The following is a 57,671-nucleotide window of genomic DNA, read 5'->3' on the forward strand; positions in this document are numbered from 1 at the left end:
TATTCTTTGTAATTGTTATGTCTCTTTCAAGTATATTAAATCCATTACTGAAGAATATTTTTGACCGAGAGCGCCCAACATTATTACGATTAATTGATATATCTGGATTTAGCTTTCCTAGTGGCCATGCTATGGGATCAACATCATTCTTTGGTAGTGCGATGTTTATAGCAAATAGAAAAGCATCAGGTAATAATAAAGGAATTATAATAGGGTTATGCGCATTATTTATTCTTCTGATTTCTATTTCAAGAGTATATTTAGGTGTGCATTATCCTACAGATGTCATTGCTGGTATAATTGGCGGTGCTTTCTGTATTGTTCTATCAACATTAATACTTAAAAATCATTTATATCCAACAGCTACGTAAAATATATCGAGATACATTCTTAAAACGCGAGATTGTATCTCGATTTTTTTAAGGATTAAATATTAGCTATTTGAATTGGTAGACACTCAAAAGATTTAATCAAATCAGTATTACTAAATAAACTAAATAAAAAAGCAGTGAACCTCGGCATTAGATTCACTGCTTTTTATTAAAACGTTTAAAGTAAGTTTGAAACTTTAACGTTAGTCTTTTACGGGCATATAAAAGGGGAATAACTTGAAAATGACCAATCCTTTAAGAACGAAATATATGTGGGGGGAATTGTCTTATTCGGTATTGATAATCATTTTCAAATACTATTATACATCATTGATAATCATTGTCAATTATAATTGCGAAAAATTCTCAATTAAATTTGATTATATCATTACAATTTAAATCCATTCTCTAATTTCAGTCTTTACTGTGATAAAATATAGCTTATATTATAAGAATATGCATTCGAAAACGCATCATTGATTTAACTCATTCTAGCTATTTAAAATATGATTAATGCATAATAAAAGAGGTGAAAATAATAATGACTAATATACTTATTGTGGAAGATGAACAAAATTTAGCCCGCTTCTTAGAACTAGAACTAACTCATGATAATTATAGTGTAGATATAGAATATGAAGGACAAGCAGGGCTCGATAAAGCATTAAGTAATAATTACGATTTAATTATATTAGATTTAATGTTACCAAAAATAAATGGCTTAGAAATATGTCGCCGTGTCAGACAAGAACAATCAACGCCTATCATTATTATTACGGCTAAAAGCGATACATATGACAAAGTGACCGGTTTAGATTACGGTGCTGACGATTATATTGTAAAACCCTTTGAAATTGAAGAATTATTTGCACGCATTCGTGCAGTACTCCGTCGTCAACCTCAAAAGGATATCATTGATATCAATGGCATTAAAATAGACGTCGATGCTTTTAATGTCACAATTAATGGAGAACAGTTAGATTTCACTAAAACCGAATATGACTTACTTTATTTATTAGCAACCAACAGAAACCGTGTACTACAAAGAGAACAGATCTTAGATCATGTTTGGGGCTATGACAGTGAAGTTGAGACGAATGTCGTAGATGTTTATATTCGATATTTACGCAACAAACTTAAACCTTATGGTAAAGATAAAACGATTGAAACCGTTCGTGGTGTTGGGTACGTGATCAGATGATTAAAAAGGGTACTTTAAAATATAAGTGGATGATGATTACAACGTTAATCATGTTTAGCACAATTATTCTTTTCTGTCTTGTTATAATCTTCTTTTTAAAAGATACCTTAAGAGACGGTGAGATTGATGAGGCTGAACACAGTTCAAGTGATATCGTTAATTTGGTAGAATCACGATCTATGAATAATATTACTACTTTAGATTTGACTGCTATGTTGGAGAATTTTGAAAAAGCCATTATTTACGATCGAAATGGTAAACAATTAATGCAATCCTCAAATGAAAATATGATTAATTTTAAACCTGATATTGATTTTGTTGATCCTGAAACGATTCAAATTTCAAAACATAACGGAATCCCTTACTTAATTATTACAGAACCAATACATAGTGAACGTTTTGAAGGCTATAGTGTTTTAATTCACTCCCTTGAAGGATATAACAATGTCGTTCGTTCATTATATTTTGTAGCCATTGCATTTGGTTTGTTAGCAACTTTCATTATGGCGGGTATTAGTTATATTTTTTCAACGCAATTAACTAAGCCACTCGTAACCATGTCGAACAAGATGATTCAAATACGACGAGATGGATTTCAAAATAAACTTGAACTCAAGACGAACTATGAGGAAACAGATAATTTAATCGATACCTTTAATGATATGATGTACCAAATTGAGGAATCATTTAACCAACAACGTCAATTTGTTGAAGATGCTTCTCACGAGTTACGCACGCCGCTACAAATCATTCAAGGTCATTTAAATTTAATTCAACGTTGGGGTAAAAAAGACCCAGCTGTTCTTGAAGAGTCTCTTAATATTTCATTAGAGGAAATGAATCGAATAACGAAGTTGGTTGAAGAATTATTATTATTGACTAAAGACAAAGTTAATATTCAGGCATTAGAATTTGAAGAAGTAAATATTAATGAAGAAATTCGTTCACGTATTAAATCTTTAAAACAATTACATTCAGATTATCAATTTAAAACGCATCTATCAAAGAAACCATTAACATTACAGATTAATCGTCATCAGTTTGAACAGTTATTACTTATTTTTATTGATAATGCAATGAAGTATGACAAAGATAATAAGCAAATCGAAATAGCTACTCAATTAAGAAACAAACAAATTAGTATTGAAATTACAGACCATGGTCTTGGTATTCCTAAAGAAGATCAAGAGTTTATTTTTGATCGTTTTTATAGAGTTGATAAATCCCGCGCAAGAAGTCAAGGTGGTAATGGCTTAGGGCTTTCTATTGCTGAGAAGATAGTACAACAATATGGTGGTTACATAACTGTTGACAGCGAAGTAAACCAATATACAACGTTTAAAATTATATTTAAATAAATATTTAAATCGAAGCTGGGACAATTAAGTTGTTCCGGTTTTTTAATACATAACTTTCTTTCAAATAACATCTACAATTAAAACACTCATTCAAACTATCTCTATTTCACATTTTCAGTAAAATTTTCCATCAATTTTCACACAAAATCATATAAATTCAAATTACCAGATTTAGTATTTTTGTTTTTTCCATAATATTCAGTCAATGGACTTTATCAAAGCCACAAATAGTGCTATTATTGACCTGTAAGCGGTTTAACTATTTTGTGGAGGGTAATACTATGGCAAAGGATAACAAGGATGTTACAGAAGCTCCTGTAAACTTCGGTGCTAACCTAGGTTTAATGTTAGATTTATACGATGACTATCTACAAGACCCTAGTTCAGTGCCTGATGATTTACAAGTTCTTTTCAGCACTATTAAAAATGGCGAAGCTCATGTCGCAGCTAAGTCAACCACTGAAGGGAGTGGTTCATCAGCAGGCGATGGTACAATTAAGCGTATTATGCGCTTAATCGACAATATAAGACAATACGGTCACCTTAAAGCTGATATTTACCCTGTTAATGCTCCTAAAAGAACTAATCTTCCTAAGTTAGAAATTGAAGAGTTTAACTTAGATAAAGAAACATTAGAAAATGTCTCAGCAGAAATTGTATCTGATCATTTCAAAGATATATATGATAATGCTTACGAGGCAATTGAAAGAATGGAGAAGCGTTATAAAGGGCCGATTGCCTTTGAATATAATCATATTAATAATAATAAAGAACGTACGTGGTTAAAACGACGTATTGAAACACCATATAGAGCTAATATCAATAATGATGAAAGAAAAAAATTATTTGATACTTTAGCGCATGTAGAAGGCTTTGAAAAGTATTTACACAAAAACTTTGTTGGTGCTAAACGATTCTCTATTGAGGGTGTTGATACATTAGTTCCAATGTTACAACATACATTAAAACGTGCTGCTGAAGTTGAAATTAACAATATTCAAATTGGTATGGCACACAGAGGTCGTTTAAATGTTTTAACTCATGTGCTAGAAAAACCATATGAAATGATGATTTCTGAGTTTATGCACACAGATCCTATGAAATTCTTACCAGAAGATGGCAGTCTTGAACTAACTGCTGGATGGACAGGAGATGTGAAGTATCACTTAGGTGGTGTGAAGACAACTTCTTCATATGGTATTGAACAACGAATTTCATTAGCTAATAACCCAAGTCACTTGGAAATTGTTGCGCCAGTGGTAATTGGTAAAACACGTGCATCACAAGATGACACAAAACACGCTGGTAAACCAACTACAGATTTCCATAAAGGTATGCCAATTATAATTCATGGGGATGCTGCATACCCAGGACAAGGTATTAATTTTGAAACAATGAATTTAAGTAACCTAGATGGTTATTCAACTGGTGGTGCCTTACACATCATCACTAATAATAGAATTGGATTCACTACGGAACCAGTTGATGGACGTTCAACAACATATTCAACTGATATTGCGAAAGGTTATGACGTACCAATTTTACATGTAAATGCAGATGATGTTGAAGCAACAATTGAAGCTATTGATATTGCAATGGAATTCCGAAAAGAATTTCATAAAGATTTTGTAATTGATTTAGTCGGCTATCGTCGTTACGGGCATAATGAAATGGACGAACCTTCGATTACAAATCCACTTCCATATCATAATATTCGCAAACATGATTCAGTTGAAATTATTTATGGTAATAAGTTAGTTGAAGACGGCGTTATTTCTAAGGAACAAATGGAAGACGTAATGGATAAAATTCAAAAAGAAATGCGTGCCGCTCAAGACAAGATTGATAAATCAGATAAAATGGATAATCCAGATATGGAAAGACCTGAGTCATTGCAAGAACCTTTACAAAGTGATGATAAGGATTTCTCAGTAGATCATCTTAAAGAAATTAATGATGCTATGCTCTCATATCCTGAAGATTTCCATGTACTTAAAAAGCTAAATAAAGTTCTAGAAAAACGTAGAGAGCCTTTCGAAAGTGAAAATGGTTTAGTAGACTGGGCTCAAGCTGAGCAACTTGCTTTTGCAACGATTGTTCAAGATGGTATATCTGTTCGATTAACCGGACAAGATAGTGAGCGTGGCACGTTCAGTCATAGACATGCTGTATTACACGATGAAGAAAATGGTGATACATTTACACCATTACATCATGTGCCTAATCAAAAAGCCACATTTGAAGTTCACAATAGTCCATTATCTGAAGCAGCTGTCGTTGGCTTTGAATATGGCTATAATGTTGAAAATAAAAATAGCATGAATATTTGGGAAGCTCAATACGGAGACTTTTCTAATATGGCTCAAATGATGTTCGATAATTTCATGTCATCAGCACGTGCTAAGTGGGGAGAAAGAAGTGGTTTAACGCTATTCTTACCTCACGCATTTGAGGGTCAAGGACCTGAACACTCTTCAGCACGTTTAGAAAGATTTTTACAACTAGCAGCTGAAAATAATAGTACAGTTGTTAATTTATCTAGTTCAAGTAACTATTTCCATTTATTAAGAGCACAAGCTAAGAGTTTAGGTACTGAAGCTATGAGACCATTAATTGTAATGTCTCCAAAAAGCTTATTAAGAAATAAAACAGTTGCTAAACCAATAGATCAATTCACTTCAGGTGGTTTCAAACCTATTATTGTCGAGGATGGAAATAAAGAGAAAGTGACTAAACTTGTATTCGCATCAGGTAAAATGTTCATAGATTTAAAAGAACATATAGCTAAAAATCCAGATGATTCAATTTTATTAGTTGCAGTTGAACGTTTATATCCATTCCCTGAAGGGGAAATTAAAGAAGTATTAAATGAATTACCTAATCTTGAAACAGTATCTTGGGTTCAAGAAGAACCTAAAAATCAAGGCGCTTGGTTATTCGTTTATCCTTATTTAAAATCACTTGTAGGTAACCAATTTAATTTAAGCTATCATGGTAGAATTCAACGTGCAGCGCCAGCTGAAGGTGATGGAGAAATTCATAAACTTGTTCAAAATCAAATTATTGAAAGTAGCATTGAAAAATAACTAGGGGGAAATATTATGCCAGAGGTAAAAGTTCCAGAATTAGCAGAATCTATAACAGAGGGTACCATTGCAGAATGGTTAAAAAATGTGGGAGATAGCGTAGAAAAAGGCGAAGCTATCCTAGAATTAGAGACAGATAAAGTTAACGTTGAAGTTGTTTCTGAAGAAGAAGGAGTACTTCAAGAACAATTGGCTTCTGAAGGCGACACTGTGGAAGTCGGCCAAGTTATCGCAACTGTTGGCGAAGGTAGTGGTAATGCTTCTTCAAGCAAAGAGGAATCTTCAGACCAATCTCAATCTGCGAACAACGATGAAGCGAATAAAGAATCAGCTCAACCAAAAGAATCTCAATCAAATAATGAAGAAAAAACACAATCTAATCCTAACAATCAACGTGTTAATGCAACGCCATCAGCTCGTCGCCATGCACGTGAAAACGGTGTAGATTTAAGCACTGTTTCTGGAAAAGGAAACGATGTTGTACGTAAAGATGATGTTGAAAATAGCCAAAAAGCAGCTCAATCTCAAACTTCTCAAGAAACAAGCAAAAAAGAAGAACCTAAAAAATCTTCAGGTGCACCTAATAAACCTGTAATTAGAGAGAAAATGTCTCGCAGAAAGAAAACAGCTGCTAAAAAATTATTAGAAGTTTCTAATAATACAGCAATGTTAACTACATTCAATGAAGTAGATATGACAAACGTTATGGAATTACGTAAACGTAAAAAAGAACAATTTATTAAAGATCATGATGGTACTAAACTAGGTTTCATGTCATTCTTTACAAAAGCTGCAGTTGCTGCATTGAAAAAATATCCTGAAGTAAATGCTGAAATCGACGGCGATGATATGATTACTAAACAATATTATGATATTGGTGTAGCTGTTTCTACTGATGACGGTTTATTAGTTCCTTTCGTACGAGATTGTGATAAAAAGAACTTTGCAGAACTTGAAAGAGCTATTGCTGACTTAGCAGTTAAAGCAAGAGATAAAAAACTTGGTTTAGATGATATGGTTAATGGATCATTTACAATTACTAATGGTGGTGTATTTGGTTCAATGATGAGTACACCAATTATTAATGGTAACCAAGCAGCTATCCTAGGTATGCACTCAATCATTACTCGTCCAATTGCAATTGATAAAGATACAATTGAGAATAGACCAATGATGTATATTGCTTTAAGTTATGACCATAGAATTATCGATGGTAAAGAAGCAGTAGGATTCTTAAAAACAATTAAAGAATTAATCGAAAGCCCTGAAGATTTACTTTTAGAAAGCTAATCTCAAAGGAATATAACCTCAAACTAATATTGATACAACGGCGTCACATCGTCGTTGTATTTTTTATCTTAAATTTTCAAAAATTAAAAATCATAAATTGAAGTTCAATCAATAAAATAGGCTAATCTTTGTAAGTAGGTGAATTTAACATGACAAAAAAAGGCAAATCAATGCTAGATCGTTGGGAAGACGACAAGAAATGTTTGAAGAACAAGCACCTAAAGAGAGTAAAGAAATAATTAAGAAACGTGAAGATGACTTTATTAAAAGGCTTAGAGAAATACAAAAGAAAAGCTAAAGAAATAAGTGATATACATAAAAAAATTAAAGATGTTATTCAATTAATATTATACAAGTAATGTACAATGCCCTTAAAATAAATCGAGGTGTTATAAATGGATTTAACTTTTTAAGAACAAATAAAATTAAGAGACGATGTACGTAAAATGCCATAGGCTAGTACATTAGCAGAAAGATGAAAAAGAGAACATTAAATGTTTGAGTTACTAGGACTTTATAAATCTGATACTGAGGATATTGATTTATCTAAAATCGCCATAGAAGTCTCTGATGAAGAGTTAGAAGATATATTACTTGGCCGAAAATAAATAACACTTATTTATAAAAAGTTCTTAGGACAATTGTGATTGTAATTTTTTAGAGAATTGCAAATAAAATATTTAAGTATTTAGCGTTTATATTATTGACTAATTATGAAATAGATAATTCTCTTAATAATTATTACATCTCTTAAATAATCCAACTATTATATTATAAGTATAGTCATTACTAATTGACTAAAAGCGAACAATTTTTAATTACATAAAATGAAATCATCAGTTAAACATCTTTTTTAAATTACCCCCCTATCTTATAAAATAAGGATAGGGGGGGCTTGTTTATATTTAATATAAAATTCTATTTACATTCAATATACGAATTTGAAAAGGTTTTGATTTTCCTTTGTATGTATTTTTGAACTCATCAAATTAACGGCCCATTATGTAGTTCATGATATAAATCAAATTTAAAATGCGTTATAATAATTAAGAAAAGACAAATATTAGGGGTGTCATGCATGAGTGGACTTAGAAGTGTCACATTAGGGACAAGTGATCTTTCTAAAACAAATAAACTATTTAAAGATATTTTAGGACTAAATGTAGCATCTAAAAATCAAGCTTTACGTTTTGGTGATGCGGATTTAAGTCCAGGTACACGAATACATTTTGTTGAAGTGCCAAATTCAGAATATGAAAATCAACATATCGCTAGTGTTGGTTTGCGAACGCCGACAGATTCAGGATTGGATGAGTATCAAACGATTTTAAAAGATAATCAAATTCAAGCAAGTGAAATTACTGAGTTAAACGGTAATAAGCATTTTAATTTCGAAGATAGCAACCATCAAATTTTTGATATTTATTCGAATGAACATAATACGGGCGTAGGACTAGGCACACCTACTTTTGATAGTACAGTAAATCCGCTACACCAAATTCAGGGACTTGGTCCTATCATTATTAAAGTTAATGAATTGCCAGTTACAGCATCTATCCTAAAGAATGTATTTAACTTAACTCATTATGCTGAGTACGAATCAACAGAGTTTCCTGAACAAGTGATACAAGTATTTCAAATTGGCGAAGGTGGTTTAGGTGGTGAACTTCATTTATATCAGCCTAATGAACCTATTGAATTAAAAGAAGAAGGTATCGTTGAGCAAATTGAATTTAGTGCAAATTCAGTTGAAGCATTCAACAATGCACAAAAGGAACTAGATGACATTGGCATTCCTTATCAGACGTTAAATCAAGGCGATGCTAAATCTCTACGTATTACTGAGAATAGTGGCATCTCATTTATTTATACATTAGAAAAGTAAAGACAATAATTATATGGAGGCATGAAATTTATGGCAATGTTACATGAAACATGGAAAACACGTACACCTATTAAAAAAGTTGAAGTGATTAATACAGATGCTAAGAAGTTCACAGTTTCTGATATGTTAACTGTTGGAAAGCAATATGATGTTATTAATGAAACTGAGGAATACTATCAAATTATTGATAATTCTGGTTTAGTCGGTGGTTATTATAAAACGTACTTTAAAGAAGTTTAGTATCAATAATTAAGCATGATCATGATTTAAACAAGACTTGGGGGTTATTTTGAAAAAGTAATCGTTGAAATATACTCAACATTACTTTTACAATGCAACTTCTTAGTCTATTTTTCATTTTAAAGAAGGAGAGTAAATTACAAAAATGATTAAGAATCAATATATTAATTCAGATGAATCCGTATTTAATGATGCTAAAGCATTATTTAATTTAAATAAAAATATATTACTTAAAGGGCCAACAGGTTCTGGTAAAACCAAATTAGCGGAAACACTTAGTGCAGTTGTTAATACACCAATGCATCAAGTTAACTGTTCAGTAGATTTAGACACTGAAAGTCTACTTGGTTTTAAGACAATTAAAACAAACGAACAAGGTCAACAAGAAATTGTTTTTATAGATGGTCCTGTAATTAAAGCAATGCGTGAAGGACATATCCTTTATATTGATGAAATAAATATGGCCAAACCTGAAACCTTACCAATATTAAATGGTGTTCTAGATTATCGTCGCCAACTTACAAACCCATTTACTGGAGAAGTGATAAAAGCGGCGCCAGGATTCAACGTTATTGCTGCAATTAATGAAGGCTATGTAGGTACACTTCCTATGAACGAAGCTTTGAAAAACCGTTTTGTTGTTATTCAAGTAGATTATATAGACGGTGATATATTAAAAGACGTTATTAAGCAACAAAGTCAACTTCAAGATGATGCTATTATTGAACAAATTATCAAATTCAATGAAGATTTACGTACAATGTCCAAACAAGGACAAATTTCTGAAGAAGCAGCTAGTATCAGAGCATTAATAGATTTAAGTGACTTAATTACTGTAATGCCAATAGAGCGTGCTATTCAACGCACAATTATCGATAAATTAGAAGATGAGCGTGAACAACAAGCAATCAAAAATGCGATTGAATTAAACTTTTAGAGAGGGATTACTATGAGCGATCGTTTTATCAAATTTAATGATGAGCAATTAGATGCTAAGCAAGTTATGATGCTACAAGACTTAGCGCGCTTACTTCTTAAAAATGAGCAAACACAAGTTAAAATTCAAAAATTCCCTTACTATGATCCAATTAATAACACATTGATCACAAGTTGGTTCTGGTCGCACCGTCCCGAGCATATAGAGAAAGCCGGTCTTAAAACTGACGTGATGCTCGCAGCTTATGGGTATCAAATGATGGATGAATCTATTGTGAATGAAGTATTACATGATGATGAGTTTGAACACCCTAAGTTTTATCAGCAAATCTTTAGATTACTAGAAGATATGCGCGTGTTTAATCATATTCGTAATGAACGCCCAAGTACGTCTAAATTAATAGATTTACGTTTACAAACGAGATTGTCTTATACAGAATCTCAAATTAAATTCTATAAAACTAAAACTGTGTATACTGATTTACTATTTTTATATTTAGAAAAAGCATTTCTTAGTCAGAATTTCTTTGATATTCCAATGATGCATTCACAATTAGACGATATTTTGAATTCTATGTTTCAATATTTGCCTAACTTTTTCCAAAATGAAACATCAGAAGATAATATGTGCTTAGCTCAACGTATCATGTTTCAAATTGATGATATGTTAACCAAAGATATGTTAAATGAATATTATCATCTCCCTCGTCGTGTATACGAGGCAATCCATGAAATGACGTTTGATGAGTTAAAACGTACAGATGCGAGTAATGTAGATGGAAAAGACAATACCTCTGAGGATACGGACTCTGAGACTGCTGAAGCTGAAACGAATGCCCAAGATAGTAAATCAGAAGGCGGTGCTTACCTTGAAATGGAACTTCATGAGGGCGAAAATAGTGAGGTAATAAGTGATAATGATACTGCTCGTGAAGGTGATTCTACAGACGATATGACAGACATGATGACCAAAAAAGGTCGTGGTTCTGATAATACATTAAATAATGATGAAGGTGGCTCTATAGGAGAGAATGCGTCATTCGCACTTAAAGGGATTAACGAAAATGTAGAAATTAAATGGAATGTTCCCGAAATAGAACCGGATTACTTATTAGAGTATCAAAATGTTAAAAACGATGTTCAATTTGAAACTAAGGATTTAATTCAAATTATCAAGAAAACCATTGATCGCGAGCATGTTGATGAGCGACATAACCTTACTAAAGGTCGTTTGCAAAGAGATTTAACAAATTGGTTTATCGATGATCAATATAAATTATTTTATAAAAAACAAGATTTAAGTAAAACGTTTGATGCCACTTTTACTTTATTAATTGATGCATCTGCAAGTATGTTCGATAAGATGGAAGAGACAATCAAAGGGGTTGTTCTTTTCCACGAAACATTGAAAGCATTAAATGTTAAACATGAAATACTTGCGTTCAATGAAGATGCATTTGATTCTGATGATCGTAAACAGCCTAACATCATTGATGAAATTGTTCATTATGATTATTCAACCATGGAAAAAACTGGCCCTCGAATCATGTCTTTACACCCACAAGATGATAACCGTGATGGCGTAGCTATACGTATTGCTAGCGAACGTTTGCTAAGAAGAAGTCATAATCAACGTTTCTTGATAGTATTTTCCGATGGTGAACCTTCAGCCTACAATTATGCACAAGATGGTATATTAGACACTTATGAAGGTGTAGAAATGGCCCGCAAATACGGTATTGAAGTATTTAATGTGTTTTTGAGTCAAGATGTTATAACAGAAGATATTGAACAAACCATTCATAACATTTATGGTCAATACGCATTATTTGTAGAAGGTGTAGAAAATTTGCCGAGTCATTTATCGCCATTACTAAAAAAATTACTTCTAAAATCATTTTAAAGAATATAAGATTTCTATTTTAAATATTTATCAACTTTTCAAATTTTCTGAAATTACATAGACTTGTAAATCCTTTTTATGCTAGAATGTTTAATATTGCAAACATACACATAAAAAGGAGCAATTCTATGAATAAGAATACTTGGATAGTAGGATTTACATTATTCGCTATGTTTTTTGGCGCAGGTAATCTTATTTTCCCACCAAATTTAGGCCAAGATAGTGGTCATTTCTTTTGGCCAGCAGTTATCGCATTTTGTTTAACAGGAATTGGCTTACCTTTGTTAGGCGTTATCGTTGGCGCATTAGATAAACAAGGGTATGTAGGTTCATTAAATAAAATATCACCTAAATTTTCTGTAATATTTTTAATTATTATATATTTAACAATAGGGCCTCTGTTTGCAATTCCGCGTACAGCTTCGACTTCATTTGAGATGACTGTGACACCAATTGCTCATACAAATAGTAATTTGGTGCTATTTATATTCACCCTTATCTATTTCCTAGTCGTTCTTTACCTATGTATAAATCCAGGTAAAATTGTAGATCGTATAGGATCTCTATTAACACCATTATTATTAATAACAATTTTAGCAATGATTATTAAAGGATTTGTTGATTATAGTGGTAATGCTCCATCTCATGGAAACAAGGTTGATTACAATTCAGCTATTGGAAGTTTCTCAAAAGGCTTTACAGAAGGGTACTTAACTATGGATGCAATCGCAGCAATTGCTTTTTCAATGATTGTAGTTAACGCGATAAAAGCTACAGGGGTTAAACATGCAAATCAAATATTTAAACAAACAGTTATGTCAGGCTTAATTGCAGCCATAGCGCTTGTATTTATATATGTTTCATTAGGATTTATAGGCAATCATATGAACGTTGACAGCGCGACACTCAAAAATCTGACAGCTAAAGATCAAAATGTTGGTGCTTATTTATTAACAACAATGGCGGCGAATGGTTTTGGTGTCTTCGGTAAATATCTATTGGGTATTATCGTTGCACTCGCTTGTTTAACAACTGCTTGTGGCTTAATTGTATCTGTAAGTCAATATTTTAATAGAATATTCCCTAAAGTTTCATACAAAGCTTATACAATATTCTTTACTTTGATTAGTTTCATACTGGCAAATTTAGGTTTAAATGCTGTAATTTCTATGTCTGTTCCAGTTTTAAGCGTCATTTATCCTATAGCAATAACTGTTGTATTACTAATTTTACTTGCACGATTCATTCCAACTAAACCAATTGCACAGCAAATACCAATTGCAGTTATTAGTATTGTTTCAATATTAAGTGTTATAAGTACCAATGGTTGGGTAAAGATGTCATTTATTGATGCTTTACCGTTAAAGCAATATTCTTTAGAGTGGTTCCCAATAGCAGTAGTCGCAACTATTATTGGATATGTCATTGCTAAATTCGTAAACCAAGACCATATTGTTTATCAAAAAGAATAGCTATCAAAACGAATTAATTATATTAAAAAAGCACATCATACTCATTTTGAGTTGTGATGTGCTTTATTTATTCTATTCCTTCTTCATCGAAAGTAAGTGTTGTTTTAATTCATCTTCTAAGCCAACAAGTTCTTTCTCAGCTTCTTTACGTTTTTGACGACCATTTTGTTGGATTTGAAGTGTTTGTTCAATTGTTTCAATAATATCACTTTGCGTTGTTTTAAGTGTTTCAATGTCTACAATGCCACGCTCATTTTCCGTAGCAGTTTCAATAGCATTTTGTTTTAACATAGCCGCATTCTGAGTAAGTAAATCATTGGTTGTATCTGTTACGGCACGTTGGGCAGACACTGCATTACGCTGTCTCATTAACGTAAGGGCAATTGCCATTTGATTTTTCCAAAGTGGAATACTTGTAAGAATGGAACTTTGAATTTTCTCAGCCAATGCTTGATTAACGTTTTGAATCATGCGAATTTGTGGTGCAGTTTGTATTGCAATTTGACGAGATAATTGTAAATCATAAATACGCTTATCTAAGCGATCAACAAATTGTTCCATATCCGCTACGGCTTGTATATCCATTTGATTACCAGTTTGATTGGCATGTTCTTGTAGTTTCGGAATGTCGTTCGTTTGTATTTCATGTTTTCTTCTTTTAGCGGCGGCGATATATAAATTAACATCATCAAAGTAATCTTTATTTTGTTGATATAATCCGTCTAATAATTTGATATCTTTTGATAGATTATTTTTATGTCTATCAAGCTGAATTGTAATTCTATCAATTTGGGAACTTACTGATTGCATCCTAGAAAACACTTCATTAATTGAAGCTTTTGTACGTTTAAAAAAGCGCTTAAGTTTGGATTGTTTCTCTGGATTTAACTCATCAGGATTTACAGCTTTTAACTTAGTCATTAATTGATTAAGTGAATCTCCAACAGGTCCAATATCTTTCGTCTGCACTTCATCCAACATTTTATGTGAGAATTGAGACATATTTTCTTGCAAATGTGAGCCATATGATAATAGACCATCATTGTCTAAAGGTTTAATTTGTTGACTAATACTTTCAATTTTTTGCATTTCTTTATCACTGAATTGTTGCTGAAAATCATCTAAAACTGTATTTTGATTCGCTAGACTGACATTACTATTATTATCTAGGTTATTTAGTTGCTGTTGTTCTATATAATCATCTAATGGATGTGAGTTGTTAAATTGATCATTTCGAGGCATTTAAAAAATCGCTCCATTTCTTTATTCTAATTATCTTTATGACGTTTTTGTTCTAATTTATTAAGTTCCATTTCAACATCCAGACGCTCATAATCATCTTCATTGATTCTCTTCAGATCAGCAATCAACGTACGTTTAACTTCATCTAAAGTTATACGAGTTTGTTCTAATTTTTGCTTTTCTTCAATCGTTTTTTTCGGCATTTTTGCCAATCGAGTATATGACTCTATTAAATTTAGCGCATTATCTATATGCGAATAAAAGAAACTCTCTACTTTAAAAAACATTGCTGGCCTTTGTTTAACAGCAAAATGAATTGATTTTGAAATTCTATATATATCGTTGATTTGTCTGAAATCTTGAATAGATCTTACATTGACAAATGATTTTAATATTGTTCTAATCTTGTCTTGCGCTTGCTTTAAGTGGTTGCTTACGTAATGATAGTCTCTTCGAGAAAGACCAATTTCGGTTAAATACTTCCTAGACGTGAGTCGTTGAGTAGGGAAGTAGGACACAAAAAACATCCCAATACCAACCAAAGCATCAATAATAAATGAAAGATCAAAGCCAAATACGCTGACCATCCAAGATATCATAGCTACTGGAATTCCTACAATTACGCCTAAAAGTCGAGAAATATTATATCTCAAATTACATCTTCCTTTTTATATTTAAATCGATTTAAAATCAGAAAAATCTTCACTCACATTAGTATCTTCAAGCTCATAGTGTGTAACATGTGAAGCAGGTGATGCACCTTCAGTCACAGCATTAATAAACTGTTCGAGGTCATCGTCATTACCTATTGCATATATTTCAACATAATCATCTACATTCTGGACAGTGCCTAGAATATGATACTTGTTCGCTAATCTTTGTGTATAATATCGAAAGCCTACACCTTGAACCGTCCCAAACACTTGTAAATGCTTTTGCTTCATAGTATCACTCCTTATATTTATTATACGAAGTTTTATACTAAAAAACTAATATTTACTATGGAATAAATAGGCTATCAGACAAAAGTATGAGACATTATATTTTTAATTCAGATATAAAATAGTTAAAATGATTATTATAGGCTAATTGAGAGGGGAAATATATATATGTGGACAGTTGCCAAAATTAGAGCTGACTATGAGGGATGGTGGTTATTTAGTGACTGGACAGATAAAATTATAGAGCAATATCAATTTACTTCATATGATGAAATGCTAAACTACTACAAAAATATAATTTCAAAAAGTAAAGATTATTACGATAATTATGTTGTTGGAAAATACAATATTCATGCGTTTTATAACAATTGCGATTTAAACTTTTGTGAAGATTGTGAAGAAGATTTACAAATATTTTATAGTTTTATTGTATTAAATAATAAAGAAGTATATTATAATCTACCAAAAATTAATTAAAAGATAATTTTCTATAATTGTATTGCAATTTGATAAGAACTAACATATAATTATTATTAAGCAATGGTTTTATTCCATATTGCAAAGAATATCTGTAAGAGTTATTTATAGCGTTTTGTTATTAATACATAATTGTCACATGTATTTTTTGTAATATGCGAATAATGCATATTGAAAGAATTTAGTCTTGGAGGTTTCAGAATTATGAAACAAGGTACAGTTAAATGGTTTAACGCTGAAAAAGGTTTTGGTTTTATCGAAGTTGAAGGTGAAAACGACGTATTCGTACACTTTTCAGCAATTAACCAAGATGGTTACAAATCATTAGAAGAAGGTCAATCAGTTGAATTTGAAGTAGTTGAAGGCGACCGCGGTCCTCAAGCTGCAAACGTTGTAAAACTATAATAAATAGATTGTTAAATATTGACTTTAGTAACACCTTACCAAGATGTAGGGTGTTTTTTATTTTTAAGTTAAAATTGCTTAAGAAAAAGTTCTACGAAAAATGAGATCAATGAAACTATCAATTTGTTTCGTTGATCTCATTTTTTTATAAAAAGAGTTTGCCTTTTATTGAATAGCGCAAAATACAATATATTTTTATTGTATAAATATATTATTATTATACTGATAAGTAGGAGAAAGGAGAGATGATTATGTTAAAACTTTTAGATATATTCCAATTCTCAATTGGTAGATTTTATATCGGCTATCGTGGCCGTCATATTAAATGGTAATATCAATCTTAAAAAATCGAAGAATAATTTGTATATTTGCAATTATTTGTATAATACTCAGTAGTTCAATGATGCTAAATTTATTAATTAGATTCGCATCTAGTATTTTATTATATTTATCAAGATATGCTTTTGGTCTTAGAGCATCTATAAGTGTTCATTGGATTTATAATATTTTAGTTTCAAAAGTAATAGGGTGATTGTATGAAATTAGCACTTATTTCGATTTTAGTAAATTGTATTTTTTATATTTATTTAGCTTATTTGGGCTTAGATATAAATTTATTTTTATCAACTGTTTTAACTATTATTATTCCTTGCTTAATTTCTTCAATAGCAATAATCTTTGTTAAACCATCAATATTACATGTGTTAATCACTGTTGCATTTAATGTTTTTTATTATATAATTTACAGTTTATATATTATGAATTTAGATGGTTATTTAGAATATGTTTCTAAATATAATATTGATAATAATGATATAAATATACAAGTGTCACCAAATATGTTAGAAATCTCTCAAGTAATTTTTTTAATATTGGCTTATTTAATACCACAACTATTCATAATATTTATTAAATTTAAAAAAGGGGAGAAAAATGTTAGAATTTAAGAATATTTCAAAAAATTATCGTAAAAAAGCAATTTTAGAAAATATAAATTTCAAAATATGTAAAGGTGAAAAAGTCGGTTTGCTTGGTACTAATGGGGCAGGTAAAACTACTTTAATGAAGCTAATTGCTAAATCTCAGTTGCCTACCCAAGGTCATATTTTTTATAATGGCATTGATATAAATAGTAAAGATAACGTTTTAAATGATTTTGCATTTATGATTAATCAAATCTATTTCCCTGAAATTAGCGCTAGAAAAAATTTAGAATATTACTTAGAAATTAATAATAAAAAAGAATATTCTAAAGATATAAGTAAAATTTTAAATCTAGTTGCTCTAGAAGATAACTCGAAGAAAGTAAAATACTTTTCATATGGTATGAAACAGCGATTAAGTTTGGCGTTATGTTTAATAATCAAACCAAAAGTTGCTATTTTAGATGAGCCATTTTTAGGTTTAGATCCTATTGGAGTACAAAAATTAATAACAATAATCGAACAATTTTCTAAAGAGAATGACACAATTTTTTTAATATCTAGTCATCAATTAAAAGAATTAGAAGGATTGTGTACAAGGTTTTTATTATTAAATAACCGAAAGATTACAGATTTAGATGCTAAAGAACAAAACAATATTATAAAATCGAAATTTAAAAAAATAATTAACAATAGTGACAATTTACTTTCTAAGTTCTCATTTATTGAAAAAATAGACTTAAATATTGTCACTATAAAAAATGAGAACGATAACTTGTCTAAATTACTTGTAGAGTTAGGGGATAATTCTTTATTAGAAGTTATACATAACTCACATGATTTAGAATCATATTTTTATCAAGAGTAGGTATTTCTAATGTTTAAATTTATATTCATGTATGTTTTTAAGATACGTGCCACATGGTTACTTTTAATTTTAGGTCTCTATCCTTTATTAATATTTTTAGCACAATTTTTAAATAGTAATTTCTTATCACTCTCAGCTAGTCAAGCTGGTAGTGTAAGCTTTTTGGAAACCTTTATAGCGATATATGATACCCAGCAAAAGTCAATGCTATCATTAATAATAGTTGCTTATTTAGCATCAATATTATTCTATAATGAAATTAGTACTAGTCGTCTTCTTTTTTTCAAAGATCAGAATAGAAATAAAATTTTTAATAATAAGTTTTTATCAATCATTATTGTTTATATTACTTTTCTAATTATATTGTGTGTATCCTCAATAATTGTTTATTTATATTTTGTGAATAATCATGATTATTCATCACATTCTTTATTATTTAAAGATACTAAATATAATCATTATTTAATGACAAATTTGATAGGATTATTTTTTACAGATGCTATTCTAATATTTTTATCACTTATTGCATCTATACGTTTCAATACTGGAGTAACTATTATTACTCTAATTACAGGATTTATTCTCATAAAAGTTACAGACAGTATTGATAAAATTAAGCTTTTCCCTTCAAACTTTATCAAATTAGATAGTAATATTAGCTTTTCACAAAATTTATTAATAATGAGTGTTATTACTTTAGTATACATAGTAGTTATATACCTTGTATCAAAACTTATTTTTAAAAAATTACAATATTAGTAAATATATATAATAGTATTAATTATTAAGATATTAAAAACCTACGTAGCAAAATTTATAAAGTCTACGTAGGTTTTAAAATTTAAATTTTTCATTTAACATTCTTTGGAATTATTTTTAAAATTGGTAATTGTTATTTAGTATCGTTAATAATTAATTGACGTAATGATTGGCGTTTAATAACTTCACGTGCTTTACCATCTTTTAAGAAAAATACAGGTGGTTTCTGCATTTGGTTGTAATTAGAAGCCATTGAGTAATGATATGCTCCTGTAGAAAGAATCGCTAGGTAATCACCACGTTGAACAGAAGAAGGGAGTTTCGCATCACGAATAATGATGTCACCTGATTCACATAATTTACCAGCAATTGTTACTGTTTCATCAGCTTCTTCATGACGGTTTACTAATAATGCTTGATATTTGGCACCATATAATGCAGTTCTAATGTGATCGCTCATGCCACCATCAATTGAAACATATTTGTTTACTTCAGGAATTTCTTTAATTGTACCTACTTCGTATAAAGTAATTCCAGCTTCTCCAACAATAGAACGACCTGGTTCAATACCAATTTCCGGTACTTCATAATTTAGACGTTCAGTTTCAGCTTTGATTGCATCTGTAATTTCTGCAATACCTTCCTCAATAGGGAAGCTTACGTCTCCTTCAACGTATTTGATACCGAAACCTCCACCTAGATTAAGTAATTCAACTTTGATATCATTTTCAGAAAGCCAGTTAAGCACAATCTTAGCAGTTTCAATCATCGCTTCAGTTCCTTCGATTTGAGAACCAATATGGAAGTGAATACCCTTTAAATGTAAACGTTTAGAGTCGCGCACTTTATTAACCGCTTCAATCGCTAAGCCATGGCGAATTGATAAACCGAATTTACTATCTTCTTGGCCAGTTTGAATAAACTCATGCGTATGTGCTTCAACACCAGGATTAACGCGTAATACTACATTTACAGTGTCGCTCGCATATCTGTCGATTAATTCAATTTCCTCAAGTGAATCGATAACAAAATAACCAACGCCACTTTCTAAAGCGTATTGTATTTCACGTTTGGTTTTGTTATTCCCATGGAAGTGGATCTTACTTGGGTCAAACTTTGCTTCTAATGCAGTATATAATTCACCTTCAGAAACTACATCTAATTGTAAGTTTTCTTCTTGTACTAATTTGACCATTTGGATACATGTAAATGCTTTCGAAGCATATGAAATATTATATTTTAAACCACTTTTTTGAAAAGCTGAGTGGTATCTACGCATTTGATTGCGAATTTCATCTTCGTCATAAACAATAGTAGGGGTACCAAAGCTTTGTGCAAGTGTCTTTAAACTTGTATCCGCCATTGTTAACTCACCATAATCATTATATTTTACTGCCATTTTATCTATACTCCTTTATGAGAGAATCATGATTCATCGCACTAAGTTGTTCTGAATTAGCGCCTACACCTTTGAATGTATATTCATCAATGCGTATATCGTTATTATATAATATCACTTCATCTTGTGCATCGACTTCCTCATCAACTTCAACAAACATGTGACTCATCATTAATGCACGAATAGGGTAGCGTTTGCCTTTAATTAATGCTTCATGTTTAGCTCTCGATTTAAGAATACCATCTCCATAGCCTACATCTACAACTGCTAATCGCGTATGGTCCCTAGTAGCTTCAAAGGCAAAACTATACCCACAATTATCTCCAGCATTCACTTCACGCACTTGTATCACATTACCTTTTACAGTAAGAGATTGTTTAATACTATATTCATTTAAAGCACTATATGGTCGAGACCCATACAATGCAATGCCTACACGCGCATGAGTATGGTAGGGTAAAAGTTTCTGACCTTCACGATAGTAACTTGCACTATTTTGTGCATGGATTAAATCAAATTTATATCCTTCATTTAACAATGAATTTACTACATTTAACCATGCTTCACGTTCTATACTATACTCAGGGACATCAAATTCATCTGCGTAACCAAAGTGCGTCCACAATCCACTAATAATCATTTTGTCTTCATTTGAGTTAATATGATGATCATTGAGTACTTCTCTAATTTCTTCTAATGTTTTAAATCCTGAACGATGAAGTAAATTTTCAAATTCTAAGTGCACTTTGATACCACTCAAATCATTCTTATATTTGTAATAGTAGGCTAATGACGGTAAAGTCATTTGTATTTGATATTGTCTTACTTTTTCAAAATCATAAACAGCGTTCATTAAGAATATAGTGGCATCAGGTGCTATTTCTCGTACTTTAATGGCTTCTTTTAAAGAGGTAGTGCTGAATGTATTAATTCCAGCTTTTAAAAAAGAAGTAACAGCAAACTCCAAACCATAATGATAAGCGTTGTTCTTCACCACAGCCATAATTGAATTATCATTTTTAACTTTAATAGCATTTTGTAAAAACGCTTCTTTATCGACGGACCATATTGCTGTCAATGTGAATTACTCCTCTCCATAATGCATTAATAATTGTTCATAATAATTTGCCACATAGATTAATACTTTTTCATCAAAATTAAGATGAGATGTATGAAGTCCAGTCACAAAACCTTTGTCTTCATTTCGAGTGCCTACAAATGCAAAGTAAGCTGGGGCTAACTGTTGACCATAGAAGCTAAAGTCTTCTCCAAATAAGAATGGAAGAGGCTTATCTATAACTTCTAGATTTGCAGCATTAATCGCTTGTTCTACACTCGCACGTAGTTTAGGGCTATTCATCGTAGGTGGGTAGCCTTCTTCAAATTTCACTTCACAATCCACATTAAATAATAAGCTTACACTTTCAGCAATTTTATGCATTTGTGTTTTTACTACATTTAAATCATTTGGATCATAAGTTCGAATCGTTCCTTCTAAATATCCATGGCTTGCTACAGTGTTAATAGCTTCTCCAGCTTCAAAATGACCCATATGAACAATATTTCGTTTTAAGCCATTAAGATGATACTGTTGTATTTGTCCTACTTGATTTAGAACGTGTAGAAGGGCTTCTCCACATGAATGACCTTGCTCTTTATCTGCAACATGACTTGATAATCCTTTTAAGAAGAAGCGATATTCAGTTGCACTTGCTGTAATTTCTTCATCACGGATAACAACTTGTCCTTCATCGGCAAATGGATTAACATGGATGCCAAAAACAGCTTCTATTGGATAGTTATTAAACGCACCTGCTTTAATTAGACGATTCGCTCCGCCACCAGTTTCTTCGGCAGGTTGGAAGATGAATACAACGTTGTGTGGAAGCGTTCCTTTATCGAACATTTCTTTGCATCGTTTAACAAATAACATTAATGCCGTTGTATGTCCGTCGTGACCACATGCATGCATTACATTATCCGTTTGACTTCGATAATCGACATCATTTTCTTCAAAAATTGGTAACGCATCGATATCCGCACGAAATGCAATGGTATGATCACTATTACCGTTTAAGTATGCTATTGCACCAGTTTCAAGAGGGCGCTCATATGACACGCCTAATTCTTCTAAAAACTGTGTGATGTATTTTGTCGTCTCGAATTCATGTAAACTTAATTCTGGATGTTGATGTAAATGTCTTCTATGTTTAGTTACAAACTCTAATTCACTCATCATATCATTCCTTTATTAACTTAATTAGTCTTATTAATATTGTAACTTATTTCATCTTTTTATGTATGTCGTGATATTAATTTAAAATAGTCTTAATTTTGAAATAGGGGCGCATGGATTTTTTTGCCCAATGCTTTGCCTGTTGGTAAAAATTCTAAATAAATATGCTTTACAATGCCAAATCCACTCTTCATAAGAATAACTAAAACTGAGAAGGGCTCAGTTAAGCGCCTTCTCAGTTCAGTAAGCTATTGTGATTATGCAATACAGCTATAAAATAGTATTTTTGTCATAGCCACTCATCAAATACTCATATCATTAGTCATTTAATTTTCTTAATGCTGAAACAATTTCACGTTTAGAGTCTTCTACTTCCGAAGTTTGTTTAATCACTTTAGCAGGGGTACCAGCTACGACTGCACCAGCTGGAACATCTTGAGTAACAATAGCACCTGCAGCGACAATTGCGCCTTCGCCAACATGAACACCTTCTAAAATGACTGCATTAGCACCAATTAATACATTATCATCTATGACTACTGGTGAAGCACTAGGAGGCTCAATTACGCCAGCTAGAACGGCGCCAGCTCCTACATGCACATTCTTACCAGTTGTCGCACGACCGCCTAATGTAGCATTCATATCAATCATGGTTCCTTCACCAACTACAGCACCAATGTTGATTGTTGCGCCCATCATAACGACAGCACCGTCCTCAATAATTGCTTGTTCACGTATAAATGCACCTGGTTCAATACGCGCATTCGTATTTGTTAAATCTTTAAGTGGAATTGCTGAATTACGACGATCCATTTCAATTTCTAACTCAGTAATTGTAGATTGGTTTGATTCATAGAATGGTTTCCAATCATCTGCTTCACAAAAGATTACTTTAGAATTGTCGGAACCAAATACTTTAAAAGAATCAGGGAAGGTAACACCATCAAAATTACCGTTAACATATACTTTTAATGGTGTAGATTTTTTGGCGTCACTTATATATTGAATAATTTCCTCAGCTGATAAATGTTGTACCATAATTTAAGTCTCTCCTTAATATTTGCTAGATTTTATATCTTATAGGTTGTCAAACGTGTAATAACCGTTAGATTGGTTTATTAATTTTTCAGCAGCAGTGATTGCTCCATTTGCAAAAATATCTTTAGACTGTGCTTTATGTGAGATTGTAATAGTTTCATCTGTTCCTGCAAATAATACATCATGTTCACCTACAATAGTCCCACCACGAATTGAGTGAATGCCAACTTCATCTTTAGTGCGTTGTTCTGTATGTTCATGTCGATCATAAACTGGTGTGATATTTTGGCGTAAGTCTTTAATAACATCATATAATTTTACTAATGTACCACTAGGAGCATCTACTTTTTTATTATGATGTGCTTCAGTCAACTCGATATCATAATCTTGCAGAAGTGGTACAGCTGCTTCTAATATTTTAGTTAGAGCATGTACACCATAACTCATATTTGCACTAAAGAATACTGGTATGTTATGGCTTAATTCATTTAACTTTTCAACTAATTTTTCTTTTTCACCTGTAGTAGCTATAACTAAAGGTAATTGAAATTCTTCTTCAAGAAGTGGTAATAATAGATTAGGATTTGAAAAATCAATCGCTACATCCGCTTCATTTTGTGCATCAGCAATGTGATCATAGTGTGTATATGGTGTTGTCTCATTTTTTTGAGGCTCAATAACACCTATAATTTCATGACCTTTTTCCTCTGCTAAACGAGCCACTCTTTGATTCATTGCGCCGTAACCAATAAGTAAAATTTTCATTAAAGTTCACCTGCTTTAAACTGTTCAAATGCATTGATTAAGACTTTGGCATCTGCATCTTCTAACGGAAGAAGTGGTAAACGCAATTCATAGTTACCAAAACCTAAATGACTTGTTAACGCTTTAATTGGAATAGGATTAACATCTACAGAAAGCGCATCTAATAAATTACTAATTGGTTCGAAATCGTTTGAAATATCTTGTCCACTTTGTTTAGCATCATATAAAGCTTGGAATTCTTTAGGAATTGCATTTGCAATAACTGAGATAACACCATTGCCACCTCTTTGATAAAATTCGACAACATTATCATCGTTACCACTATATAAAGCGAATTCTTCTTGATTGATACGACTTTTAACGTCTTCATAATATTCAAAGTCATTTGTGGCATCTTTGATTGCAACAATATATTGGTTGTGACTTAATGTTTCAACTGTCTCTGGTTCAATTGTCATATTTGTACGAGAAGGTACATTATATAGTACAACTGGCAATTCAACTTCATTCGCAATCGTTTCGAAGTGTTTAACTAAGCCACGTTGATTTGTTTTATTGTAGTAGGGGGTAATCAACATAATTGCATCTGCACCAAGTGCTTTAGCGCGTTGAGATGCTTGAATTGATTTGGCAGTATTATTCGTACCTGTACCTGCAATAATTGTCACACGATGATTAACTTGCTTTATAACTGACTCCAATACTTGTTCTTTTTCTTCTTCAGTTAAAGTAGGGCTCTCAGCTGTAGTTCCATTAACAATAATAGCTTTTACACCATTGTCTAATAGGAAATCTACGTGTCTTTCTAATGCATTATAATCAACTTCATTATTTGTGAATGGGGTAGCAAGTGCTACTCCCACACCTTCGAATAAATGTGGCATATTATCTAGCTCCTTTTAAATTGATTACTTGCTCTAATACTTGTACTGCATTCAATGCTGCACCTTTTAATAAATTATCAGATGTGCACCAAACGTGGAATGTATTATCTAATGAGTCATCTCTACGGATACGACCTACAAATACTTCATCTCTACCAGTAGAGTTAAGCGCCTGAGGATATTCGTTTTTTTCAGGGTTATCAACTAATACTACACGTTCGTCTTTATCAAATAAATCTTTAATTTCTTGTACAGTTGCTTCCTTATCTAAAGTAACGTCAATTTCGACACTATGACTATCTTGTACTGGAACACGTGCACATGTTGCAGTTACTTTTAATTCAGGTTCATGTAAAATCTTGCGTGTTTCATCAATCATTTTTTGTTCTTCTTTTGTATATCCATCCTCTAAGAATACATCAATATGTGGTAATACATTATTATAAATAGGGTGAGGATACGCTTCTGGTTTTTTACCATTTGCGCCTTCAGCTAAATCTCTTTTACCTTTAATACCTGAACCTGAAACAGCTTGATATGTTGTATATGCAACACGTTTTAAACCAAATTGATCTTGTAAAACTTTTAAAGGTACTACTGATTGAATTGTAGAACAGTTAGGGTTGGCAATAATGCCACGCTTAAATTCAGGTTGATTTACTTCAGGTACAATTAAGTCAATATCTTCAGTCATGCGCCATTGACTAGAGTTATCGATGACAATTGCACCTGCTTTTTCAAAGATTGGGGCGAATTGTGCACTTGTGCCACCACCGGCACTCATTAGAACGTAGTCAAATTTTTCACTTGCTGCTTCTTCTGTTAATTCTTGTACAACATACGTTTGACCTTGAAATTGAACTTCTTTACCTGCTGATCTAGCTGATGAGAATAATACTAACTCATCGAACTTGATGTTTTTGCGATCAATTGTTTCTAACATTTTTGTTCCAACTAAACCTGTTGCTCCGACTACTGCTAATCTTGTCATAAAAGTCACTCCAATATCATTTGTTTGAATTTTAAAAAAATTATTTACAAATAGCATGTTGATGTTTAAATATCAAATGCATTGTATAATACTTCAACCGCTTTTTCTCCATTATCAGCATCAATCACATAAGAAATACTAATTTCAGATGTTGTAGTTTGATAGAATGGGATATTTGCATTAATTAAAGTAATGAAAGCCTTTGATGCAACGCCCGACATATCTCTCATACCCGAACCAATAAGCGAAATTTTAACGTATTCTTCATTAATTTTATAATCCAATGCGTTAAATGAAGAAGAAAGGTTACTCAAAATAGTTGAAATTTGTTGTACATCACTATCTTTAATAGAGAATGATAGCTGCAATCCTTCAACATTAACTATTTGGGATATCATATCCACATTTACTGAACCTTCTTCTAATGCTGTGAACAATTGCGTTAAAAGACGATTATCTGGTAGGGGATAACTAATGGTAACGTGCATCATATGTTTATCTAATGCTACACCTGTTACTGCTTTTTTCTCTAATAAATCTGTTCTTGACATAATCCATGTTCCTTTCTCATTTGATAAAGTTCTACCGAGATACAATGGGATATCATAGTTCTTAGCAAGTTCTACGCTTCGAGTTTCAAGAACACCTGCACCTAATGCACTCATTTCCATCATTTCTTCATAAGAAACATAATCTAAACGTTTTGCCTTACTTAATATTCGAGGGTCAGTGGCATAAACGCCATCAACATCAGTATATATTTCACATGGAATTTGATTACTTGCAGCAATTGCAACTGCTGTTGTATCTGATCCTCCACGTCCTAACGTTGTAAGTTCAAATGCATCATTAATACCTTGGAAACCAGCAACGACTAACACATCTTTGTCGGTGAATGCTTTATCAAATGTTTCTGGATTGATTTCAGCAATTCTGCTCTTTAAATGATGGCCAATCGTTTTAATACCTGCTTGATAACCAGTCATTGCTCTAGCATTAACACCGATATCATTTAACACCATGGACAAATATGATACCGTCTGTTGTTCACCGGTCGTTAAAAGTAGGGCAAGTTCCTCATCTTTAGGTGTAGCAGTAAGATTTGATACATTATCCATTAATTGATCTGTTGTTTTACCCATAGCACTAACAACTACAATTAATTGTTCACCGTCATCCAAACGGTTCTTAAGCATTTCTGCAATATTTTTTATCTTTGTAAAATCAGCGACGGATGAACCACCGAACTTCAAAACACTTCGTTTCAAAACTTTACCTCCTAAAATATAGGGAGGCACACGCTATAAAAAAGAACAAGTTCGGAAGTGCGAACTTGTTCGTGATTTATATACAAGTGATGCACTCCATTATTAAATAATAATGACAAACTTTCAGCTCTTAACCACAAAGTCCAACAAATCATAGCTGCGATTATGATTCATTTCGGCATCGCACCCTTTCTATATTAGCTGTTGCAGACAGTTTATCTAATATATACTGATGATTGATGCGCCTCATCAATTTCTTATTCAATTGCTATGTTTTATATTATACATATGGCAATTGTGTCTGTAAACCGATAATTGTGATTTTTTGAAATAGACTGAAAAATTAGAAAGTATTTTTACTATATGTAAGTAAAGATTTATCAAATGAGTAAAATGATAGTAAAATACGCACTTCCCAATTTAGTAATAGGGAAGTGCGTATGTGTTTATATATTATTTTTGTAATACGCCAATTTCTTGTAAATATTCTTCATAAGGAACTTCTTTTGATAAACCACCTGATTGATTTAGATCAATCACACGATTTGCAATAGTATTGATAAATTCAAAGTCATAAGATGTAAAGATGATTGATCCTTTGAAAGAAGCTAATCCATCATTTACTGCTGTAATACTTTCTAAGTCAAGATGGTTAGTAGGTTCTTCTAATAGTAAAACATTGGCGCTTGATAGCATCATTTTACTTAACATACAGCGAACTTTTTCACCACCAGAAAGTACACTAGCTTTCTTTTTAACTTCTTCACCACTAAATAACATTCGTCCTAAGAAGCCACGTAAGAAAGTTTCTGTTTGTTCATCTTCAGGTGCATATTGACGTAACCAGTCTACTAAATTCATGTCTACGCCTTCAAAGAACTCTGAGTTATCTTTAGGGAAGTAACTTAATGAAGTCGTTACACCCCATTTAAATGTACCTTCATCAGGTTCCATTTCACCAGCTAAAATTTTCAATAATGTAGTTTTTGCAATTTCACTATCTCCAATCAAAATTGCTTTATCATTAGGATTCATCGTGAACGAAATGTTATCAAGTACTTTTTCACCATCAATTGTTTTAGAAAGTCCTTGAACAGTCAGTAAATCATTACCGATTTCACGCTCTGGTGTGAATTTAACATATGGATAGCGTCTTGAAGATGGTTGAATATCATCTAATTCAATTTTTTCTAATTGTTTCTTACGACTTGTTGCCTGTTTAGATTTAGAGGCATTAGCTGAGAAACGTGCAATAAAGTCTTGTAACTCTTTAATTTTTTCTTCTTTTTTCTTATTTTGTTCTTGAGCCATTTTTTGAGCTAATTGACTAGATTGATACCAGAAATCATAGTTACCTACATATAATTTAATCTTACCGAAATCTAAATCAGCAATATGTGTACATACATTGTTTAAAAAGTGACGGTCATGAGATACCACGATAACAGTATTATCGAAGTTAATTAAGAAATCCTCTAACCAACTAATGGCAGGAATATCTAGACCATTGGTAGGCTCATCGAGTAAAAGGACATCAGGCTCACCAAATAAACTTTGAGCTAATAAGACTTTCACTTTTTGATTATTTTCCAATTCTGACATTTGCTTATCATGTAAATCAGCAGATATGCCTAAACCTGAAAGTAAAGAAGCAGCGTCAGCCTCTGCGTTCCAACCGTTCATTTCGGCGAATTCACCTTCTAGTTCAGCGGCACGTATACCATCCTCATCACTGAAATCAGGTTTCATATAAATTTCATCTTTTTCTTTCATGACTTCATATAAGCGTTCGTGTCCTTTGATAACAACATCTAATACACGTTCTTCTTCATAGGCGAAGTGATCTTGTTTCAAAACAGCTAAACGTTCATCTTTACCCATTGAAACATGTCCTGTTTGAGAATCAATTTCTCCTGATAAAATTTTTAAAAACGTTGATTTACCAGCACCATTAGCACCGATAAGCCCATAACAATTTCCTTCAGTAAACTTAATGTTTACATCTTCAAATAGTTTACGATCGCCAAAACGTAAACTTACATCAGTTACTTGTAGCATGCATTTACTCCTTTATTTATTGTTTATCTAACGGAAAAATTATATCATATTCTTTTTATAGTTTCGACCTAATGCAAATCTATACACGTGAATGATAGTTTTTAGTATGCATGTTATAATAATGAAGAATACAAACCCTCGAAGGAGAATATTATGACATTAGATAAAGATATTGTTGGTTCAATTGAATTTTTAGAAGTCATTGGCTTAGAAGGTTCTACATACCTTTTAAAAGGTCCTAATGGTGAACAAGTAAAATTAAATCAATCAGAAATCAATGATGAAGATGAATTAGAAACAGGTGAAGAATATAGTTTCTTCATATATCCAAATCGCTCAGGCGAATTATTTGCTACTCAAAACATGCCTGACATTACAAAAGATAAATATGATTTTGCAAAAGTGTTAAAAACAGACCGAGATGGTGCACGTGTAGATGTAGGTTTACCAAGAGAAGTGCTAATCCCATGGGAAGATTTACCAAAAGTAAAATCACTATGGCCACAATCTGGAGATTATGTGTTAGTAACATTACGTATAGATAGAGAAAATCAAATGTTTGCTCGTCTTGCTAGTGAAACAATAGTAGAGAAAATGTTTACACCTGTATATGATGATGAAAAACAGAATGAACTGATTAAAGCTAGACCATATCGACTATTAAGAATTGGTAGTTTCTTATTATCGAAGGAAGGCTATAAAATCTTTGTGCATGAATCAGAGCGCAAAGAAGAACCACGATTAGGCGAAGAAGTAGATGTACGTATTATTGGTCATAATGACAAAGGGGAACTCAATGGTTCATTTTTACCTTTAGCTCATGAACGTCTTGATGATGATGGTCAAGTAATCTTTGATTTATTAGTAGAATATGAAGGTGAATTACCTTTTTGGGATAAATCAAGCCCAGAAGCAATTAAAGAGGTGTTCAATATGAGTAAAGGCTCTTTTAAACGCGCAATAGGTCATTTATACAAACATAAAATTATTAATATTGAAACAGGTAAAATCTCTTTAACCAAAAAGGGTTGGAGTCGAGTAGAAGATAAATAATCATAAATATAAGCATTTTCCTTCTATTAAAATAGTTGTTTTAATAGTACAAAATAATAACGTTAAAAATTAAATAAACTTAAGTCAAAAAATTAATTTAAAGTCATATTACTTATTCAAAGTACAATACATCACTAACAATATGTTTTACGCTTTCAGTCGCCTTTACGGGAGTGATACAGTTTTTCATTATAAATTCTGTATCACTCCCGTCTTTTTTATAGATAATTTTTATAAAAAATATTGATTTTCCTGCAATCTTAACAAAACCTTTACATTTAAACTATTTTATATTAACAAAAGGTATGTATTATAAACATTGTAAGAAATACATATAACATTTTGGGTTATCTATTAGGAGGATATTTTAATGAAAAAATGGCAATTAGTTGGTACAACTGTTTTAGGCGCTTCGGTATTATTAGGCGCATGTGGCGGTGGAGATAGCAGTGGAAGTGGTTCTGGAGATGGCAAAGACCTTAAAGGTGAAGCCAAAGGTGAAGGTTCATCAACAGTAGCTCCTATCGTTGAGAAATTAAACGAAAAATGGGCTAAAGATCATCCAAACGCTACTATTTCATCTGGTCAAGCAGGTACTGGTGCTGGTTTTGAAAAATTCATCGCTGGCGAAACTGATTTCTCACAAGCTTCTAGACCTATTAAAGATGAAGAAAAACAAAAATTAGAAGACAAAGACATTAAATATAAAGAATTCAAAATTGCACAAGATGGTGTAACTGTTGCAGTTAATAAAGACAACGACTTTGTTAAAGAATTATCTAAAGATCAATTGAAAAAAATCTACAACGGCGAAGCTAAAACTTGGAAAGATGTAAATTCTAGCTGGCCTGACAAAAAAATCAAAGCTTTCTCTCCAAACTCAAGTCACGGTACTTATGATTTCTTTGAAGAAGAAGTAATGGATAAAGAAGATATCAAAGCTGAGAAAAACGGAGACACTAACGTAATTGTTCAATCAGTTGAGAAAAACAAAGAGGGTATCGGTTACTTCGGTTATAACTTCTACGAACAAAACAAAGATAAATTAAAAGAAGTTAAAATCAAAGACGACAAAGGTAAAACAACTGAACCAACTAAGAAAACAATCAAAGACGGTTCATATGCTTTAAGTAGACCATTATTCTTATATGTAAAAGAAAAATCATTAAAAGATAATGATGTTATGAGAGAATTCATCAAATTCACATTAGAAGACCAAGGTAAATCTGCTGAAGATGCTGGTTATGTAGCTTCTCCAGAAAAAACTTACAAAGATGAACTTAAAGATTTAAAAAAATACGATAAAAAATCAGATAAATAATAATCATTATTAATATCAAAGGGCTGGGAATTATTCAAGGGGTATTACAAGGTAGCAACACTGCTACCTTGTTCTCGAATATATGGGTGATTGTTAAAATGTTTTAGGTTAATTTGAACTCATTGTTTACCTGATAATTTCTAGCGCTTTTTTAAATTTATTGGGAGAAAAAGAGAGGGTTATATATGGCATCGGAAACTAATGTTAGAGACTTGATAGCTAAAAATAACGCTAAAAAGGGCGGTTTCAGTGATAAAATCGTACCTATTATTTTAGGGATTATAGCTGCAATCTCAATTTTAACTACAATCGGTATTCTTTTCACTTTGATAACTGAGACAATAACATTCTTCACACGCGTATCTATTGTTGAATTTTTATTCACTAAAGACTGGAACCCAACTGGTTCTGATCCTAAATATGGTATTTGGGCATTAGTTATTGGTACGTTGAAAATTACAGTTATCGCAACTATCGTCGCAGTTCCAATTGGATTAGGTGCTGCAATTTACTTAAGTGAATACGCAAGTGACAAAGCAAGACGTATTATTAAACCAATTCTTGAAATTTTAGCAGGTATTCCAACAATTGTATTTGGTTTCTTTGCTTTAACTTTTGTAACACCTGTACTAAGAACTATTATTCCAGCACTTGATAGTTTCAACTCAGTCAGTCCAGGAATTGTAGTAGGTATCATGATTGTTCCAGTAATTACAAGTATGAGTGAAGATGCAATGGCATCTGTTCCTAACAAAATTCGTGAGGGTGCTTATGGTTTAGGTTCAACAAAATTTGAAGTTGCTACTAAAGTAGTATTACCAGCCGCAGCTTCAGGTGTTGTAGCTTCAATTGTATTAGGTATTTCAAGAGCGATCGGTGAAACTATGATTGTTTCATTAGCTGCAGGTAGTTCACCAACAGCTTCATTAAACTTAACGAATTCAATTCAAACTATGACTGGTTATATTGTTGAAGTTGCAACTGGAGATGCTACATTCGGTTCTGATATGTACTATAGTATTTATGCAGTAGGTTTCACATTATTTATCTTCACATTAATTATGAACTTAATTTCTTATTGGATTTCGAAACGCTTCAGAGAGGAGTATTAATATGACAGCTACTACAAATCCTAAAGCTAAAACACTAATTGACCAAAACAAAGTAGAAAAAAATATCTCAAGTCGTGGTAAAACAAATAAATTAAATAAATGGTTATTCTTTACATGTATTGTAATAGCTTTATTAGTACTTGCAGCATTATTGATACAAACATTTGTTAAAGGTGTTGGCTATCTTACACCAGATTTCTTTACAAATTTCTCTTCTTCTACACCTTCACAAGCAGGTATTAAAGGTGCGTTAGCAGGGACAATTTGGTTAATGATAAGTATTATTCCAATCTCTATCGTTCTTGGTGTAGGTACAGCGATTTATTTAGAAGAATACGCTAAAGACAATTTCTTTACTAGTTTCGTTAAAATTAGTATTTCTAACTTAGCTGGTGTACCTTCTATCGTATTCGGTTTACTTGGATTAACATTATTCGTTCGTGGTGGCGGTATTCAAGCATTAGCATTAGGAAATAGCGTTATTGCTGCCGCTTTAACAATGTCATTGTTAATTCTACCGATCATTATCGTATCAAGTCAGGAGGCAATCAGAGCAGTTCCTAATTCTGTTCGCGAAGCTTCTTATGGCTTAGGTGCAAATAAATGGCAAACTATTCGTCGTGTAGTATTACCGGCTGCTTTACCTGGTATTTTGACTGGATTCATCTTATCACTATCACGTGCATTAGGAGAAACAGCACCATTAATCTTAATTGGTATACCAACTATTCTATTAGCAACACCAACAAGCATTATGTCTATGTTCACAGCATTACCAACTCAAATTTACACTTGGGCTAAAATGCCTCAAGCTGAATTCCAAAATGTTGCATCAGCAGCAATTATTATATTACTTGTAATCTTATTACTAATGAACGCAGTAGCCATTTTCTTACGTAACAAGTTCTCTAGAAAATATTAATCAAATCAAATACAACATAATTTAGGGAGTGAAGGTTGAATCGATAATATCATGTTTTTAGTAGAGCATAACTATCGTTTCAATCTTACAGATATAAAGGAGTTTTAATTATGGCAAATACAAATGTTAAAGAAAAAGAGTTAGCAAAACATACTGATCAATCTCAAGAATCAATTTCAACAGTAGTTTCATCAAATGAAGTTAAGCACAATAAAGAATCAGATAGTAATAAAAAAGTAGTTTATTCAACACAAAACTTAGATTTATGGTACGGAGATACACATGCGCTACAAAACATTAATTTAGATATTTTAGAAAATAATGTAACTGCTATTATTGGACCATCTGGTTGTGGTAAATCAACTTATATTAAAACATTAAATCGTATGGTAGAATTAGTACCTTCAGTAAAAACTGCTGGTAAAATTCTATACCGTGACCAAAATATTTTCGATGAAAACTATTCTAAAGAAAAATTAAGAACAAATGTAGGTATGGTATTCCAACAACCAAACCCATTCCCAAAATCAATTTACGATAATATCACATATGGTCCTAAAACACACGGTATTAAAGATAAAAAATTATTAGATGAAATCGTAGAAAAATCATTACGTGGCGCTGCAATTTGGGATGAATTAAAAGATAGATTACACACAAACGCTTACGGTTTATCTGGTGGCCAACAACAACGTGTTTGTATTGCTAGATGTTTAGCTATTGAACCAGATGTTATTTTAATGGACGAGCCTACATCAGCATTGGACCCAATCTCTACATTAAGAGTTGAAGAACTCGTTCAGGAATTAAAAGAAAATTACTCTATTATTATGGTTACACACAACATGCAACAAGCTGCACGTGTATCTGATAAAACTGCATTCTTCCTTAATGGTTATGTTAACGAATACGACGACACTGATAAAATCTTCTCTAATCCTTCTGATAAACAAACAGAAGACTACATCTCAGGACGTTTTGGTTAATATTCTATAATGATGACCATTATTAGACATAAATACGAAGGTCAATTAGGTGAATTAATTAAGGATATTCGTCACCTTGGTCTTCGTGTTTATTTTAATCTCGAACATGCATTAGTGTCGTTAAGTGAAGAGGATAAAAATTTTGCAAGACAAGTCATTGAGAATGATAAAATAATCAATAACTTAGATTATGATATTAATGAAAAAGTTATTATGTTAATTACAAAGCAACAACCAATTGCTACAGATTTAAGAATGATGATGGCAGCTCTAAAAATTTCTACAGACTTTGAACGCATGGGAGATAACGCAGCACATATAGCGCACATTCGTCTTCGAGTAAAGATTACAGATCACTATGTATTGACACGATTAAAAACGATGGGGAAATTAGCAATGTTAATGTTGCAAGATCTTAATACAGCTACGAAACAAGAGGATATAACGTTAATCAAAGAAATTATTGAGCGTGATAAAGATATTGATGATCTTTATGCAAATATAGTTAACACAACATATTTAATAGATAATGACCCTTTTGTAGCTGGTCAAGCACATTTAGCTGCACGAAATCTTGAAAGAGTCGGAGACCATGTTAGAAATATTGCAGAAAGCGTTTATTATTTCTATACTGGTGAACATTATGAAAAATAATATAGTATTAAATCCTAAATAACCCAAAACCAAACAATTAAACCCTGATAAGACTGATTAAATCAGTTATTATCAGGGTTTTACTATTAATCAAAATATATATATACATAGTTTAATTAGTCTTGTTGCTCAATTTCATCTGTTAATTTTTCCGCTTCATTAACTAAATCAGAGATATATTTAATAGTAGCTTTAAGTGGTGCATCTGTAGTGATATCAACACCTGCAACTTTTGCTAATTCAATAGGAGATTGACTTCCACCTGCTTTTAAAGTTTCAAGCCATGCATCTACAGCTGGTTGTCCTTCTTGTTTAATTTTTTGTGAAACAACCGTACCAATTGTTAAACCAGCAGAGTAGGTGTAAGAATATAATCCCATATAGTAATGTGGTTGACGCATCCATGTTAATTCAGTTCCATCTGTTAATTCAACAGCATCACCAAAGAATTGTTCATAAACGTCTCTCATAATGTTATTAAGCACGGGAGCTGTAAGTGACTCACCATTATCAACTTTGCGATATACTTCACGTTGGTAAGCAGCTTCTAGCAAGTGAGTTACCATATTATGATAATATGTGCGTGATAAAATAGATCCAATTACCCAACGTTTAAATTTAGGATCTTCACTGTTACTGAATAGATAATTTGCCATTAACATTTCATTCATGGTAGATGGTGCTTCTACAAAGTACATTGAAGCTTCAGAATCTAATAAATTTTGATGTTGTTGTGCCAATGTAAAATGACCTGCATGTCCCAATTCGTGTGCTAGTACAAACGTTTCAGTCATCTTTCCAGTCCATGAAATAAATACATATGAATGTGTATAATAAGGGCTAGCACAGTAAGCACCTGTGTCTTTTCCTTTATTTTGTGCAAAATCTATCCAACGATCACTGTATGCTTGCTCAACCATTTGTATATAATCTTCACCCAGTACATTTAAAGCACCATGAATATATTGTTTAGAATCTTCGATTGATATTTCAGGTTCATAGCTTGGATCAACAGAAACCTTTAAATCCTCAAAGCGCATTTTATCTAAACCGTTTATACGTTGTAATAATTTAGCATATTTTTGCATTACAGGCGCTAAATCACTCATAATTACGTCGATTTGTCTGTCATACATTTCTCGTGTAACTTCTTGATCATGTAATAAATAGTCTATGACAGAATCATATCCTCTTAAGTCAGCCTCAATTTTTTCTTGTTGCACATGTTGATTGTAAGTCGCAGCAGTAGTATGTTGATATTTTTTCAGAGCATCACTAAAGCTTTTAAAACTTTTTTGTCTAAATTCTGGATCAGCATTATCCTCGTATTCATTTTCAAATGTTGCATAATCCATAGGGTATGTCACATTGTTATGTTCAAATGATTCGAAGGCAATATCAAGCATTTTCGTTGTGCCATATAATTCATATGCACTTTGAAAAGTAGGCGATAAACTCGCCATTACTTGTTCCACTTCAGGTGACAATTGATATGGCTTACTTTCAATTAATTTCTCTAAGTAGTGAGGCACATCAGATTCTTCTATTGCTTGTTTAATAACCTCTTCAGGTAACATTAATATTTCAGATTCTACAAAGGATAACTGACTTGAAATCTTACCATAATTTGTCGATAACTTTGCGCTTAATGTTTGTGCATCAGTATTAGCAGTATCAACGCTTAGTCTTAGTTCCGCATAATTACCAAGACGATCAAGTTGAATAAGAATATTTTCAAATTCTGATAATACTTTTTTTATCATCTTTGCATCTGAAATTTTACCTTTATATTGTTGATTGAATGACTTCGATTGATTTAGTATATTATCTAAAGTGTCATAAAATTGTTCATCACTATCAAAAAAATCATTTAAATTCCATTTTTCTAGTTCTGGAACATCTTTTCTAAATGGTAAACCTGACGTCATATATTCCACTCCCTTTAAAATCATTTCACAATCATTATACACAATATCATTTTCAAACTCATTATTAAGCCTCAAGGCCGAGTTATGCTTATAGGCAAAGGGGTATAATTTAATTACATATTATTGTATAGTATTTAAAAGAAAGATTTTTATTATGATAGGAGATATACATGACTATTTTTGATATGCCGAACTATTTATGGATTACAATAGTTGCAATGATAATTTTAACTGTCTTCTGTGCTTTAGTACTTAAGAAATGGTTTGTATCCGCAGTAATTACATTTGTTGCGTTAGCTGTCTTAGCATTTTTTATTCCTAATTTTTATGACATCTCATTTCAACCATTACTAGGATATGCTGCTTTTCTAGCCATTATCAGTTTAATTATCAGCTTTTTATTATGGTATTTCACTAGAAATTGGCGTCGCGAACGTAAAAAGAAACAATTAGAAAAGGAAATACGTAAATACGAAGATGATGACGAAACAATCCGTCGTCGTAGAAGATAATAAAAAAAGCGTTTGAGACATATATGCATACTTGCATGTTAAAATGTTTCAAACGCTTTTTTTCTATTCTAAAGTGAGTGGATTAAAAGCTTTTCACTAATTATTTTTAAAAGCTTTTTCAATTTTGTCTAATTGCTCAATGGTAGTTTCAATTCCACCCTCAGAAAAATACCATGCGTTAGATTCAAATTGATAAACTTGATCATTCTTAATAGCTTTTAATTTTTTTATAACGTCGTTATTTAATGCAGAAGGTAACGACTTATCATTTCCTTTTTGAGTACGATCAATTACAAATAGTTTATCTGGGTTTACTTTGTTTAAATACTCATAAGTAATAGAATTTCCAGCAGAATTGGCTTTCATGGCAGTGTCAGCATGTTTTATTCCTAAATCTTTATTTAAGAATCCTCCGAAACGACCAGTAGGTCCAAATGCTTTAACACCTTTATCATCCACATTTAAAAACAAGACCGTATCGTCATTAATAACTTTTTTAGTTTCAGCAACTTTTTTACTTAGTTTCTCATTAAGCATTTTAGCCTTGTTTTGTTGTTTGAATATTTTCCCAAACAATGTCGTATTATCTTTAATGGAATCAATATAATGATCATTATCAGGACTTACAAATAATATTTTAGCGTTAGGGGCAGCTTTTTTTATTTCATCTAGCGTTTTAGTATGTGCTTGTCTAAATGATGTGAAGATAACTTCTGGTTTAGCTTTAGCTAAATTATCATAATTAGGTTGTCCAGGGTTACCTAAATTAGTATATTTATCATTTTTAAATTCTGAAAGGGAAGAAGGTAAGAAAGCAGCACCTTTACCTTTCGCAATTGCCACAATCTTATCTTCCAATCCCATCTGTTTCATAATATCTAATGCACCATAATCTAATACAGCCACTCTATCTGGATTTACTGGAACTTTAACTTTCTCTGTTTTCATTTTTCCTTTAGTATGTGTATTATTTTTATCTTTAAACTCATATGTATTCTCAACTGTAATCGTATCCTTGGAAGATGACGACGATTTAAAAGTAGAATCCTTACCGCACGCAGATAATAATACAACTATTGTGAAAAGTATAGCTATAAATTTAAATGTATTTTTCATAATTAACCTCCTATGAAATTATTATACTTGCAATTGATAATCATTTTCAATAAGAAGTTGTTTATATTTCATTATAAATGTAGCTATTTTAGTAATCTTTGCTTAATTCATTTAAAGATAAACATAGTGCTTCCGTATTCGCATTAATACAACGGATATTTTTATTATTTTTTAAAATAGAAGCATCCATTGATTCATTATTTACAAAATAACCAACTTTAGCATGTTGCAACATTTCAATATCATTATGATCGTTACCGAATGCAACATACGTAGGATATTTACCAAGTATATGCTCAACAGCAGTAAATTTATTAATATATTTAGCAGTAATATTAATATTAAGTTCATTTGAATGATTAATTAGTGAAAGACTAGGTGCATTGGTAGCTAGATATGTTATAACTTCGTCAAAGTCTTTTTCATCTATGTTCAATAAAATCGTCTTAATAGGTGAAGTAATCTCATTAATAGTTAATTTTTGTGCTAATCGATGAGGATCTAGGCGTTGATAAATTGTATTTGTAGCATCAACACGTGCTGCATAATCCCATTCATCATCAACAATGTAATTTAAGTCATAATGATTAATGACATGTTTTATCACATTAAATGATTTAGGCTGAATGGTTGCAAATGTCTGTATACGACCATTAATAGAGATAATGGAACCATTACCACCAATAAGTGCAAATTCATGAAATTTATTAGGTATTACAGGTAATAAATCACGAATTGGTCTAGCTGAAGCAAAAATAATTTTATGTCCTATATTATGTAAACTAAAAAGGTGGTCGGTAATTTTACAGTCAATTTGACGACCATCAAAGCAAATTGTTCCATCAATATCCAACACAATATTCATATTTAACTCCTTTATATATAAGTATATTCAAAGTCAAGCATATATAACTATATATAGCCAGATTTTTAAATGAATTATTGCTGAATAGATAGTAAATGTACATATAGAATCAGACATAGTAGGTAGTAAGATAGGTCCCCTGAGTTACTACATATAACTTCCTATAATATATATTATGTAAACTAAAATGAAACACAAATAATTATCTACATAAAACCTTTAAATTGATACGCTGTCAGGACGATTTCTGAACATGTTTTATTATTGTTATGTATGATTGATTGTTATCTTACATTATTCAGCTTAAATAAATTGTTCATCCTAAGTTAATTAATTTAAAACTCATAAATACACATGGTTATTTATATGTCTATACGTTTAGAGATATTAATCCTATGATAATGTGTTTAATCTTTGACAAAGCTAATTGTTAACTAATTAAGCACTGCAGCAATTATTAATATCATGTACATAAAGCGAGTCATCAAGAACTCTTATTATATAGATTTAAGTAAATGTAATAATTTCTATTTTAGATATTAGGTTTAATTATTACAATTAAATGAATCGTAACTCTTTCGTATTAATCTTGGTATCTATTTATGTATATTGTTAGTCTTAACTAAATTTGCTAAAGAATCATAATTTAAATATTTTAAATTTAGAAAAATAAATTTGTTTTGTAATATTATTGCTAAAAATCAGACGTGTGGTAATATTAAATTGTAGGAGGCAACATGAAAATCAACTTAGAATTTACCTACACTGTATTGTAACTTGTCTCTATCACTAGTTACGATAAATAAAGGCTGCGACATCCACCATGTCACAGCCTTTATTATCATCAATTTATTTTTTTACTTTTTTGCGAATTTTATTAAGTGTATTAAACAACCAATATTTAACCTTATTTATAGGTTTATAGAAGTCCCCGATTAGCTCTTCAATGTAAACATTGAATCCTCTTTTAAAGCGATAAACACCATAATCTTCACTGTTCTCTGTAAAATCACCAGATAAACCATAAAAATTATATCGATCATATCCATGTTCGAAGCAATAGTTCATCATATGCCAATGCATCATATATGGTCCCATATAATTATTATATTTTTCAGATGAACCTCCAGAGAAGTAATTCACTTCATATGAATTTGCAAAGAAAATTCCTGATGCCAAATTCAAGATTTGGCCATCTGTCTGACGTAATTCGCTTGCTTGTAAGAGTTCTTTTTTATCGTGTTCAATTTGCTTATCTAATTCTGCAATTTTTCTAAGTTGTTTATCATTTTTATTTTCTTTTGCCATCATTTGATCACGACGGTTTTCTTTATCATTTAAAGCGTCTTGCAATGATTTTATGTATTCATCTAAATCAATATATGCAAGTGGAACAAGCACTTTATCTCCATAAGTATCAAAGAAGTTATAGAAATATTCGTCTGTTTTTGATACGAAACCTGTTCTTGCTTCTGTTTCACGGTATAAGTCTAAGAATATATGAAACTCATCTCTACCAAGGAATCTTACTTTTACCCCGTAGTTTATCGCTTTATTAATATTTCTTTTACGTTGGCTATCAAATTGTTTTCTTAATGACGCAGGTGTTTCCCCTTTTAGATAGCTAACACCCATCCATCTTGCTTGGCTTGATGTGTCATATTCAGTAGTGAATCCATGGTGTTCATATCCATGTGATTTAAATAAATTAACTACAGCATCATTTTTCTCTCTATCTTCAAGTGGATTAATATCTTTATCATAAATTTGATAAATCCAATATGGATCAATTTTAACGTATAAGCATTGGTGTTGATGTAAATACTTTTCTAATTCACGTAAATAAAAATCAACTAAGCCTAAATCAGAATAGTCCATTACTGGGCCTCGATTTGAGTAATATACATAGCTTCCCATGGTCGGTATTTTAGAGAAAAGACTAGCAGCTAGTACTTTATTGCTTTCATCTTTTACACCTAGTAACACTACTTCAAAGCCATCATTTTCTCGTGTTTGAATATTCTCTTTCATTTGGAAGTAATGGCTTTCTAATGATGGGTTTTGTACAAAGTTTTCGAATTCTTTAACTGTTAACTCTGTAAATTTCATATTCGTCTATTCCCCTCTTAATTAAATCTTTTTTTTAATCTTTTTGAGTGTCTTATACACTGAATACATAGGTTTGTTAATAGGTTTCACAAAGTCTCCAACATACTCAATTACGTCTGCATTGAAACCTTTTTTAAATTTAATTACTCCAACATCTTCAGCGTCTTCACTGAAATCACCGCTAATACCATAGAAATTGTATCTATCAATACCATGATCAATTGCATAGTTAATCATTGTCCATTGAACAGCATAACTGCCTGCAAAATGTCTATATTTATTAGAAGTTCCACCTGCATAATAAACGACTTCAAATGGATTAATAAAGAAGAAACCTGCTGAAATTGGTAATTCATTACCATGTTCGGCTTGTAATTTTTTAGCCTCGTCTAATTTTTGTTGATTGGCATCTAATTGTTTTTCAAGATTTTCTTTTTTATTAAATGCCTTTTTATTGTCTGGTCGTTTTTCAATATCTTTTAAAGCTTTATTAACATCTTTATTTAAAGTTTCACGTTCATTTTGTAATTCTTCGATGTACTCATCAAACTTAATATAAGCTAATGGTACAAGCACGCGATCTTTGAAATGTCTATAGCGATTATAATAGAAACTATCATCTCTATCTTGGAATTCTTTTGTTTCGGTTGTATCTTCCATAAATGAACGGAAGATTGGAAGTTCTTCTTCTGATAAGAACTTAACTTTTACACCATTTTTTTGAACTTTTTTAGTATTACGTTTACGTAGACTATCCATTCCATTTAATATATCTTTAGATGTTTTATTTTTTAAATCTAAAACAGAATGATATCGAATTTGTTTAATCGGATCAAAACCTTTTGTAAAGCCTTCGTGTTCAAATCCGAGATGCTTCATCTTATCAAAGAACCAATCATTACCAGCATTACCTGTAATTTCACCATCATGATTTAAATATTGGTATGGTAAATAAGGGTCAACTCGAACATAAAGACAATTATGCTGTTTTAAATACTTTGTTAACTCATTAAAGAAAAAGTGAACAAGCTCTCTATTATCATAATCAATTACAGGTCCTCGGTTAGAATAAAAGTACTTGAAAAATTTCATGACTGGTACTGCTGTCAACATGCAGGCTGCAATGACCTCATTATCTTTATTTTTTATACCAACTAAGTGAGTTTCTGTTTTATTTGCAACTTTCATCTCATAGTTTTCAGTCATTTGTGTGAAATGACTATATGTCATCTTATCTGTATAATTGCCAAACTCTGCAGCTGTTAAATTTGTAAACTTCATTATTTATTGCTCCTACTTCAAAGAATCTTTATCTACTTTTTAGTTCAAAATTTAAATTATAATTTTCAATAATATCTTTATCTTCAACCAAAAATTTATTTATCCAGTTTCATTAAGTATACAATAGATATTAACAAAACTAAAATACAAACCATTTATTAGATTGAAATATTTTGCAAAATAAATGAATAGAGATTAAGACATCAAATATCGTCTTAATCCCTAGTAAACTTCTTCTATACATTATTTATCCACCAAGGTACATCTTATTACCTAAAGCGTATCTAGCGTTTCTCTTACTTGTTTCAAATAGTGAATCGTATCCTCGTTATTATCTTGACAAAAGCGTTTTACAATTTCACTACCAATGACTACGCCGTCAGCAACAGTAGCTAAATCCTTTATATGGTCTTTAGTTCTAATGCCAAAACCTGCAACTACAGGTATATCCGTATATGCTTTTAGATGTTTTAATTTATCTTTTAATTGAGGATGAAACGTTCCATTTTTGCCTGTTGTTGCATTCATAGTTACAGTGTATATAAACCCTTCAGCATGCTTAACGATTTCTTTTATACGGTCATCATTTGCAGTCATTGATATGAGAGATATCATTTTAACATCAAATTCGGATATTTTATGCTTTAATTTTTGAGTTAATTCGTAAGGCAAATCCGGAATAATCACGCCGTAAACACCTACTTTTTCACATTCTTTAAAGAATGCTTCTTCACCATAAGAAACAATGATATTGAAATAAGTCATTAGTACATATTTGCAATTAATTTCATCTTTGTTTTTGGATAATTCATTAAAAATGTAATTAATGGTCACGCCTTGCTTGATAGCTCGGTTGCCTGCTTCCATTATTATGGGACCATCAGCTACTGGGTCAGAGAATGGTACACCAATTTCTATTATATCAGCACCATTCTCATCTAAGATTTTCATATTTTTAATAAATGACTTATTCCCCATAATGTATGGAATAAATAATTTAGTCATGTGATTCACCTCTTTTTTGCATATAGTGTCTAATTGTTTCCATATCCTTGTCACCGCGACCTGAAATAGTAACTACTAAAATTTCATCTTTATTCATTTTAGGTGCTAACTTTTCAACATAACTAAGTGCATGTGCACTTTCAATGGCAGGTATGATTCCTTCCATTTTGCTGAAGCGGATGAGCGCCTCCATTGCTTCTGTATCAGTGGCATGTTTATATTGCACACGTCCAATATCGTGATAATATGAATGTTCAGGACCTATACCTGGATAATCCAAACCTGCAGATATAGAGTGTGCTAATTCTACTTGTCCATATTCATCTTGAATTAAGTACATTTTTGAACCATGAAGTACGCCCGGACGTCCTTTTCCAATTGCAAGTGCGTGCTTAGCACTATCAATCCCTTGTCCCGCAGCCTCTACACCATATAACTTGACCTTATCTCTAATAAATGGGTAAAAAGTCCCTATTGCATTAGACCCTCCACCTATACATGCAACAACTGCATCTGGTAATCGACCAGTTTTTTGAAGTAATTGTTCTTTAATTTCTTGACCTATAACACTTTGAAAATCTCTGACCATCGTTGGAAAAGGATCAGGTCCTAATGCCGAACCTAGTAAATAGTGTGTATCTTCAACATGACTTACCCAATACTGTAATGCCTTGTTTACCGCATCAGAAAGTGTTCCTTGACCTTCATCCACTGCTTCGACTTTAGCTCCTAATAATTCCATACGAAATACATTAAGCTGTTGACGTTTGATATCTTCTCTTCCCATAAATACGTTTAATTCCATATCAAATAGCGCAGCTACTGTGGCACTTGCTACACCATGCTGACCCGCGCCCGTTTCAGCAACTAGTTTATTTTTGCCCATACGTTTTGCCAATAAAGCTTGCCCTATTGCATTATTAATTTTATGTGCGCCGGTATGATTCAAATCCTCACGTTTTAAATATATTTGAGCTCCACCCAACGCTTCACTATATGATTTTGCATAAGTCAATGGGGTTTCTCTACCTACATATTCTTTCAAATAATAAGTTAATTCATCTTGAAATGATTGATCTTGTTTAGCCTTGTTATACGCTTGTTTTAATTCAATAATTGCTGGCATTAATGTCTCTGGAACATATTGCCCACCATATTCTCCGAAAAAACCTAATTCATCTGCTTCAGTTTGTATATTATACATATTATAATTCTCCCTTCACTTGTTGTATCACAGTTAACATTTTATTTTTGTCTTTCATACCATCTGTTTCAATACCGCTTGAAATGTCATAACCTAAGTGATTCAACTTCAATGCTTCAATTTGTTTTATCTTATCAACGTCAATACCTCCAGCAATTAAAAACGGTATAGATTGATCTAAGCCCTTAAGCAATGTCCAATCAAAAGATTGTCCAGTCCCACCATATTGCTCTGATGGCGTATCTATAATAAATAAGTCAACATGCTCTTTGAATTGGTCGATATCATTTATTATATTTTGAGTAGCTGGTAAAGCTTTAATTATCTTAATATTCTTAAAATTTAAACGAAGTTGTTTGATAAAATCTATCGTCTCATCACCATGGAGTTGGATGGCATTAATATTAGTAGCATTAATAATTTTCTTTATTAATTGCAATGTTGGATTAACTAATACGACTACTCTATCTATTTCGTCTGGCAACAATCTAGTTAGTTTATTTATTTGTTCAATGTCCAAATGTCGTTTACTTTTGGGATAGTGTATAAATCCCACCATGTTTATATTGAGTGGTCGAATGCTTAATGCTTCTACTTTAGTTTTTATACCGCAAAATTTTAAAATCATTGTTTCACCTTTTTTAATTTAAGTGAGGGTATAAAATGTTCTAACTCATTACAATTCATTAAGGCTCCACCAACTAATAAGCCATCGATCCCACTTTTTACTATTTGCTTAACCTCTTGTTGTGAATGAATTCCACTTTCAGATATATATAAATAGTTCACTTTCTTACACTTAAGTATTTGATTAGTATGTTTAACATCGGTGTTGAATGATTTTAAATCACGATTGTTTACCCCAATGATTTGTGGATTTAACTGATAGGCACGTTGTAACTCAATACCATCATGTACCTCTACTAACACTTCTAGTCCCTTAGAACTTGCATATTGATAGAGTTGTTGTAACTTTTCGTCGGTAAGAATATTTACAATGAGTAAAATAATTGAAGCACCTGCTTTTTGTGCAACATCAATTTGAAGCGGATCAATGATGAAATCTTTACATAAAACAGGTAATTGTGTTGTCTCTGATATTTGCTGTAATCTTTCAAAGCTACCACCGAAATATCGTTCGTCTGTTAATACGGAGATAGCATTTGCTCCATAACGTTCATAATCACTTACTTGTTTAAATATATTTGTTTGTTGAAAAGCTTTTACAGATGGACTCTTTGATTTAATTTCAGCAATTAATGCTAAATTGTCATTTTTAATTAAAGTATCCGTTAATCGTGATTTATTTTTATGTTTGACCTCTTTCAAATTTTGTAATTTATCATGATAATAGCCGTCTTTTAATAATTGCTCTTTATAATCCACTATTTCACTTAATATCGTCACAGATATCACCTCTCATTTTCATAAATTGTTCCATCGCTCGACCACTATCAATTAAGAACGTAGCTAAACTTATTCCAGATGCTATCGTATCTACCTTTTCAGAAACGTATAACGCAAGTGCAGCATTTAATAAAACAACATCTCTTCTACAAGTTTTATCATCTCCACTTAAAATATCTAATGTAATCATTTTGTTTTCTTTTGGACTGCCTCCTTGTAAATCTTGATTACTTGCAAGCTTCAAACCATAATCTTTAGCATTTATAAAATAATGCGTTATGTCTCCATTTTCATTTAATTCATAAACTTCATTGTCTCCTGAAAGCGTAGCTTCATCCATACCATTTGCTCCATGTAACACTATTGCCCTCCGTCGCCCTAAATCTTTCAATGTTTGTGCTATCATATACAATCGACTTGGGTCGTACACTCCTAACACTTGATAGGTCAATTTAAATGGATTGATAAGTGGCCCAACTATATTAAAGATGGTCGGTATAGAAATCATTTTTCTAACAGGTTGAATATATTTCATTATTGGATAAGACTCCATTGCGCTAATGAATGCCAATCCCTGTTCTTCAATTTGTAATGGGACTTCTGAAACTTTTGTCGTCTTTATTCCCAATTCATTTAACAAATCAGTACTTCCTGAATGGGATGTTATACTTCTGTTTCCGTGTTTAATGACTGGAATACCAGCGCTTGCTACTACAAAAGACACTGTTGTAGAAATATTGAAACTGTTCGACTTATCTCCTCCTGTACCGCATACACACATACTTCCTTCATATGTTGGTTGATTAGGATACATGGTTTGAATTAAGCTATTGACGACATAGGTTAATTCTTGTTGTTTAATTTCCTTTTCCGTAAATCGCGTTAATAAGTCGACCTTGTCTTCCACATCAATTTGAGGATTAGTTAGATAGGTTATGAATTGTGTTGTCTCTGATTGTGTTAAAGTTATGTCATTATCCAATTGTTTTAGTAATCCCATTCAAATTCACCCTTTCTTTTACAATACGAATGAAGTTTTTAATAATTTGTGAACCAAACTCAGTAGCAAATGATTCTGGATGATACTGTATACCGAAATGAAGATGTTGTTTGTCCTCGAAGGATTGTATTGAATCTGATGTTCTTCCAGTAATGATTAAATTCTTAGGGAAAGACTTCATCTCACTTACAAGTGAATGATATCTCATAATTTTGAATTGGTGCGGTATCATCAAATAGAGTTCTGACTCGTTTTTAACTTCAAGTGTATCTACCTTTCCATGCATGACTTTCTCTCCCTGAATAACTTTGCCACCGTAGTAGCACGTTAATGCTTGAGCACCTAAACAAATACCTAAAATTGGTAAAGTATGATATTTATCGATAATTTTTACCAATTCATCGCCATCTAAAGGATGACCAGGACCCGGAGAAATGATTACCCCATCAATTTTCTCTAAATAGTTCAATACATCTTTATCATCTGGATATTTAATAATCACTTCATCAATTTGACTAACTACATCAACCAAGTTATACGTAAACGAATCGTAATTATCTATAATTAATATCATGGTGTTACCTCCAATAAGCTTTTTGCTTTAAGTCGTGTTTCTTCAAGTTCCTTTTCAGGTATAGAATCGTACACAACACCACAGCCTGCCTCGACATTAACAGTGTCGTCATCAATCAACATGGTTCGTATTGCCAATGCAAAATCTAAATTTTGATTACAATTGATATAACCAACGCCACCGCTATAAACGCCTCTTTTATATGGATAGGATTCATATATGCGTTGAATAGCTCTTAGTTTAGGTGCTCCCGATACTGTCCCAGTTGGTAAAAGACTTGCTATGATCGTCATTGGAGATATATCTTTTCTAATTTTTCCTTTTACTTCACTAACGATATGCATGACATGTTCATATTTTTCAATCACCATTAGTTTTGATATCTCAGATGTCCCTGTAATACTCACCCTATGAATATCATTTCTACCTAAATCTACAAGCATGCTATGTTCGCTTATCTCTTTCTCATCTGTAATTAACTGGTGTGCATTACGTTCATCTATCTCTGGGGTAGTGCCACGTCTAATCGTTCCTGCAATTGGATTAGTTATCACTTCACCGTTGTGCACTGCTACAAAGCTTTCTGGTGAACTTCCAACTACAATCTCATTTTCCATGTTCATGTAATACATATATGGACTAGGGTTCTTACGTTTTAAATTTTGATAAAGCTGATAACTCAATTGGTTTTTATTTTTTCCGAAATGATGTTGGTAGCTATATATTCTAGAAGGTACAACTTGAAACATATCTCCTTCAGTAATCCGTTGTTTCATTTGAGTAACAATATCGATAAATTGTTTATCAGAAATATTTGCTTTTATCTCTGATCTCTTAGGCACCATTTTATTATTCTCTTGGTAAACTTTAATTTGAGACAATGCTTGAATTCTATGCTTCACTCTTAATTTTAATTCTACATTACTTGCTTTTGAAAATTGATTAGAAGCAATCACGTATAATTCATCTTTGTAATGATCAAATACAAATACATCCTCTATCATGTAGAAAGACACATCTGATATTGTTTTCATACTCTTAATAGCCACTCGTTTTAAAATTGGAAATTCTTGTCGCACTAAATCAAAACTACACGTTCCCATAAAGCCAGAAATAAATGGCAGTTGCTTTAATTTTTCATCATTTATGACACAATCAAATTGATTGATGAATGTTTTTAAATAATTATATGGCTCAGTAGTTATAACTTTATCTTCTTTCAAAGTCTTAATAATTAATTCATTATCGTTTAATTTGACGGTGCCATAATAATCGAATGCAACGATAGAGTATCTGCCTTTTAATTGTTGTTGACTTGCGCTTTCAAATATAATTTTACGTTCATTCAACTGTCCTAAAGCTTCAGGCGTTATGTGAGCTTTCAATACTTCATAATAAAATTCCATTTTCTCATCCCTTTCACTAAAAAAAACGTCAGCCTCCTTATGTAAAGGACGCTGACGCGCGGTACCACCTTAATTAACGCAATATTCCGAATAATCGGAATATTAAGCGTTCACTCAGTCTTATTGATTTGTCTTTCAGCATAAACCCAAATTCATGATAAGGGGTGTTGATTTGCATCTACCATCAACTTTCTGTCACTACCTTACTCACCACTACTTCAATTATGCCTATTTAATTGTACATAAAAACACCACAGCATACGCGCTTTACTCTATAAGGACGCGTTACCGTGGTGCCACCTTAGTTAACAATACTTTGTTCACTCATACTTTATTAAAATTTAAAATTCTAGACCCAATTCGATTAATATGTTGTGCCAATTTACATCACCCATTGGCTTTCTATTTGCTACAAATCATATTATCTACTTCATTCATAGAATTGTTTGATATTTCTTATAATTCAGTATAATACAAAACTCTATTTTATTTGTCAACAATCAATTATAAATTTATTGGCGATAAACAATATGCGTATAAAAGATTTTGAGTTGCATTAATAGACTCAATATGAGTTCTTTCAAGCGCGTGAGATGATTCAATACCAGCACCAAATAAACCATGACGAATGTCTGCACCTGCTTTTAGTGCTGCTGATGCATCAGAGCTATAATAAGGATAAATATCAACTTTATAAGGTATGTCATTAATTTTACATAAATTTATTAAATGTGATTTTAATTCTCTATGATAAGGACCTGATCCATCTTTAGCACAAATCGATACAGTATATTCATCTGAGGTTTGACCATCGCCTAGCGCTCCCATATCAAATGCAATAAACTCTACTATCTTATCCGATATTGATGCATTTGCACCATATCCTATTTCTTCGTTATTAGAAATATAAAACTGAGTCGTATGTGGTAATTGCGTTTCTTCTTGTTTAAGTTTCTCAAGCAGTTCTAGTATCATTGCTACACTTGCTTTATCATCTAAGTGTCTTGATTTAATAAATCCTGATGATGTAATTTCAGTTCTGGGATCAAAACTTACAAAATCTCCCACTTCAATCCCTAAATCTCTTGTCTCTTGATCAGACGTTGTTTTTTCATCGATACGAATTTCCATATGTTCGCCATCTCTAGGTATTTCATGATTATTTCTGTAAACATGGACACTTGTTTCATGCAAACAAATCGTTCCTGTATATACTTGTCCTGAATCAGTTTGTATCTCACAATACTCTCCTTCAATCGCGTTATATGTAAATCCACCTATTAAACTAATAGATAATCGACCATCTTCTTTAATTTCTTTGACCATCGCGCCTAGTGTATCTACATGGGCAGTAATGCATCTTTGTTGTTCATCATTTTCACCTTGTACTTCGATAATTAAGGCACCTTTATTTGTTGTCTTAGTATCATAACCTAACGCTTCAACCTTGTTCTTAACATAATTAATTGCTTCCGTAGCATTACCAGATGGGCTATTAATTTCTGTAAGTTCTTTTATTGTTTTCAATACTTTTTGCGTCATCATTATCTCCCCTTTTTTAAAATAATTATTGATAACATTTTATCGTATTTATAGAACTATCACTATTAATTCATTTTACTATTGTTTATCTGCACACTCTACCTTACAATGTACATATTCTGAAAATTTTGAAATAAGGTGATTCATCATGAAAAATATTTTATTTATAGGACTCGGTTTGATTGGTGGCAGTTTAGCAAGTAATTTAAAATATTATCAACCTAATCTAACAATATCAGCATTCGACGCTGATAAAGATCAACTTGAAAAAGCATTATCAATAGGAATAATTGATAAAAAAATTGAAGACTATAGTGAAGGCGTAAAAAATGCAGATATCATCATTTACGCTACCCCAGTACAACAAACTGAATTATACTTAAAAGAATTACCTAATTATCAAACACAATCTCATTTAATTGTAACTGATACTGGTAGCACTAAATCTAATATTCAAAGCTATGAAAAGTTTCTCTTAAACAACAACATTCATCTTGTAGGTGGCCATCCTATGGCTGGAAGTCATAAATCTGGTGTTCTTAATTCAAAAAAGCATTTATTCGAAAATGCTTATTACATTCTCGTTTATGATGATGCACGTAATGCTGAATCGGCTAAAAAGCTACAAACATTGTTATCAACTACATCTGCAAAATTTATAACAACATCGGCACAAGAGCACGATTATGTTACTGGAGTTGTGAGTCATATTCCACATATCATCGCTTCAAGCTTAGTTCATTTGAGTGAAACAAACTCAAAGAATCATACTCTAGTAACACAATTAGCAGCTGGTGGCTTTAGAGATGTCACACGTATAGCTAGTAGTAACGCAGATATGTGGAGAGATATTACTTTTAGCAATCAAGAAAATATATTACACCTATTAGAAATGTTGCAACAACAGTTAGATTCAATTTCATCCCATATTCGTTTAAATGATACTAACGAAGTCCATAATTTCTTTTCAAGTGCTAAAAAGTTTAGGGATCATCTGCCCGTTAAACAACAAGGTGCACTAAGTATTGCGTATGATCTCTATGTAGATATTCCAGATAAATCAGGTATGATTAGCCAAGTAACTTCTATTTTGAGTTTACATAATATTTCTATAAGTAACTTAAAAATTCTTGAAATTCGTGAAGATATTTTAGGTGCTTTGCAAATTAGCTTTAAAACTCCTGAAGATCGTGAACGAGGTATTAAGGCGCTCAGTGATTTTGAAACATACATTCTATAATAATGTCCTCCTAATACAATGAAGTGCGCTCGATTTCTTTTAAATGCTCATTTCATTGATAGGAGGATATATTTTACATTTTATGCCCTGCCATTAAGCCCAAGCGACCATGCTTTGTTCCAGCATCAGTGTAAGATATCGCTTTAGATACGATTCCCTTACCATATTTGTTTTGTAAGTAATCAATGGTTTTAGCTAGCTTTTCATCTCTTCTTCTTTCATATTCGTCTATAAATAAGTTAAGCTGGCGGTCTTCCTCATTAATAAGTTGGGTCAATGATACGCTCAATGTTCGATACAGTGCATTCTTATCACACAATTGATTCGCATAATAATTGACTACTTTATAGATGTCTCGTTCTAAGTTTGTCGCATCTGTTAGTGTATATTGCTTATGAACACCACCGCCTTCTGTATAACCAAATGAAAAGTGAATTGTTCTTGCCAGTTGTTTACGTGCTCTTATTCTACTAGCAACGTCTTCAATTAATTCTTGCATTACAATTTTCGACTCCTCAAACCGATAATCTCTCATCAGTATTTGGCTTTTACATATGGATGGATTAGTAACATTATATTTTTCTCTCAATTTACTTTGATCAATACCATTAGCATGTAAATGCATATCTATCCCTAATACACCAAAATCTCTTTTAAGAAATCTGTATGGATATTGAGCTAGATCTCCAACAGTTACAATCCCTTTCTTATTGAGCTTTGCTTCTGTTTTCTTGTTAATGCCCCAAAAATCACGTAATGGCGTAATTTTCCACATCTTTTGTGGGACATCATGATATCTCCATTCTGTAATACCATTGGATGTATGTTTTGCTTCAATATCCATCGCGACCTTACTTAATAACATGTTTGACCCTATACCAATAGTGCAGTATATCCCTGTTTTATCTTCTATTTCCTTTTGTAATCTTTCTGCAAATGATTGTACAGTAGAGTTAAATCGATGATAGCTATCAGTCACATCTAAAAAGAATTCATCTATACTGTATTGATGTAAATCTTCTCCCGGTACATATTTAAGCGCAATTTTAGAAATTGCTATTGAAACTTCTAAATATTTTCTCATGCTAGGATTGATAATATAAATATCATTACGATGCGGAATCTCGAATAATCTTGACCCTGTTTTGATACCAATTTCTTTTAATTTAGGTGTGGCTGCTAAAACAACCGATCCTTGTCTTTTAGTGTCTGCAACTACTGCTAACTTTGTTTCTAGAGGATCCAATCCCTTTTGGATACATGACACACTAGCAAAAAAACTCTTTTGATCGATACATAATATGTCTCTTTCTTCCAATAAATTATAATCATACATGCCAAGATACCTCCCTTATTCATTTTTATTATATACGAACACTTGTTCTATTTCAATAAAAATAAGAACTAATGTTCTCAAATTTCTTTTGGAGTACTGTCCTAAAACATGCTATACTATGGATGAAATTACTTATTCAAGGAGGAAATAATATGCCAATCATCAATGTTAAATTGTTAGAAGGACGCTCAGATGAACAATTAAAAAATTTAGTAACAGAAGTAACAAATGCAGTTGAAAAAAACTACTGGAGCTAACAGAGAGGCAATTCATGTGATTATTGAAGAAATGCAAAAAAATCACTATGGCGTTGCAGGAGTTAGAAAATCAGACGCAGAATAAAACTTTGATTAGTTTACATAATAATATTATGGTATTTATTAAAAGCGTAAAAAAAGAGTGCACCCAATTGAGTGCACTCTTTTACGTTTTAGTTATTTAGAAATTCTTTGACAGCTTTTTTATTTTTCTCCTTATCAATCTCTAAGGCACTGCCATCGTTATTTGTATTAATATTCTGGTACGAATTATTAATTGGAACCGTAAGAGATTCTACGTTCTTATCTCCTCTTATACCGTAACTAATACCTGTTTGGAAGATAGCTGAATTTGGCATACTTGTATTAATATAGCCCCTTAATATACCAGCTACTTTAGGCAATTTTATTACTGAGCTAGGTGTAACTAACTCTTTTTTCAACGTCTGCATAACTTGTTGTTGACGTCTAACTCGCCCAAAATCTCCTTCCTCATCATGTCTAAATCTCGCATATCCAAGTAATTCTTTACCGTTTAAACGATGATGACCTTTTTTTAAAGATACGCCAATATTTTCAGACATATCTTTTTCTACGTCCATAGGAACGCCATTAGGTTCTAATTCATCAATCATCTTTTCAAAGCCCGTAAAATCAATGACTGCATAATATTCAGGATTAATACCTAAATTCTTATTTAAAGTCTTTCTAAGAAGTTCAGGTCCGCCAAGTGAATAGGCTGCATTAATTTTATAATTCTGATATCCAGGTATTTCCGCATAAATATCACGCATCACTGACATCATTTTCATTTTCTTATGAATATAATCATATTGAACTACCATGATGGAATCTGAACGCGACTTGCCACCGCTAGCTTTGTCAGCACCTAACACAAGTACAGAAATCTTACCGTCATTTTTTACTGGTCCATTAAACTTATGTACTTTGATATCTTTTGCATGTTTCTCAGCGTAATTAACACCACTACGATAACCATGGACAATATAGATAATAGCTGTGATTAGCAATATCAATATAATCAAAATGATAAAAGGTAATTTACGTAGTTTTTTCTTATTCCGTCGTTTAGAAGGTGTCTGTGCGTCTGCTTGTCGTCTGTATACTGTCTTATCCTTCTCTTCTGTCATATTTACCTACCTTACGTCTAGTAAAAATCTTCAAAATTGTATATCTATGTACTATAATTATATATAATTAAATTATAGAAGTTGCTTTAAAAAATCAAGTAATTTTTAAATAAATGGTACTAAGGTCCAATGAAAGGATGGCATAAATGAATATTAATACAGCATATTTTGCTGGTGGGTGTTTCTGGTGTATGACCAAACCTTTCGATCAATTCGATGGTATAGAAACAGTAACATCTGGCTATATGGGTGGTTCAACTCACAACCCTACTTATGAAGATGTGAAAAGTGGGACCACAGGACATTATGAAACTGTAAAAATTGAATATGATGTTGCATTGTTTTCTTATAATAAATTATTAGAAGTATTTTTCTCGGTTATTGATCCCATTGATGATGGTGGCCAGTTTCAAGATAGAGGTTCACAATATAGAACAGCTATATTCTACACGAATGAGGATCAAAAAAGACTTGCTGAGCAATACGTTCACCAACTCGAGCAAACAATTCATTCAGAAAAAGCAATAGCGACTAAAATATTACCCGCTTCAACTTTTTACAAAGCAGAAGAATATCATCAAGATTTTTACAAAAAGAACCCTGAGCGATATGCTCAAGAACAACAAGACCGAGCAAACTATAAATCCAATTAAAGTTTTAAATAATTAAAGGCACCCTTCAAAGTGATTATCACCCATTCACTTGTTGGATGCTTTTTTTACAATTATTTATGACGAATAACCCTCATTACTTTTAACATACTATACCATAGTGAACTATCTTTTCTATAAACCAAAAATCTTGGTTCCCAATTTGGACTATATTTTTCTTTGTACTTACGTAGTCCTTGAAAGCGATATAGACCATTGAAGTGTTCAAATACACGCCCAGCTACACGCTCTCGAGGGTAAGAGTAATTTAATTGACCTACATTTGATAAAGTTGCCATACCCATGTTAAATGCTTTATAGCCTTTATCTTTACCCCAAAGTAACATATGTAGATATAGGCCATCCATTAAAGGTAAATCTAAATCAGGTAACCAACGAATTAAATCTACTGAAATAGCTTCATTATAATAAGTAGGCATTAAAGTGCAAAACGCAATGACTTTACCTTCTTCATTATTCATTATTCCAATAGGTGCTTGTTGTAAATACTCTTCTGTAAATTGACCTACTGAAAAATGCATTTCATTACGTCCATCTAGCCATTGATCACTAACTTGTTTTAATTGAAAAATGAGATCTTTCGAAAAAGGTGGCTCTAAAATTTCAAATTGAATATTTAAATCATCAAATTTATTAAGTGTTGCTCGGAAACCACGACGTTTCTTTCCTGATGTCGTAAATTGAGTTAAATCTATAATGGCCTCTTCACCAAGTTTGAAAAACTGATTACCAAAATTATGATATAGCGGCATAAAGCGATCTGACACTTGATAGAATATAATGTCATAGCCTAACTTTTCACCGTAGTTATAAAAATCAATAAGTAAAGACTGAAACGCCTTCGTATCACCGATTGGATCTCCTAACACAACAAGAGCGTTACCTTTGTAGCGATACATTAAAAAAGCTTGTTGCGCTTCATGCATAAAGACATCTTTATCTCCACTATAGATTAAATGACTTAAATAATTGCCACCATACGTTTCAATAATTGATTTACATCTCGATAAATCTTCTAATTGG

The 57,671-nt window shown here is 31.9% G+C and carries 51 protein-coding genes, 3 pseudogenes and 1 riboswitch (2 of these 55 cut by a window edge); of the genes and pseudogenes, 26 read left to right on the forward strand and 28 right to left on the reverse strand.

Annotation, left to right across the window (positions count from 1 at the left end; all coding sequences use genetic code 11):
• From SBL16_RS05045 to brnQ3, 11 genes and pseudogenes are all read left to right on the forward strand, one after another.
• Positions 1–371: the 3' portion of a phosphatase PAP2 family protein gene (locus SBL16_RS05045; RefSeq protein WP_107612134.1), read on the forward strand. It extends 253 nt beyond the left edge of the window; 371 of the gene's 624 nt are visible here — the last part of the coding sequence; its start codon lies beyond the left edge, outside the window; its stop codon occupies positions 369–371.
• Between the two features lie 243 nt (positions 372–614).
• Positions 615–721 (forward strand): annotated as a pseudogene (locus tag SBL16_RS05050) (hypothetical protein); the annotation flags it as partial.
• A gap of 191 nt (positions 722–912) precedes the next feature.
• On the forward strand, positions 913–1,572 hold the full coding sequence (locus tag SBL16_RS05055; RefSeq protein WP_107613676.1) for a response regulator transcription factor: 660 nt from the start codon (positions 913–915) through the stop codon (positions 1,570–1,572).
• On the forward strand, positions 1,569–2,930 hold the full coding sequence (locus SBL16_RS05060; protein WP_107612132.1) for an ATP-binding protein: 1,362 nt from the start codon (positions 1,569–1,571) through the stop codon (positions 2,928–2,930). Before SBL16_RS05055 ends, SBL16_RS05060 begins: the two co-directional genes overlap by 4 nt.
• Before the next feature lie 281 nt (positions 2,931–3,211).
• Positions 3,212–6,020: pseudogene (locus SBL16_RS05065) on the forward strand (2-oxoglutarate dehydrogenase E1 component).
• 11 nt (positions 6,021–6,031) lie between these two features.
• Positions 6,032–7,306, forward strand: a complete 1,275-nt coding sequence (gene sucB, locus SBL16_RS05070) for a dihydrolipoyllysine-residue succinyltransferase (protein ID WP_037537094.1) — start codon at positions 6,032–6,034, stop codon at positions 7,304–7,306.
• Between the two features lie 1,078 nt (positions 7,307–8,384).
• On the forward strand, positions 8,385–9,191 hold the full coding sequence (locus SBL16_RS05075) for a lactoylglutathione lyase (RefSeq protein ID WP_037537095.1): 807 nt from the start codon (positions 8,385–8,387) through the stop codon (positions 9,189–9,191).
• Between the two features lie 36 nt (positions 9,192–9,227).
• Positions 9,228–9,431 (forward strand): DUF6501 family protein, encoded by a 204-nt coding sequence (locus tag SBL16_RS05080; protein ID WP_029376685.1) that lies wholly within the window; start codon positions 9,228–9,230, stop codon positions 9,429–9,431.
• Between the two features lie 145 nt (positions 9,432–9,576).
• On the forward strand, positions 9,577–10,368 hold the full coding sequence (locus SBL16_RS05085; RefSeq protein WP_107612671.1) for an ATP-binding protein: 792 nt from the start codon (positions 9,577–9,579) through the stop codon (positions 10,366–10,368).
• Positions 10,369–10,380: 12 nt separating this feature from the next.
• Positions 10,381–12,270: a vWA domain-containing protein gene (locus SBL16_RS05090; RefSeq protein ID WP_107612669.1), complete on the forward strand. Its 1,890-nt coding sequence runs from the start codon at positions 10,381–10,383 to the stop codon at positions 12,268–12,270.
• Positions 12,271–12,398: 128 nt separating this feature from the next.
• A complete protein-coding gene (gene brnQ3 / locus SBL16_RS05095; RefSeq protein ID WP_107612667.1) occupies positions 12,399–13,742 on the forward strand; it encodes a branched-chain amino acid-like transporter carrier protein BrnQ3 in 1,344 nt (447 codons plus the stop codon).
• 72 nt (positions 13,743–13,814) lie between these two features.
• Here brnQ3 and SBL16_RS05100 read toward each other — a convergent pair whose 3' ends face one another.
• The 3 genes from SBL16_RS05100 to SBL16_RS05110 are packed head-to-tail and all read right to left on the reverse strand — an operon-like array spanning position 13,815 to position 15,928.
• Positions 13,815–14,984 (reverse strand): toxic anion resistance protein, encoded by a 1,170-nt coding sequence (locus SBL16_RS05100; RefSeq protein ID WP_107612665.1) that lies wholly within the window; start codon positions 14,982–14,984, stop codon positions 13,815–13,817.
• Between the two features lie 26 nt (positions 14,985–15,010).
• Positions 15,011–15,637, reverse strand: coding sequence for a 5-bromo-4-chloroindolyl phosphate hydrolysis family protein (locus SBL16_RS05105; protein ID WP_011275799.1), 627 nt, complete (start codon positions 15,635–15,637; stop codon positions 15,011–15,013).
• Positions 15,638–15,658: 21 nt separating this feature from the next.
• Positions 15,659–15,928 (reverse strand): acylphosphatase, encoded by a 270-nt coding sequence (locus SBL16_RS05110; RefSeq protein ID WP_037537100.1) that lies wholly within the window; start codon positions 15,926–15,928, stop codon positions 15,659–15,661.
• A 165-nt stretch (positions 15,929–16,093) separates the two neighbouring features.
• On the opposite strand from SBL16_RS05110, the gene msaA reads away from it, so the two are divergent.
• From msaA to SBL16_RS05135, 5 genes are all read left to right on the forward strand, one after another.
• Positions 16,094–16,402, forward strand: coding sequence for a regulatory protein MsaA (gene msaA / locus SBL16_RS05115; protein ID WP_011275801.1), 309 nt, complete (start codon positions 16,094–16,096; stop codon positions 16,400–16,402).
• Between the two features lie 204 nt (positions 16,403–16,606).
• Positions 16,607–16,807 (forward strand): cold shock protein CspA, encoded by a 201-nt coding sequence (gene cspA / locus SBL16_RS05120; RefSeq protein WP_002433901.1) that lies wholly within the window; start codon positions 16,607–16,609, stop codon positions 16,805–16,807.
• Between the two features lie 536 nt (positions 16,808–17,343).
• Complete coding sequence (locus SBL16_RS05125) at positions 17,344–17,754, forward strand: Msa family membrane protein (protein ID WP_053017673.1); 411 nt, start codon at positions 17,344–17,346, stop codon at positions 17,752–17,754.
• Positions 17,741–18,598 (forward strand): ABC transporter ATP-binding protein, encoded by an 858-nt coding sequence (locus SBL16_RS05130; protein WP_317953037.1) that lies wholly within the window; start codon positions 17,741–17,743, stop codon positions 18,596–18,598. The genes SBL16_RS05125 and SBL16_RS05130 overlap by 14 nt, the downstream gene beginning before the upstream one ends.
• A 9-nt stretch (positions 18,599–18,607) precedes the next feature.
• A complete protein-coding gene (locus SBL16_RS05135; protein ID WP_142813125.1) occupies positions 18,608–19,357 on the forward strand; it encodes a hypothetical protein in 750 nt (249 codons plus the stop codon).
• Positions 19,358–19,490: 133 nt separating this feature from the next.
• Here the strand turns inward: SBL16_RS05135 and lysA are convergent, their stop codons facing one another.
• The 9 genes from lysA to SBL16_RS05180 form a co-directional block, all read right to left on the reverse strand.
• Complete coding sequence (lysA, locus tag SBL16_RS05140; protein WP_107613612.1) at positions 19,491–20,756, reverse strand: diaminopimelate decarboxylase; 1,266 nt, start codon at positions 20,754–20,756, stop codon at positions 19,491–19,493.
• A gap of 1 nt (position 20,757) precedes the next feature.
• Positions 20,758–21,834, reverse strand: a complete 1,077-nt coding sequence (locus SBL16_RS05145; RefSeq protein ID WP_037537105.1) for an alanine racemase — start codon at positions 21,832–21,834, stop codon at positions 20,758–20,760.
• A 6-nt stretch (positions 21,835–21,840) separates the two neighbouring features.
• Positions 21,841–22,992, reverse strand: a complete 1,152-nt coding sequence (locus SBL16_RS05150; protein WP_011275805.1) for an amidohydrolase — start codon at positions 22,990–22,992, stop codon at positions 21,841–21,843.
• A 318-nt stretch (positions 22,993–23,310) separates the two neighbouring features.
• Entirely contained in the window at positions 23,311–24,030 is a 720-nt protein-coding gene (gene dapD, locus SBL16_RS05155) for a 2,3,4,5-tetrahydropyridine-2,6-dicarboxylate N-acetyltransferase (protein ID WP_011275806.1), read from the reverse strand.
• Positions 24,031–24,069: 39 nt separating this feature from the next.
• Positions 24,070–24,795, reverse strand: coding sequence for a 4-hydroxy-tetrahydrodipicolinate reductase (dapB, locus tag SBL16_RS05160; RefSeq protein WP_107612392.1), 726 nt, complete (start codon positions 24,793–24,795; stop codon positions 24,070–24,072).
• Positions 24,795–25,679, reverse strand: a complete 885-nt coding sequence (dapA, locus tag SBL16_RS05165) for a 4-hydroxy-tetrahydrodipicolinate synthase (RefSeq protein ID WP_053017687.1) — start codon at positions 25,677–25,679, stop codon at positions 24,795–24,797. Before dapA ends, dapB begins: the two co-directional genes overlap by 1 nt.
• A gap of 1 nt (position 25,680) precedes the next feature.
• On the reverse strand, positions 25,681–26,670 hold the full coding sequence (locus SBL16_RS05170; protein WP_107612390.1) for an aspartate-semialdehyde dehydrogenase: 990 nt from the start codon (positions 26,668–26,670) through the stop codon (positions 25,681–25,683).
• 65 nt (positions 26,671–26,735) lie between these two features.
• Positions 26,736–27,938 (reverse strand): aspartate kinase, encoded by a 1,203-nt coding sequence (locus SBL16_RS05175; protein WP_107612387.1) that lies wholly within the window; start codon positions 27,936–27,938, stop codon positions 26,736–26,738.
• Positions 27,939–28,019: 81 nt separating this feature from the next.
• A riboswitch (Lysine riboswitch) is annotated at positions 28,020–28,196 on the reverse strand.
• Between the two features lie 195 nt (positions 28,197–28,391).
• Complete coding sequence (locus SBL16_RS05180; RefSeq protein WP_107612384.1) at positions 28,392–29,996, reverse strand: ABC-F family ATP-binding cassette domain-containing protein; 1,605 nt, start codon at positions 29,994–29,996, stop codon at positions 28,392–28,394.
• Between the two features lie 153 nt (positions 29,997–30,149).
• On the opposite strand from SBL16_RS05180, the gene cvfB reads away from it, so the two are divergent.
• The 6 genes from cvfB (at position 30,150) to phoU (ending at position 36,044) form a co-directional block, all read left to right on the forward strand.
• Positions 30,150–31,049, forward strand: coding sequence for an RNA-binding virulence regulatory protein CvfB (gene cvfB, locus SBL16_RS05185; RefSeq protein ID WP_317953051.1), 900 nt, complete (start codon positions 30,150–30,152; stop codon positions 31,047–31,049).
• A 370-nt stretch (positions 31,050–31,419) separates the two neighbouring features.
• The gene (locus tag SBL16_RS05190) at positions 31,420–32,370 is read left to right on the forward strand and encodes a PstS family phosphate ABC transporter substrate-binding protein (protein WP_107613615.1); all 951 of its coding nucleotides are present in this window, start codon (positions 31,420–31,422) and stop codon (positions 32,368–32,370) included.
• Between the two features lie 185 nt (positions 32,371–32,555).
• Entirely contained in the window at positions 32,556–33,482 is a 927-nt protein-coding gene (pstC, locus tag SBL16_RS05195) for a phosphate ABC transporter permease subunit PstC (protein WP_011275815.1), read from the forward strand.
• 1 nt (position 33,483) lies between these two features.
• Positions 33,484–34,404: a phosphate ABC transporter permease PstA gene (gene pstA / locus SBL16_RS05200; RefSeq protein ID WP_011275816.1), complete on the forward strand. Its 921-nt coding sequence runs from the start codon at positions 33,484–33,486 to the stop codon at positions 34,402–34,404.
• A 110-nt stretch (positions 34,405–34,514) separates the two neighbouring features.
• Positions 34,515–35,390, forward strand: coding sequence for a phosphate ABC transporter ATP-binding protein PstB (gene pstB / locus SBL16_RS05205; RefSeq protein WP_011275817.1), 876 nt, complete (start codon positions 34,515–34,517; stop codon positions 35,388–35,390).
• Positions 35,391–35,402: 12 nt separating this feature from the next.
• Complete coding sequence (gene phoU, locus SBL16_RS05210; RefSeq protein ID WP_037551427.1) at positions 35,403–36,044, forward strand: phosphate signaling complex protein PhoU; 642 nt, start codon at positions 35,403–35,405, stop codon at positions 36,042–36,044.
• 116 nt (positions 36,045–36,160) lie between these two features.
• On the opposite strand, the gene pepF is transcribed toward phoU, so the two are convergent.
• Positions 36,161–37,972 carry an oligoendopeptidase F gene (gene pepF / locus SBL16_RS05215; protein ID WP_317953056.1) on the reverse strand — a complete coding sequence of 604 codons (1,812 nt, stop codon included), beginning with the start codon at positions 37,970–37,972 and terminating at the stop codon, positions 36,161–36,163.
• Between the two features lie 170 nt (positions 37,973–38,142).
• On the opposite strand from pepF, the gene SBL16_RS05220 reads away from it, so the two are divergent.
• Positions 38,143–38,484: a membrane protein gene (locus tag SBL16_RS05220; RefSeq protein ID WP_037537113.1), complete on the forward strand. Its 342-nt coding sequence runs from the start codon at positions 38,143–38,145 to the stop codon at positions 38,482–38,484.
• A 96-nt stretch (positions 38,485–38,580) separates the two neighbouring features.
• Here SBL16_RS05220 and SBL16_RS05225 read toward each other — a convergent pair whose 3' ends face one another.
• The 12 genes from SBL16_RS05225 to SBL16_RS05280 all read right to left on the reverse strand — a co-directional run bounded on the left by SBL16_RS05225 (position 38,581) and on the right by SBL16_RS05280 (position 51,993).
• Positions 38,581–39,600, reverse strand: a complete 1,020-nt coding sequence (locus tag SBL16_RS05225) for a siderophore ABC transporter substrate-binding protein (protein WP_107612376.1) — start codon at positions 39,598–39,600, stop codon at positions 38,581–38,583.
• A gap of 88 nt (positions 39,601–39,688) precedes the next feature.
• Positions 39,689–40,465 (reverse strand): HAD-IIB family hydrolase, encoded by a 777-nt coding sequence (locus SBL16_RS05230; protein ID WP_107612374.1) that lies wholly within the window; start codon positions 40,463–40,465, stop codon positions 39,689–39,691.
• Positions 40,466–41,314: 849 nt separating this feature from the next.
• A complete protein-coding gene (locus tag SBL16_RS05235; RefSeq protein WP_037537116.1) occupies positions 41,315–42,574 on the reverse strand; it encodes an aminoacyltransferase in 1,260 nt (419 codons plus the stop codon).
• 21 nt (positions 42,575–42,595) lie between these two features.
• Entirely contained in the window at positions 42,596–43,855 is a 1,260-nt protein-coding gene (locus SBL16_RS05240; RefSeq protein ID WP_317953064.1) for an aminoacyltransferase, read from the reverse strand.
• Positions 43,856–44,128: 273 nt separating this feature from the next.
• Positions 44,129–44,860: a tryptophan synthase subunit alpha gene (gene trpA, locus SBL16_RS05245; RefSeq protein WP_107612225.1), complete on the reverse strand. Its 732-nt coding sequence runs from the start codon at positions 44,858–44,860 to the stop codon at positions 44,129–44,131.
• Positions 44,853–46,064: a tryptophan synthase subunit beta gene (gene trpB, locus SBL16_RS05250; protein WP_107612226.1), complete on the reverse strand. Its 1,212-nt coding sequence runs from the start codon at positions 46,062–46,064 to the stop codon at positions 44,853–44,855. The genes trpA and trpB overlap by 8 nt, the downstream gene beginning before the upstream one ends.
• Position 46,065: 1 nt before the next feature.
• A complete protein-coding gene (locus SBL16_RS05255; protein ID WP_107612227.1) occupies positions 46,066–46,692 on the reverse strand; it encodes a phosphoribosylanthranilate isomerase in 627 nt (208 codons plus the stop codon).
• The gene (gene trpC, locus SBL16_RS05260; RefSeq protein WP_317953068.1) at positions 46,689–47,471 is read right to left on the reverse strand and encodes an indole-3-glycerol phosphate synthase TrpC; all 783 of its coding nucleotides are present in this window, start codon (positions 47,469–47,471) and stop codon (positions 46,689–46,691) included. Before trpC ends, SBL16_RS05255 begins: the two co-directional genes overlap by 4 nt.
• The gene (trpD, locus tag SBL16_RS05265) at positions 47,455–48,471 is read right to left on the reverse strand and encodes an anthranilate phosphoribosyltransferase (protein WP_107612229.1); all 1,017 of its coding nucleotides are present in this window, start codon (positions 48,469–48,471) and stop codon (positions 47,455–47,457) included. Before trpD ends, trpC begins: the two co-directional genes overlap by 17 nt.
• Entirely contained in the window at positions 48,446–49,045 is a 600-nt protein-coding gene (locus tag SBL16_RS05270; RefSeq protein WP_107612230.1) for an anthranilate synthase component II, read from the reverse strand. The genes trpD and SBL16_RS05270 overlap by 26 nt, the downstream gene beginning before the upstream one ends.
• Positions 49,042–50,451: an anthranilate synthase component I gene (locus SBL16_RS05275; protein ID WP_107612231.1), complete on the reverse strand. Its 1,410-nt coding sequence runs from the start codon at positions 50,449–50,451 to the stop codon at positions 49,042–49,044. The genes SBL16_RS05270 and SBL16_RS05275 overlap by 4 nt, the downstream gene beginning before the upstream one ends.
• 504 nt (positions 50,452–50,955) lie before the next feature.
• The gene (locus tag SBL16_RS05280) at positions 50,956–51,993 is read right to left on the reverse strand and encodes a M42 family metallopeptidase (RefSeq protein WP_107612232.1); all 1,038 of its coding nucleotides are present in this window, start codon (positions 51,991–51,993) and stop codon (positions 50,956–50,958) included.
• Between the two features lie 148 nt (positions 51,994–52,141).
• On the opposite strand from SBL16_RS05280, the gene SBL16_RS05285 reads away from it, so the two are divergent.
• Positions 52,142–53,233 carry a prephenate dehydrogenase gene (locus SBL16_RS05285; protein ID WP_107612233.1) on the forward strand — a complete coding sequence of 364 codons (1,092 nt, stop codon included), beginning with the start codon at positions 52,142–52,144 and terminating at the stop codon, positions 53,231–53,233.
• A gap of 73 nt (positions 53,234–53,306) precedes the next feature.
• Here SBL16_RS05285 and SBL16_RS05290 read toward each other — a convergent pair whose 3' ends face one another.
• Entirely contained in the window at positions 53,307–54,569 is a 1,263-nt protein-coding gene (locus SBL16_RS05290) for a Y-family DNA polymerase (protein WP_037537127.1), read from the reverse strand.
• A 152-nt stretch (positions 54,570–54,721) separates the two neighbouring features.
• Between SBL16_RS05290 and SBL16_RS05295 the strand changes: the two are divergent.
• A pseudogene (locus SBL16_RS05295) lies at positions 54,722–54,911 on the forward strand (2-hydroxymuconate tautomerase).
• A gap of 88 nt (positions 54,912–54,999) precedes the next feature.
• Here SBL16_RS05295 and SBL16_RS05300 read toward each other — a convergent pair.
• Positions 55,000–55,977: an LCP family protein gene (locus SBL16_RS05300; protein WP_107612234.1), complete on the reverse strand. Its 978-nt coding sequence runs from the start codon at positions 55,975–55,977 to the stop codon at positions 55,000–55,002.
• A 146-nt stretch (positions 55,978–56,123) separates the two neighbouring features.
• On the opposite strand from SBL16_RS05300, the gene msrA reads away from it, so the two are divergent.
• A complete protein-coding gene (gene msrA, locus SBL16_RS05305) occupies positions 56,124–56,630 on the forward strand; it encodes a peptide-methionine (S)-S-oxide reductase MsrA (protein ID WP_011275839.1) in 507 nt (168 codons plus the stop codon).
• Between the two features lie 71 nt (positions 56,631–56,701).
• Here msrA and mprF read toward each other — a convergent pair whose 3' ends face one another.
• Positions 56,702–57,671 carry the 3' portion of a bifunctional lysylphosphatidylglycerol flippase/synthetase MprF gene (gene mprF, locus SBL16_RS05310; RefSeq protein ID WP_107638452.1) on the reverse strand. It continues 1,553 nt past the right edge of the window, so 970 of the gene's 2,523 nt are visible here — the last part of the coding sequence; its start codon lies off the right edge, out of view — the gene reads right to left on this strand; it ends in the stop codon at positions 56,702–56,704.

The sequence above is a fragment of the Staphylococcus sp. NWU MK-U1 genome (genome assembly GCF_033283505.1).
Taxonomy (GTDB): domain Bacteria; phylum Bacillota; class Bacilli; order Staphylococcales; family Staphylococcaceae; genus Staphylococcus; species Staphylococcus haemolyticus.

Coding starts and splice junctions, on each gene's coding strand:
- SBL16_RS05055 (WP_107613676.1), top strand. CDS start 913: ATGACTAATATACTTATTGTGGAAGATGAACAAAATTTAGCCCGCTTC.
- SBL16_RS05060 (WP_107612132.1), top strand. CDS start 1,569: ATGATTAAAAAGGGTACTTTAAAATATAAGTGGATGATGATTACAACG.
- sucB (WP_037537094.1), top strand. CDS start 6,032: ATGCCAGAGGTAAAAGTTCCAGAATTAGCAGAATCTATAACAGAGGGT.
- SBL16_RS05075 (WP_037537095.1), top strand. CDS start 8,385: ATGAGTGGACTTAGAAGTGTCACATTAGGGACAAGTGATCTTTCTAAA.
- SBL16_RS05080 (WP_029376685.1), top strand. CDS start 9,228: ATGTTACATGAAACATGGAAAACACGTACACCTATTAAAAAAGTTGAA.
- SBL16_RS05085 (WP_107612671.1), top strand. CDS start 9,577: ATGATTAAGAATCAATATATTAATTCAGATGAATCCGTATTTAATGAT.
- SBL16_RS05090 (WP_107612669.1), top strand. CDS start 10,381: ATGAGCGATCGTTTTATCAAATTTAATGATGAGCAATTAGATGCTAAG.
- brnQ3 (WP_107612667.1), top strand. CDS start 12,399: ATGAATAAGAATACTTGGATAGTAGGATTTACATTATTCGCTATGTTT.
- SBL16_RS05100 (WP_107612665.1), bottom strand. CDS start 14,984: ATGCCTCGAAATGATCAATTTAACAACTCACATCCATTAGATGATTAT.
- SBL16_RS05110 (WP_037537100.1), bottom strand. CDS start 15,928: ATGAAGCAAAAGCATTTACAAGTGTTTGGGACGGTTCAAGGTGTAGGC.
- msaA (WP_011275801.1), top strand. CDS start 16,094: ATGTGGACAGTTGCCAAAATTAGAGCTGACTATGAGGGATGGTGGTTA.
- cspA (WP_002433901.1), top strand. CDS start 16,607: ATGAAACAAGGTACAGTTAAATGGTTTAACGCTGAAAAAGGTTTTGGT.
- SBL16_RS05125 (WP_053017673.1), top strand. CDS start 17,344: ATGAAATTAGCACTTATTTCGATTTTAGTAAATTGTATTTTTTATATT.
- SBL16_RS05130 (WP_317953037.1), top strand. CDS start 17,741: ATGTTAGAATTTAAGAATATTTCAAAAAATTATCGTAAAAAAGCAATT.
- SBL16_RS05135 (WP_142813125.1), top strand. CDS start 18,608: ATGTTTAAATTTATATTCATGTATGTTTTTAAGATACGTGCCACATGG.
- lysA (WP_107613612.1), bottom strand. CDS start 20,756: ATGGCAGTAAAATATAATGATTATGGTGAGTTAACAATGGCGGATACA.
- SBL16_RS05150 (WP_011275805.1), bottom strand. CDS start 22,992: ATGAGTGAATTAGAGTTTGTAACTAAACATAGAAGACATTTACATCAA.
- dapD (WP_011275806.1), bottom strand. CDS start 24,030: ATGGTACAACATTTATCAGCTGAGGAAATTATTCAATATATAAGTGAC.
- dapB (WP_107612392.1), bottom strand. CDS start 24,795: ATGAAAATTTTACTTATTGGTTACGGCGCAATGAATCAAAGAGTGGCT.
- dapA (WP_053017687.1), bottom strand. CDS start 25,679: ATGCCACATTTATTCGAAGGTGTGGGAGTAGCACTTGCTACCCCATTC.
- SBL16_RS05170 (WP_107612390.1), bottom strand. CDS start 26,670: ATGACAAGATTAGCAGTAGTCGGAGCAACAGGTTTAGTTGGAACAAAA.
- SBL16_RS05180 (WP_107612384.1), bottom strand. CDS start 29,996: ATGCTACAAGTAACTGATGTAAGTTTACGTTTTGGCGATCGTAAACTA.
- cvfB (WP_317953051.1), top strand. CDS start 30,150: ATGACATTAGATAAAGATATTGTTGGTTCAATTGAATTTTTAGAAGTC.
- SBL16_RS05190 (WP_107613615.1), top strand. CDS start 31,420: ATGAAAAAATGGCAATTAGTTGGTACAACTGTTTTAGGCGCTTCGGTA.
- pstC (WP_011275815.1), top strand. CDS start 32,556: ATGGCATCGGAAACTAATGTTAGAGACTTGATAGCTAAAAATAACGCT.
- pstA (WP_011275816.1), top strand. CDS start 33,484: ATGACAGCTACTACAAATCCTAAAGCTAAAACACTAATTGACCAAAAC.
- pstB (WP_011275817.1), top strand. CDS start 34,515: ATGGCAAATACAAATGTTAAAGAAAAAGAGTTAGCAAAACATACTGAT.
- phoU (WP_037551427.1), top strand. CDS start 35,403: ATGACCATTATTAGACATAAATACGAAGGTCAATTAGGTGAATTAATT.
- pepF (WP_317953056.1), bottom strand. CDS start 37,972: ATGACGTCAGGTTTACCATTTAGAAAAGATGTTCCAGAACTAGAAAAA.
- SBL16_RS05220 (WP_037537113.1), top strand. CDS start 38,143: ATGACTATTTTTGATATGCCGAACTATTTATGGATTACAATAGTTGCA.
- SBL16_RS05225 (WP_107612376.1), bottom strand. CDS start 39,600: ATGAAAAATACATTTAAATTTATAGCTATACTTTTCACAATAGTTGTA.
- SBL16_RS05230 (WP_107612374.1), bottom strand. CDS start 40,465: ATGAATATTGTGTTGGATATTGATGGAACAATTTGCTTTGATGGTCGT.
- SBL16_RS05235 (WP_037537116.1), bottom strand. CDS start 42,574: ATGAAATTTACAGAGTTAACAGTTAAAGAATTCGAAAACTTTGTACAA.
- SBL16_RS05240 (WP_317953064.1), bottom strand. CDS start 43,855: ATGAAGTTTACAAATTTAACAGCTGCAGAGTTTGGCAATTATACAGAT.
- trpA (WP_107612225.1), bottom strand. CDS start 44,860: ATGACTAAATTATTTATTCCATACATTATGGGGAATAAGTCATTTATT.
- trpB (WP_107612226.1), bottom strand. CDS start 46,064: ATGTATAATATACAAACTGAAGCAGATGAATTAGGTTTTTTCGGAGAA.
- SBL16_RS05255 (WP_107612227.1), bottom strand. CDS start 46,692: ATGATTTTAAAATTTTGCGGTATAAAAACTAAAGTAGAAGCATTAAGC.
- trpD (WP_107612229.1), bottom strand. CDS start 48,471: ATGGGATTACTAAAACAATTGGATAATGACATAACTTTAACACAATCA.
- SBL16_RS05270 (WP_107612230.1), bottom strand. CDS start 49,045: ATGATATTAATTATAGATAATTACGATTCGTTTACGTATAACTTGGTT.
- SBL16_RS05275 (WP_107612231.1), bottom strand. CDS start 50,451: ATGGAATTTTATTATGAAGTATTGAAAGCTCACATAACGCCTGAAGCT.
- SBL16_RS05280 (WP_107612232.1), bottom strand. CDS start 51,993: ATGACGCAAAAAGTATTGAAAACAATAAAAGAACTTACAGAAATTAAT.
- SBL16_RS05285 (WP_107612233.1), top strand. CDS start 52,142: ATGAAAAATATTTTATTTATAGGACTCGGTTTGATTGGTGGCAGTTTA.
- SBL16_RS05290 (WP_037537127.1), bottom strand. CDS start 54,569: ATGTATGATTATAATTTATTGGAAGAAAGAGACATATTATGTATCGAT.
- SBL16_RS05300 (WP_107612234.1), bottom strand. CDS start 55,977: ATGACAGAAGAGAAGGATAAGACAGTATACAGACGACAAGCAGACGCA.
- msrA (WP_011275839.1), top strand. CDS start 56,124: ATGAATATTAATACAGCATATTTTGCTGGTGGGTGTTTCTGGTGTATG.